At 56.1% G+C, this 57671-nt stretch carries 44 protein-coding genes (2 of these 44 running past the window's edge); 11 read left to right on the forward strand and 33 right to left on the reverse strand.

Going from position 1 to position 57671, the window contains the following annotated elements; all coding sequences use genetic code 11:
* From BLU78_RS11340 to BLU78_RS11350, 3 genes are all read left to right on the forward strand, one after another.
* Positions 1–237: the end of a cation:proton antiporter gene (locus tag BLU78_RS11340; RefSeq protein WP_010264904.1), read on the forward strand. It extends 948 nt beyond the left edge of the window; 237 of the gene's 1185 nt are visible here — the last part of the coding sequence; the start codon falls outside the window, past its left edge; the stop codon is at positions 235–237.
* Positions 238–249: 12 nt separating this feature from the next.
* On the forward strand, positions 250–903 hold the full coding sequence (locus tag BLU78_RS11345) for a porin family protein (protein ID WP_010264907.1): 654 nt from the start codon (positions 250–252) through the stop codon (positions 901–903).
* Positions 904–1039: 136 nt separating this feature from the next.
* Complete coding sequence (locus tag BLU78_RS11350) at positions 1040–1651, forward strand: porin family protein (protein ID WP_010264911.1); 612 nt, start codon at positions 1040–1042, stop codon at positions 1649–1651.
* Positions 1652–1718: 67 nt separating this feature from the next.
* Here BLU78_RS11350 and BLU78_RS11355 read toward each other — a convergent pair whose 3' ends face one another.
* Positions 1719–2930 carry an S-adenosylmethionine:tRNA ribosyltransferase-isomerase gene (locus tag BLU78_RS11355; protein ID WP_026020798.1) on the reverse strand — a complete coding sequence of 404 codons (1212 nt, stop codon included), beginning with the start codon at positions 2928–2930 and terminating at the stop codon, positions 1719–1721.
* 81 nt (positions 2931–3011) lie between these two features.
* Here BLU78_RS11355 and nadB point away from each other — a divergent pair, with 81 nt between their 5' ends.
* Together nadB and BLU78_RS11365 are read left to right on the forward strand one after the other, a co-directional pair.
* Entirely contained in the window at positions 3012–4568 is a 1557-nt protein-coding gene (gene nadB / locus BLU78_RS11360; protein ID WP_010264919.1) for an L-aspartate oxidase, read from the forward strand.
* 3 nt (positions 4569–4571) lie between these two features.
* The gene (locus BLU78_RS11365) at positions 4572–6155 is read left to right on the forward strand and encodes a peptide chain release factor 3 (RefSeq protein ID WP_010264923.1); all 1584 of its coding nucleotides are present in this window, start codon (positions 4572–4574) and stop codon (positions 6153–6155) included.
* 57 nt (positions 6156–6212) lie between these two features.
* On the opposite strand, the gene BLU78_RS11370 is transcribed toward BLU78_RS11365, so the two are convergent.
* From BLU78_RS11370 to BLU78_RS11485, 24 genes are all read right to left on the reverse strand, one after another.
* Positions 6213–6929 (reverse strand): pirin family protein, encoded by a 717-nt coding sequence (locus BLU78_RS11370; RefSeq protein ID WP_026020799.1) that lies wholly within the window; start codon positions 6927–6929, stop codon positions 6213–6215.
* 51 nt (positions 6930–6980) lie between these two features.
* On the reverse strand, positions 6981–9089 hold the full coding sequence (locus BLU78_RS11375; RefSeq protein WP_010264927.1) for a KamA family radical SAM protein: 2109 nt from the start codon (positions 9087–9089) through the stop codon (positions 6981–6983).
* 270 nt (positions 9090–9359) lie between these two features.
* Entirely contained in the window at positions 9360–9950 is a 591-nt protein-coding gene (locus tag BLU78_RS11380; protein ID WP_010264929.1) for a sugar transferase, read from the reverse strand.
* 9 nt (positions 9951–9959) lie between these two features.
* Positions 9960–11159: a DegT/DnrJ/EryC1/StrS family aminotransferase gene (locus BLU78_RS11385; protein ID WP_010264931.1), complete on the reverse strand. Its 1200-nt coding sequence runs from the start codon at positions 11157–11159 to the stop codon at positions 9960–9962.
* Positions 11156–12160, reverse strand: a complete 1005-nt coding sequence (locus tag BLU78_RS11390) for a glycosyltransferase family 2 protein (RefSeq protein ID WP_010264932.1) — start codon at positions 12158–12160, stop codon at positions 11156–11158. The genes BLU78_RS11385 and BLU78_RS11390 overlap by 4 nt, the downstream gene beginning before the upstream one ends.
* A complete protein-coding gene (locus BLU78_RS11395) occupies positions 12157–13305 on the reverse strand; it encodes an SDR family NAD(P)-dependent oxidoreductase (RefSeq protein ID WP_010264934.1) in 1149 nt (382 codons plus the stop codon). Before BLU78_RS11395 ends, BLU78_RS11390 begins: the two co-directional genes overlap by 4 nt.
* 1 nt (position 13306) lies before the next feature.
* On the reverse strand, positions 13307–14515 hold the full coding sequence (locus tag BLU78_RS11400) for a CDP-glycerol--poly(glycerophosphate) glycerophosphotransferase (RefSeq protein ID WP_010264937.1): 1209 nt from the start codon (positions 14513–14515) through the stop codon (positions 13307–13309).
* On the reverse strand, positions 14515–15609 hold the full coding sequence (locus BLU78_RS11405; protein WP_010264939.1) for a glycosyltransferase: 1095 nt from the start codon (positions 15607–15609) through the stop codon (positions 14515–14517). The genes BLU78_RS11400 and BLU78_RS11405 overlap by 1 nt, the downstream gene beginning before the upstream one ends.
* Positions 15609–16760 carry a non-hydrolyzing UDP-N-acetylglucosamine 2-epimerase gene (wecB, locus tag BLU78_RS11410; protein WP_010264942.1) on the reverse strand — a complete coding sequence of 384 codons (1152 nt, stop codon included), beginning with the start codon at positions 16758–16760 and terminating at the stop codon, positions 15609–15611. Before wecB ends, BLU78_RS11405 begins: the two co-directional genes overlap by 1 nt.
* A gap of 1 nt (position 16761) precedes the next feature.
* A complete protein-coding gene (locus BLU78_RS11415) occupies positions 16762–17712 on the reverse strand; it encodes a capsular polysaccharide synthesis protein (RefSeq protein ID WP_143029396.1) in 951 nt (316 codons plus the stop codon).
* Positions 17713–17732: 20 nt separating this feature from the next.
* The gene (locus BLU78_RS11420; RefSeq protein ID WP_229096451.1) at positions 17733–18290 is read right to left on the reverse strand and encodes an LbetaH domain-containing protein; all 558 of its coding nucleotides are present in this window, start codon (positions 18288–18290) and stop codon (positions 17733–17735) included.
* Positions 18291–18319: 29 nt separating this feature from the next.
* A complete protein-coding gene (locus BLU78_RS11425) occupies positions 18320–19336 on the reverse strand; it encodes an NAD-dependent epimerase/dehydratase family protein (protein ID WP_010264949.1) in 1017 nt (338 codons plus the stop codon).
* Entirely contained in the window at positions 19333–20511 is a 1179-nt protein-coding gene (locus BLU78_RS11430) for a glycosyltransferase family 4 protein (protein WP_026020800.1), read from the reverse strand. Before BLU78_RS11430 ends, BLU78_RS11425 begins: the two co-directional genes overlap by 4 nt.
* A gap of 13 nt (positions 20512–20524) precedes the next feature.
* Positions 20525–21742, reverse strand: coding sequence for an O-antigen ligase family protein (locus BLU78_RS11435; RefSeq protein WP_010264957.1), 1218 nt, complete (start codon positions 21740–21742; stop codon positions 20525–20527).
* A 5-nt stretch (positions 21743–21747) separates the two neighbouring features.
* Positions 21748–22632 carry a glycosyltransferase family 2 protein gene (locus BLU78_RS11440; RefSeq protein WP_010264961.1) on the reverse strand — a complete coding sequence of 295 codons (885 nt, stop codon included), beginning with the start codon at positions 22630–22632 and terminating at the stop codon, positions 21748–21750.
* The gene (glf, locus tag BLU78_RS11445) at positions 22629–23741 is read right to left on the reverse strand and encodes a UDP-galactopyranose mutase (protein WP_010264964.1); all 1113 of its coding nucleotides are present in this window, start codon (positions 23739–23741) and stop codon (positions 22629–22631) included. Before glf ends, BLU78_RS11440 begins: the two co-directional genes overlap by 4 nt.
* Positions 23742–23816: 75 nt before the next feature.
* Positions 23817–24452: a CatB-related O-acetyltransferase gene (locus tag BLU78_RS14305; protein WP_010264967.1), complete on the reverse strand. Its 636-nt coding sequence runs from the start codon at positions 24450–24452 to the stop codon at positions 23817–23819.
* Positions 24449–25474, reverse strand: coding sequence for a glycosyltransferase family 2 protein (locus BLU78_RS11455; RefSeq protein ID WP_010264969.1), 1026 nt, complete (start codon positions 25472–25474; stop codon positions 24449–24451). The genes BLU78_RS14305 and BLU78_RS11455 overlap by 4 nt, the downstream gene beginning before the upstream one ends.
* A gap of 6 nt (positions 25475–25480) precedes the next feature.
* The gene (locus BLU78_RS11460; RefSeq protein ID WP_010264971.1) at positions 25481–27025 is read right to left on the reverse strand and encodes a lipopolysaccharide biosynthesis protein; all 1545 of its coding nucleotides are present in this window, start codon (positions 27023–27025) and stop codon (positions 25481–25483) included.
* 24 nt (positions 27026–27049) lie between these two features.
* Positions 27050–28360, reverse strand: coding sequence for a UDP-glucose dehydrogenase family protein (locus BLU78_RS11465; RefSeq protein ID WP_010264973.1), 1311 nt, complete (start codon positions 28358–28360; stop codon positions 27050–27052).
* Positions 28361–28380: 20 nt separating this feature from the next.
* Entirely contained in the window at positions 28381–30327 is a 1947-nt protein-coding gene (locus BLU78_RS11470; RefSeq protein WP_010264974.1) for a polysaccharide biosynthesis protein, read from the reverse strand.
* A gap of 219 nt (positions 30328–30546) precedes the next feature.
* On the reverse strand, positions 30547–31089 hold the full coding sequence (locus tag BLU78_RS11475; RefSeq protein ID WP_010264976.1) for a UpxY family transcription antiterminator: 543 nt from the start codon (positions 31087–31089) through the stop codon (positions 30547–30549).
* 327 nt (positions 31090–31416) lie between these two features.
* Entirely contained in the window at positions 31417–33423 is a 2007-nt protein-coding gene (locus BLU78_RS11480; protein WP_010264979.1) for a PKD domain-containing protein, read from the reverse strand.
* Positions 33424–33441: 18 nt separating this feature from the next.
* Positions 33442–34356 (reverse strand): endonuclease/exonuclease/phosphatase family protein, encoded by a 915-nt coding sequence (locus tag BLU78_RS11485; protein WP_020692964.1) that lies wholly within the window; start codon positions 34354–34356, stop codon positions 33442–33444.
* Between the two features lie 208 nt (positions 34357–34564).
* Here BLU78_RS11485 and BLU78_RS11490 point away from each other — a divergent pair, with 208 nt between their 5' ends.
* The 6 genes from BLU78_RS11490 to BLU78_RS11515 are packed head-to-tail and all read left to right on the forward strand — an operon-like array spanning position 34565 to position 44729.
* Positions 34565–35137 (forward strand): RNA polymerase sigma factor, encoded by a 573-nt coding sequence (locus BLU78_RS11490; protein WP_010264988.1) that lies wholly within the window; start codon positions 34565–34567, stop codon positions 35135–35137.
* Positions 35138–35161: 24 nt separating this feature from the next.
* Positions 35162–36340: a FecR family protein gene (locus BLU78_RS11495; RefSeq protein ID WP_010264991.1), complete on the forward strand. Its 1179-nt coding sequence runs from the start codon at positions 35162–35164 to the stop codon at positions 36338–36340.
* A 39-nt stretch (positions 36341–36379) separates the two neighbouring features.
* Positions 36380–39808 carry a TonB-dependent receptor gene (locus BLU78_RS11500; RefSeq protein WP_010264993.1) on the forward strand — a complete coding sequence of 1143 codons (3429 nt, stop codon included), beginning with the start codon at positions 36380–36382 and terminating at the stop codon, positions 39806–39808.
* A gap of 13 nt (positions 39809–39821) precedes the next feature.
* On the forward strand, positions 39822–41711 hold the full coding sequence (locus BLU78_RS11505; RefSeq protein ID WP_010264995.1) for a RagB/SusD family nutrient uptake outer membrane protein: 1890 nt from the start codon (positions 39822–39824) through the stop codon (positions 41709–41711).
* 19 nt (positions 41712–41730) lie between these two features.
* The gene (locus tag BLU78_RS11510) at positions 41731–42249 is read left to right on the forward strand and encodes a DUF1735 domain-containing protein (RefSeq protein WP_010264996.1); all 519 of its coding nucleotides are present in this window, start codon (positions 41731–41733) and stop codon (positions 42247–42249) included.
* A 17-nt stretch (positions 42250–42266) separates the two neighbouring features.
* Entirely contained in the window at positions 42267–44729 is a 2463-nt protein-coding gene (locus BLU78_RS11515; RefSeq protein WP_010264997.1) for a beta-glucosidase, read from the forward strand.
* 113 nt (positions 44730–44842) lie between these two features.
* Here BLU78_RS11515 and BLU78_RS11520 read toward each other — a convergent pair whose 3' ends face one another.
* The 8 genes from BLU78_RS11520 to BLU78_RS11555 form a co-directional block, all read right to left on the reverse strand.
* A complete protein-coding gene (locus BLU78_RS11520; protein WP_010264998.1) occupies positions 44843–45727 on the reverse strand; it encodes a sugar phosphate isomerase/epimerase family protein in 885 nt (294 codons plus the stop codon).
* 7 nt (positions 45728–45734) lie between these two features.
* Entirely contained in the window at positions 45735–46187 is a 453-nt protein-coding gene (locus BLU78_RS11525) for a DUF6528 family protein (protein WP_010265000.1), read from the reverse strand.
* A 24-nt stretch (positions 46188–46211) separates the two neighbouring features.
* Positions 46212–47834: a DUF6377 domain-containing protein gene (locus tag BLU78_RS11530; protein WP_010265003.1), complete on the reverse strand. Its 1623-nt coding sequence runs from the start codon at positions 47832–47834 to the stop codon at positions 46212–46214.
* Between the two features lie 95 nt (positions 47835–47929).
* On the reverse strand, positions 47930–50170 hold the full coding sequence (locus tag BLU78_RS11535; RefSeq protein ID WP_010265006.1) for a TIM-barrel domain-containing protein: 2241 nt from the start codon (positions 50168–50170) through the stop codon (positions 47930–47932).
* Between the two features lie 82 nt (positions 50171–50252).
* Positions 50253–51770 (reverse strand): calcineurin-like phosphoesterase C-terminal domain-containing protein, encoded by a 1518-nt coding sequence (locus BLU78_RS11540; protein WP_010265007.1) that lies wholly within the window; start codon positions 51768–51770, stop codon positions 50253–50255.
* A gap of 80 nt (positions 51771–51850) precedes the next feature.
* A complete protein-coding gene (locus tag BLU78_RS11545; protein ID WP_026020805.1) occupies positions 51851–53554 on the reverse strand; it encodes a RagB/SusD family nutrient uptake outer membrane protein in 1704 nt (567 codons plus the stop codon).
* Positions 53555–53572: 18 nt separating this feature from the next.
* Positions 53573–56560, reverse strand: a complete 2988-nt coding sequence (locus BLU78_RS11550; RefSeq protein ID WP_010265009.1) for a SusC/RagA family TonB-linked outer membrane protein — start codon at positions 56558–56560, stop codon at positions 53573–53575.
* Positions 56561–56599: 39 nt separating this feature from the next.
* Positions 56600–57671 carry the 3' portion of a BACON domain-containing protein gene (locus tag BLU78_RS11555; protein WP_010265011.1) on the reverse strand. 467 nt of this gene lie beyond the right edge of the window, so the window shows 1072 of its 1539 coding nt (coding positions 468–1539); its start codon lies beyond the right edge, outside the window; its stop codon occupies positions 56600–56602.

Below are 57671 nucleotides of genomic sequence, written 5' to 3' on the forward strand. Positions count from 1 at the left end.
GTGCCGGTCTTCTTCTACCGCGACCGGCAGCTGAGCGAGCGGCTGGCCCTCTCGGTGGGTATGTTCACCCGCGGCGAGGTGGGCGCCGGAGTGATCTTCATCGCCCTCGGGTACAGCCTCGGCGGCCCGGCGCTGATTATCTCGGTGCTGACGCTGGTACTGAACCTTATCCTCACGGGCGGATTCGTCGTCTGGGTCAAACGACTGGCGCTCCGAAGCGCCGTTCCCGAAGAATAACCCCTTGTACGCATGAAAAAATACACACTGATCCTGTTTGTCCTGCTGCTGGCCGGGAACGCCCGGGCGCAGCAGTACGAAAAGAACATCCTGGGCGTCCGCGCCGGCCTCAATGTCTCGAAGCTCGCGGTTTCGGCCGAGGATATGCGGCTCAGCACCGGTTGGCGCACCGGATTCCATTTCGCCGTTTCGGATCAGGTGCTACTGACCCGGAAACTGCCTCTCTACCTCGAAACGGGGGTCGATTTCTCGAGCCGCGGCGGCAAAATCGCCCTTGCGCAATACGGCGAAGTCTACCGGACGACCCCGCGGCCGTTCTACCTGCAGGTGCCCCTGCTCGTCAACTACCATTTCAACGTCCGGGACCTCCTCACGATACAGCCTTTCGCCGGCATTTACGGCGGCGTGGGGCTGAGGGGCCGCATGGAGTTCGACTACCTCGGGAAAGAGGAGCTGTTCGGCGACCGGGGAATGCTCTACCGGCTGGATTTCGGGGTCCGGGCGGGCGTCGGATTCACCGTGAAACGCATCTATCTGGGCGTAAGCTATGACATCGGCTGCATGAACCAGTTCAAAGGCACCGAGTTCTTCGGCTACGAAACCCGCGTTTCGGAGGTCAGAATACAAAACGACTGCCTCACCGTGATGATCGGCTACAACTTCTGACACCTGCCGGCTATCTTATTAAAACAAAAATATTTACGAACAAATTTACCGGTTGTCCGCAAAAAAAATCGGGGGGGGGATTTTTCGGAAAAATTATCCTATATTTGCCACGCAAACAACACTAAACTCATTCATTATGAAAAAAGTACTGCTTATCGTGGCCGCCATGCTGTTGGCAAATGCCGTGTCGGCGCAGAATCACGAAAAGAACATCCTGGGCGTCCGCGCAGGTCTGAATCTGTCGAGCTACTCGATTTCTGAAAGCGGCGGATCAATCAGCACCGACTCCCGGGCCTCGTTCCACGTCGCCGTTTCGGACCAAATCCTGCTGTGCAACAAACTGCCCTTCTACCTCGAAACCGGCCTTGCGTTTTCGAGCCGCGGCGGTAAGATCGCAGGCATAAGCTTCCGCCCCTCCTACCTGCAGATTCCCGTGCTGGTAAACTACCACTTCAACATCAAAGACATCGTTACGATCCAGCCGTTCGCAGGTCTTTACTACGGATTCGGCATCGGCGGCAAGATGAAAGCCGGCGACGAGAAAGGGGACATCTTCGGCGACGAAGGCATCTTCAAGCGTTCCGACCTCGGGGTGCGTCTGGGCGCAGGCGTCGTCTGGAACCGCATCTACTTCGGCCTGGGCTACGACATCGGCTGTCTGAACCTGGCCAAAGACGTACTGACCAACGGCGGCGACGGCACGATGCGCAACAACTGCTTCTCCATCAGCGTCGGATACAATTTCTAATCCGGCCCTGCACCGAAAAAAAGGGACGCTATCGAAAAGCGTCCCTTTTTCTTTTTCCGTATAACGGTCACTCCCGCATCAGCACCGACGAGTCGCCGTAGCTCAGGAAGCGGAAATCGTGCCCGAGGGCATAATCGTAAATCCGGCGCCAGTCGTCGCCCGCGAAAGCCGACACCAGCAGCAGCAGGGTCGATTTGGGCTGGTGGAAATTGGTGACGATGTTGCGCACGATGCGGAACTCGTAACCCAGCGGCGTAATCATGATCTGCGTCGAGGCTTTCAGCCGTTCGACCCCGTTCGCGTCCATCCAGGCGAGCAGCTCCTCCAGGGCGTCGCGGCCCGAATAGTCAGCCGGAATGTCATACAGCTCCCACTGGCTGACCACCCGTCCGGCATCGGGCGTTCCGGCGGTACGGATGCGCCACGCAAGGGCCGCGAGCGATTCGAGCGTGCGGACCGAAGTGGTCCCCACGGCGGTAATGTGCCCCCACTTTTCCAACAGTCGGGCCACCGTCGCGCGGCGCACCTCGAAGTGCTCGGTGTGCATCGGATGCTTCGCGGCATCGTCGTCCTTCACGGGCAGGAAGGTCCCCGCCCCGACATGGAGCGTCACCTCCTCGAACCCGAATCCCCGGGCCTCCATCGCCCCGATCAGCCCGGGCGTGAAGTGCAGGCCGGCGGTCGGCGCCGCCACCGACCCCTCGAATTTCGAATAGACCGTCTGGTAGCGCGTGTTGTCGATCTCCTCGCTCTCCCGGTTCAGGTAAGGCGGGATCGGAATCCGCCCGAGGTGCTCCAGCAGTTGCCCGAAAGTCATCGGGGCGCTCCACTCGAAGCGCACGACGCATTCGCGGCCGTGGTCTTCGGCAATCCATGCCCGGAGGTGTTCGGCGCGCCCCTGGCAGTCGAAATTGATCTCCACATACCCCTCTTTCCACTTCTTGCGGTTGCCCACGATGCACGACCACGCGCATCCGCCCGTGACGGCGAAAGCCCGTTCGTAATCGGCCGGGTCGTGCGGCTCGAGGCAGAAGACCTCGATACGCGCTCCCGAAGGTTTGTGCATGATGATCCGCGCCCGGATGACCTTCGTGTTGTTGAAGACCAGCAGTTCACCCGCAGGCAGCACGTCGCCGATGTCGGCGAAATGCCGTTCGGAAATCCCGCCGCCGCGCCAGACGAGCAGTTTCGAAGCGCTGCGCTCGGCGAGGGGGAATTTGGCGATCCGCTCGTCCGGGAGGTCGTAATCGAAGCGGTTTATGTCGATATGTCGTTCCATATTTTGCCGGAAATTATGCGGCAAAGTTACTATTTTTTGTAACTTTGCGGCGCTGCAAGGCAATAGAAAAAGGAAAAACCCATGAAAACCGACTTTCTGGTTATCGGTTCCGGCGCTGCGGGACTCTCGTTCGCGCTGAAGGCCGCGGCTCACGGACACGTTACGATCGTCACCAAAGGCGAGATCGAGGAGTGCAACACCAACTATGCCCAGGGCGGCATCTGCTCGGTCACATACGCCCCCGACACCTTCGAAAAACACATCCGCGACACATTGGTCTGCGGAGCGGGCAAGTGCGACGAGAAAGCCGTGGAGCTGGTCGTGCGGCGCGCCCCGGAGCTGATCCGGGACCTCATTGCCTGGGGCACGCGCTTCGACAAGACCCCCGACGGGCGTTTCGAACTCAACCGCGAGGGCGGCCACTCGGAACACCGCATCCTCCACCACGAGGACCTTACGGGAGCCGAGATCGAACGGGCGCTCGTGGAGTCGGTGAAGAAGCATCCGAACATCACGGTCCTCGAACACCATTTCGCCATCGACCTGCTGACGCAGCACCACCTGGGCGAGTTCGTCACGCGCCACACGCGCGGACTGGCCTGCTTCGGGGCTTATGTGCTGGACCTCGAGACGAACGAGATCGAGACCATGCTGTCGAAATTCACCGTCGTAGCCACCGGGGGCTGCGGCAACGTCTACTCCACCACCTCGAATCCCAACGTCGCCACGGGCGACGGCATCGCCATGTGCCACCGCGCCAAGGCCATCACCGAGAACATGGAGTTCATCCAGTTCCACCCGACGACGCTCTACAACCCCGGCGAGAAGCCCAATTTCCTCATCACCGAGGCCATGCGCGGTTTCGGCGCCATCCTGCGGCTGCCCGACGGCAAGGAGTTCATGGACAAATACCATCCGATGAAATCCCTCGCGCCGCGCGACGTCGTGGCCCGGGCCATCTATCGCGAGATGACCAAGCGGGGTTCGGATTTCGTCTACCTCGACGTGACGCACAAGGACCCCGACGCCATCCGGAGCCATTTCCCGAACATCTACGAGAAATGCCGCTCGATCGGCATCGACATCACGAAGGACTGGATTCCCGTGACCCCCGCGGCGCACTACTGCTGCGGCGGCGTGAAGGTCGACCTCAACGGCGAAACGTCGATCAAACGGCTCTACGCGCTGGGCGAAACCTCGTGCACGGGGCTGCACGGCGCCAACCGCCTGGCGTCGAACTCGCTGATCGAGGCGGTCGTCTACGCCGACCAGGCCGCGCAGCACACCGCGTCGCTGCTGGAAAAGGTCGATTTCCAGGAGGGCATCCCCGACTGGGATTTCGAAGGCACGCAGCACACCGAGGAGATGCTTATGATCATCCAGTCGAAGCGCGAGATGCAGACCATCATGTCCAACTACGTGGGCATCGTGCGGTCGAACCTCTCGCTGAAACGCGCCATGCACCGGCTGGAGATACTCTGGCAGGAGACCGAGGAGCTTTACAACAAAACCAAGCCCAACCGCGAACTGTGCGAGCTGCGGAACATGATCGCCATCGCCTACCTGGTCATCAAACAGGGCCGCGAGATCAAAGAGTCCGTGGGCTGCCACTACAACGCCGATTACCCGAAAGAATAACGCATGACATTACAGGAAGAAATAACCCGGCGGCGGACCTTCGCCGTCATCGCCCACCCCGACGCGGGCAAGACCACCCTCACCGAAAAACTGCTGCTGTTCGGCGGCGCCATCCACGTGGCCGGAGCCGTCAAAAGCAACAAGATCAAAAAAGGCGCAACGTCCGACTTCATGGAGATCGAACGCCAGCGCGGCATCTCGGTGGCCACGGCCGTGATGGGCTTCGAATACCGGGGCTGCAAAATCAACATCCTCGACACCCCGGGGCACGAGGACTTCGCCGAGGACACCTACCGCACGCTGACGGCCGTGGACTCGGTCATCATCGTGATCGACGGCGCCAAGGGCGTCGAGTCCCAGACCCGCAAGCTGATGGCGGTCTGCCGCATGCGCAAGACCCCCGTGATCGTCTTCATCAACAAGTTAGACCGCCCCTCGAAAGAGCCGTTCGACCTGCTGGACGAGGTTGAGAAAGAGTTGCAGATCCGCGTGCGGCCGCTGGCTTTCCCCATCTCGAACGGCCCCACGTTCAAGGGCGTCTACAACCTCTACGAAAAGAACCTCTCGCTCTTCACGTCGGACGAGAAACTGACGGCCGACGCTTCGACGGCCGAAATTTCGGACCTCGCGTCACAAGAGCTGGAGGGCTACATCGGCGAGAAATTCGCCGACCAGCTGCGGCAGGATGTCGAACTGGTCGAGGGCGTCTACGACGAATTCGACCGCGAGGCATACCTGAGCGGCGAACTGGCCCCGGTCTTCTTCGGCTCGGCGGTCAACAACTTCGGCGTCCGCGAACTGCTGGACTGCTTCGTGCGCATCGCCCCCTCGCCGCGTCCGGCCCCGACCGAGACCCGGGCGGTGGAGCCCGGAGAGCCGAAAATGACCGGCTTCGTTTTCAAAATCCACGCCAACATGGACCCCAACCACCGCGACCGCATCGCGTTCCTGAAGATTTGTTCGGGCACATTCGAGCGCAACAGGAACTACCTGCACGTGCGCAGCGGCAAGCAATTGAAGTTCTCGTCGCCGACGGCCTTCATGGCCGAGAAGAAGTCGGTGATCGACTTCGCCTATCCGGGCGACATCGTGGGCCTGCACGACACGGGCAACTTCAAAATCGGCGACACCTTCACCGAGGGCGAGAAGCTCCGTTTCACGGGCATCCCGTCGTTCGCCCCCGAGCAGTTCCGGTACATCGAGAATGCCGACCCGCTGAAATTCAAACAACTGGCCAAGGGAATCGACCAGCTGATGGACGAGGGTGTGGCGCAGTTGTTCACCTCGTCGCTCAACGGCCGCAAGATCATCGGCACGGTAGGCGCGCTGCAATTCGAGGTCATCCAATACCGGCTGGAGCACGAGTACAGCGCCGCATGCCGCTGGGAGCCGATCTCGATCTACAAAGCCTGCTGGATCGACAGCGACAACGCCGCGCAGCTGGCCGACTTCAAACGCCGCAAACACACCAACATGGCTGTCGACAAACACGGCCGCGACGTATTCCTCGCCGACACGAGCTACGGGCTCGCCCTGGCACAGGAGAATTTCAAAGACATCCGCTTCCATTTCACCTCGGAGTTCTAAAACACAAAAAATCCGCCGGAGTCTGCACTCCGGCGGATTTGCTTCTAACGAAACGGTTCAGACCTCCATCGGGACCTCAATAATCAGCAACTTGGCATCTTCGGAGGCTTTGATCCGAAAATCGTCAGCATCCTCTATACCCATGCCGTCGCGGGGTCCGAGCTCTTCGCCCGCCACCTCGGCGCGTCCCTCGACCACGAAGACATAGGCTCCGTTGCCGTGGAGATTCATCCGGTACTCCGTCTCATGCCCGGCGTCGAGGCCCAGCGTATAGAACCACGCCTGCTGGTGAATCCACCCGACGTGCTCGCCGCCGTGGCCCTCGGGGCCCACGATCAGCCGCAGTTCGTTACGCTTCCCGGGCAGCAGCTCGACCTGGTTGTAACGGGGCGTATGGTTGTCGGCATCGGTGAGCACCCAGATTTGCAGGAACTTCACCGGCTCCTCGCGGCTGGCGTTCATCTCGCTGTGCGTGATGCCCGTGCCGGCGCTCATCACCTGGATTTCGCCCGGTTCGAGCACCTTCATATGCCCCATGCTGTCGCCGTGCTTCAGCGCGCCCGAGAGCACGATCGAAACAATCTCCATGTTGTCGTGGGGATGCGTCCCGAACCCCTCGCCCGGAGCCACCGTATCATCGTTCAGCACCCTCAGGGCGCCGAAATGAACGCGCGCGGGGTCGTAATATCCGGCGAAACTGAAAGTATGGTGTGTCTGGAGCCAGCCGTGATCGGCGTACCCGCGGGTCCCGGCTCTGTGAATCGTCTTTTTCATCATTGCATTCGTTTAATAATCATTATATAACAAACGCAAAATCAGTGCCGTTTATTGTATCTGCCCCAGCTCCAGGTTGCTCACCCGGTCGGTCACGCCGAACCCGAAACCGGGGTATTCGTAGAGTCCGAAACGGGGTTCCGTCTCGCCCCGGGTATAGGCCCAGATCGAAGCGTAATCCTCGGGGTCCTCGCCCATTTTGCCGAGCTGGCGCAGGTAAGCGGCCACCGACTTGTTCTCGACGATGAATATCTCGCCCATGCGGTCGATGATCGGACTGTGACGGCGCGTGCGGTCGTGGTCGAAGCGCAGAATGCGGCGCCCCTCGGGGGTGAGACCCACCAGCCGGAAGGTCATGCTCTTGCCGATGGCCGGCAGGTTCAGCACGCTGCGGTCCGTGGCGAGGAACGGCAGGCGGTATTTGCGCATGAAACGCCGGAGCTTGGCCGCCGTATCGCGTCCGTCGGCCAGCAGCGCGTCGAGTTCCGAAGCCTGTTCCGCCGTAAGGCGTCCGTAAATCTTCTCCTCGTGCTGCTCCTGCATCGAGCGGCTGTTGGGCGTGAAGACCGCGCGGTTCTCCTCGAAACCTTTGACCGAGAAGGTGTAATAGCACACCACGCCCAGCGAATTGAGCACCTGCCGCAGACGTGCGGTGTGTCCGCGGCGCGAGGCAGCCACGGTGTAGACCAACTGGTTGGTGATAAGCCATCCCGCCGAAAGAATCTTCCGGATAGCCTCCTCGGCTTCGGGCGTCACTTCGAGCGGCGTCTGGAAATGGGTCTGGATGATGAACTGCTTCACGCCGACGGCCGACGCCTTCTCACGAAATTCGCGCAGGATTTCCACCAGCCCGTCGTTCACACGCATCGGCAGGTAGGCCAACAGGCGCGATCCGAGACGCACGCGCTGCAATTCGGCGTATTTCTCCCCGTCGGGACGCCCGGCATTGGCCTTCCGCTTGCGGCAGGCCATGCGGTAAACCGCCTCGAGGATATTTTGCAGGGTCTTGTTCTGGCTCATCAGCGCGTCACCGCCCGTGATGAGGATGTCGCGCAACTGGGTGTCCTCTTCGAAATAGTTCATCAGCCGACGCAGCTTGCGCTCCCACGACTCTTTGGGACGCAGCGCCTCGAATTCGAAATTGAGGCGTTCGCTCTGGAAATCGTACATCCGCTGGCACGAAGCGCACAGGCCGCCGCAGGCGCGGCCCATCGTGTCGGGGATCAGGATCGCCACCTCCGGATAGCGGCGGTGGATGTTGTGTCCGTCGGGCAGCAGCCACCCGGCAGCATTGGGCTTGCCCGCCTCGACGACATCCTCGCGCTCCCAGGCGCGAATCTGCCCGTAAGTCTCGACCAGTTGCGGCGAATAGAGGATGTAACTGCGGATGGCTGCATCGTCGTAGCCGTCGCCCGTGACATCGAGCAGCGAAAGGTAATAGGGCGTGGCGAAGAAGGGCATCCCTTTCTTGCGGGCCTTCGAGAGCAGGTACATCGTCTCCGACGACAGCGACCCGGCCAGAAAGCGGTTCAGCTCCGAAGGACTTTTCACGGCCATGGCCAGCTGGAAGCGGAAATCGTCCCACCACGCGGCCACCTGCCGGTATTTTTCGTCGTAAGTCATCCCCTCGGCGAACAGATAGCGCGACGGGGTTTTCGACTTGCGGTTCTCGATCTTCTGCACCAGCAGGTGCAGCATCCGCTCGCGGTTGTCGGCGCGGATGGCCCGCACCTCCTCGTCCTGCCCCGAAAGCCAGCGCTCGGTGCGGTTGCGCACGCGCTGCGGCGAAGGCAGCGGGATTTCCGCCCCGTCGAGCAGGCGGAACAGATGGAACAGATCGACAAACAGGTCGGAAGGCATCTCGGAATTTGCGAGCCGTCCGGTAAGGAACTGCCACAACAGCGTCAAGGTCTGTACTTCCAATTGACAGTCCGTGGATAATTCATGGACTTCTTGTCCGTCGTAACCGATCAACAGTCGAATCTGCTCCGCAGCTTCGCTCTCCGCAGCGGCATGCCGGTCCACGAACTCCCCGAGGCGCATGCGAAACTCCGCACCGTCGCTGCTGGCGTCGGCGAGGGCTGCAAGGCCGGGTAACTCCTGGCGATAGAGCAGTCCGAGCTGGGAAAGGGTCAGTGCAAGCATTTTCTTTTGCTTCATACGCATTTTTTATTTAAGTTATTCGAGATAGGCGCAAAATTGCATATTCACACCGGAGCGTCACGGCCGGATTGCATTTTGCGGGAACAATATAGTAAAAATTTTTAATATATTCAAACATATTACAGCAAATCTTCTGCATTTGAATAAAATCATGCCAGTCTTTCCGAAACAAGAACGATCCGACCGTACCTCTTTTCTGCAAAATAAAAGCCGCAACTTCCGGAAGTTGCGGCCCTCAGCGACATGCGGTATCCAAGGCGGATAAAATCACTTCGACACGACAGCCTTAAAAGTCTGACAGATCAATTTAAAATCTCCCCGGAACGAGTGGTTCGCCACATATTCCAGATTTATCCGCAACTTGTCCTGCATGATCACATCGACATAATACCGTTCCGGATCATCGACCTGCTCCAACAATTCATTCTCATTGCGGTAACGGATCGATGCCAGGTCCGTTATGCCGGGACGGACATCGAGCACATGCATCTGTTCGGGGCTATACAGATCGACATATTTGCGGACCTCCGGCCGGGGCCCTACCAGGCTCATATCCCCGACAAAAACATTGATGAGCTGCGGAAGCTCATCCAGTTTGTACCGACGAATATAATATCCCGACCGGGTCACCCGCGGATCGTGTCCCCCGATCGTTATCAGCCCCTTTTTGTCAGAACCGACCCGCATCGAACGGAATTTGTACAGCCTGAAATCCCCGTTATTGCGTCCGACACGCACCTGACGGTAAAAGACCGGTCCTTTGGAATCGCATTTGATCCAAACGGCCAGGACAAGAAATAACGGGCTTAAGACAAGCAGTCCCAAACCGCTCGCCACAAGATCGAAAAAACGTTTCAACGGAATGGATTATTTCGAAATGATATCGACGAAATTGGAGATGACATATTCAATATCGTCGTCGGTAAGACGCGTATGCAGCGGAAGCGTCATTTCGTTGCGGTATTGGTCATAGGCATTCGGATAATCCGCAATATCGAACCCCAGAGCCTTGTAGGCCGTCATCATCGGAAGCGGTTTGTAATGGACGTTGCAGGCGATTCCCCGCTCCGCCATTTTGACAATGACATCGTTCCGCTCGGCGACATCCCGTCCCGACAAACGCACCATATAGAGGTGTCCGCTCGAAGCGTGATCCGCCCCATAATGGTCGAGCGTCTGAACCGGGCAGTTTTTCAGCGCTTCGTCATAGCGGTCGATCAGCTCGCGGCGACGGCGCAGCATTTCCGGATAACGCTTCAACTGCGCAAGGCCGATCCCGGCCATGATATCCGTCATGTTGCATTTGAAATTCGGAGCGACGATATCATACTCCCAGGCGCCGAGCTGCGTTTTGGCCAGAGCGTCCTTGCTCTGTCCGTGAAGCGACAGTAATTGGAATTGCCTATAAAGCCATTCATTATCGACACCGGGAATCGGACGCCACGTAAGCGCCCCGCCTTCAGCCGTCGTGAGGTTCTTCACGGCATGGAACGAAAACGAGGTGAAATCGGCAATCTCCCCGCACATCCGTCCACGCCGCTGCGCCCCAAAAGCATGGGCGGCATCGGATAAAACGACAACCCGTCCGAATGCCTGCTGAAGATCATTCGCAGAACAGAAAAGGTGTTTTTTACCTTCAACAGCCGCATAAATCCGGTCATAATCACAGACGATCCCGCCAAGATCCACCGGCACGACGACTTTCGTGCGCTCTGTAATGGCATCGGCAAGTTTATCGTAGTCCATTTCAAAAGAACCGGGGGCCGTATCGACCAATACGACTTTTGCGCCGACATGGCACGTCACGCTGGCCGTAGCAGTATAAGTGTAAGCGGAAGTAATGACCTCATCCCCGGGGCCGACCCCCAGTACGCGGAGAATCAGCTCCATGCACGCCGTCGCAGAGTTCAGGCACACGGACTTTTCCGTCTGGCAGCACATCGAAATCAGGTTTTCAAACTCTTTGGTGCGGGGGCCCGTCGTAATCCAGCCCGAACGCAGAGCCTCGGCAACTTCGGCAATCTCCGCCTCCGTCATATCGGGAGGCGAAAAGGAGATATGTTTCATATATTAAATTCCTTTTTATTAATAATCAATCCCTTCATTGTTCCAAAACCATATGCCACATGTACGGCAGGAAGTAACAGCAATAAGGCCGGGAACGCTTTCCATTGACGTTCCTTACGGCAGACAAATACGGATGAAACCAGACATGAGAGAAAATAGATGCCGAGTAATACGAGTAATACGATCCAGGCCGGATGCCATAGCGCACCTATCACAATCCCTCCCAAGATGCCACCAACAAACACCAGCGGCACCAAATGCCGTACCCCCACCAGCCGGCCCGGCATTTTCACCAATTTGGCGACAGACTTTCCGTTCGCAAACATCTGTTTGACACTGGTCATTAACGTCGGCCTGGCATAATAGGCCGACCGGATCGCCGGATCGAAATAGATTTTATATCCCCTACGCCGGATTCTCGCATTATACTCATTGTCCTCACCTCGCGCCAACCGCTCATCCATCCCTCCTACCGCCTCAATGACCTCACGGCGAAAAGCGCCGAAAGGGACAGTATCCACCTCTCCGGGAACAGCTCCAACCCGGAATGCAGCTCCGCCGATTCCCATACGCATTTTATTGAGCAAGGCGTTGGCAACGGCAAAAGGAGTATTTCGAGAGGGTAAAATCAAGCAACGCCCTCCCACATTCCCGGAACAGGCATCTGAGAGTAGTCTGGACACGCATAATCCGATATAATCCGGATAATAATATGCATGCGCGTCAAGCCGGATAATAATAGGAGCCGAGGACTCTTTCACCCCGATATTGAAAGCTGCCGCCTGGATTTTCAACGGATTATCCAACATCCGGAGATTGTCGTGCATTCGGGCGATTTCGGCTACAATACATTTTGTCCTGTCAGAGCTTCCGCCGTCGACAACCATAATATCCATCATATCAGATGGGTATACCTGATCAAACACCGACTGAAGACATTTTTCAATAAACCGCTCCTCGTTCAGCGTCGGTATGACAATGGCAACCGGAGATGTAATCATAGTTTCGTAATTGCTCCCCTCAACTGTGTACTGCTGGTTCCTTCCGTATAGGGAAAATAGACGATCTTTACCCCTTTATCCGCAAAATAACGTTCGTAGGCTTCGAAACGCTCCGTTCCTTTATAATCTGATCCGACGAACAAATAGTCGTAACGAACAATCCCGGTTTTGTAAACGTCGGAGTCTTCCGGCAACGACTCGATCACCCGGTCGACGTAACTGATGCTGCGCACGATTTCCACCCGTTCCTCAAACGGAATGAAGGTATCTTTCCGCTTATGCGAAGCGTTCCGATGAACACCCACGACCAAATAATCACAATATTGACGGGCTCGTCTCAACAGATTGAGGTGCCCGATATGGAATAGGTCAAACGTACCGCTCAGATAGCCTGTCTTCACCTGGGAGCGGCCCGACATACGTCCGCTTTTATACTTATAGTCATAACTTTCAACCCCGAAACGATGGGGATCTTCCTGATAACGCTGCAAAACTCCCTGGTAGACCTCATCGTATTGTGGAATAAACAAAGTTTCGCGCCCAAACATATGACACAGAATTTCATCGGCCAGCCGGGCTGTCTGTCCCAAATCATTCGCCCCTCCGTTAAAACGGGTTCCCCCGATCGATCCGGGCGAGATATCCAGAATCCGGTTAGCCGAACCTTGCTGTTCCAACTCGATATTGACGTTTTCGACAAAACGACAAAGCGCAGATTTGGATGCTCCGTACACAGAAAAAAGCGGAGATGAAAGATGCCCGGCAATACTTCCGATCACGGCACAATAGAATTTCGGTTGGGCAATAATTCGGTCATAAAAACAACGCACGATTCGAATCCCTGCCAAAGCATTGACCGTAAACCCGTTCACCACCTCAGCCTCCGTCAGCTCCCCGAATGGACATACGCGGCCGAATCCGGCCGTTACAATCAATGTATCGACATCGTCAAACCGTTCGAAAACAGAATAATCTTTCCCGAGCAGATTAAAATGGACATATTCGATCCGCCCATCCTGCCGTAAGACAGGGTCGGGCGCTTCTTTATCGACAATATATATTTTTTCGTACCGATGTTCGAGTAATCGGACGGCCAAGGCCATGCCTATTCCGTTGCTTCCTCCCACTATAAGCGCTCTCGACATATCATGCTCGTTTTCTAAGTTCGGATTTGATGATTTCCACCGTTCTATGCGATGCGTCACCATACGTATCGATGAATTTATCGCGGAAACGAACTGTTTCCGCAATATTCTCGGAATAATCAAGACTCGTCAGCGCATTCAGCAGTTCTTGTTCCGTGGTGACAATCCCGCCCGGGATTTCAGTCCTGAGATCGAAATACATGCCCCGGGTATCACGGTATTTCTCGTAATCGTAAGCGAAACACAGCATCGGCTTCTCCTGAATGGCGTAATCAAAAAAAATACTGGAATAATCTGAAATCAGAAGATCGGAAGCCAGTATTAGATCATTAAGACGGGGGTAATCGGAAACATCGTGTACGAAATCCGAGGCTCCCGACACATTCAGGATTCGGGCAACCTCGTAATGAGCCCGGAATAACACCAGATACTCACCGCCCAGAGACGCTTCCCACTTCGCAAAATCGATTGGCGGAGCCAATGTTATATTCAAATGCTTATCCCGGTCGAATTCCCGGAAAGTGGGTGCGTACAGGATTACTTTTTTGTTTTCGGGCAAGCCGAGCTTTTTACGGCAAGTCCGATAAGTCTCGTCAGAACGGTCAGACAGTCCATCGTTTCGCGGCAACCCCACGACGGCATACTTATCCCGGTCTATCCCAAAGGCCCGGGAGAATATGTCTGCCTCATATTTACCCTGAGCCAGCATGACGTTTTCCTTATAGCGGGAACGAATCTCATAGCATTCCTTTTTGTTCAGTGCATCCTGCCCGATTTTTTTAATCGGAGTACCATGCCAGGTATTGAGCAAAAAAGTCGATCGGGGCTTAAAACTCAGGCCCCGTTCTACCCCCGAATTCGTCACCCAACAACCGGCTCTGAGTGCTTGCACATAATAAGCGAAAGAGTCTATTCTCACTTTCTCCGCCCCCGGGACATCCTGCTGCGAAGGTTTCTCGAAAGCCCACACAAAATGCAATCCGCTACACTCATCGTCCCGTAACATCCACTCGTATACGGCCCGAGGGCTGTCATCGTATTTCTTCCCTCCGAAACAGACAAACAACACCAGATCATTACGCGGGACAATGAAGAGTCTCAACAGTCTGACTGCGGCCGAGCCGAAATAAAAATAGAGACCGTATAAAAACCGGGAGCTTTTTATTCGATTTTTCAGCTTTGTCCTCCACATGCCATTGTATATGCGCATTATCCGATCAGTGATTTCAGCTTTTGGAAAAACTGTTGGTTATTATTGATGGACTCAGATTTGGGAATAGCCTTACAAGCCTCTTTTTTCTCTTTTATCACGTCGGCGGTCAATGACGAAACCAGAGAAACGACCGATTTGTCATCCAGGGCATCTACACTGAATCCCACATTAAGAGACTGCACCCGATCTGCCAGAAATGTGTCCCGGCTAACAATAATAGGAGTTTCGTAAAAAATAGCCTCGTACAATTTATTGGGCTCTGCAAACCGCGGATTTTCATATTCGGTATCATAGGTCGCCAACACCAGATCAATCCCTGCATAGATATCAGGAAGGTCGTTGGGATTGATAAACCGTCCATGAAACTTAACATTCGGAGATTGCTCCAACAACCCGATCTGCTGCTCAGTCCAAGAACTGACCACTCCGAAAAAATGAAACTCATACGTCGGGAACTCCCGGGCAAAAACACGGACGAAGTTATAAACAGCCTTAGCCCGAATCATTCCCACGAATCCAATCCTCAGCGTATCTGAAACTGTTTTACGCAAAGGGTGCGTTTTATGGGCCTCAAAACACCAGGGATTGAGTTTATTGGGAATAATGGTCACATTCGGGGGAACGACATCGCCAAAATGATAGATCCGGAAACCATCGGAAGTCAACACAGTCTCTACCGATCGTTTTATAATTCGCCGGTCATACCATTTCAATGGCAACGAAATAAATTTCGTTTTGAAATACGCATTCAGCAGATCACATTCTTCATAAATATACCGGTTCCGAATGAACATCCTGGCCATGAGAGCTATATCCAAACCGAAATAATAAAACAGTTCGTCACGGGAATGTCTGCCGGCAATGGATCGCATCGCTTTGAACATGACCGGCACCCGCGAAAGATAGTTGCGCTCTGAGGTGAAAGTTCCAACAACCTCTATCGGAAAACGATTCCCGGTCGGCACCGAGATATTGGAACGATTAAAACCGTAAACCTTGACCGTATAATCCTGATCGAGGAACTCATCGATCCGTTTGAGCGCATGAGTATCTTGCACCGCACTCAGTATGAACACCACGCTTTTTCCCATTAATCGATCATCTTTGCTATGATTCTTTCACAAGCATGTCCATCTCCGTATGGATTGACAGCATGGCTCATCGCCTCGTAATAGGCTGTATCGTCGAGCAGGCGCGACACCTGTTCGACGATCCGGTCGTGATCCGATCCGACCAACCGGACCGTTCCGGCTTCCAGAGCTTCCGGCCGCTCCGTGGTATCGCGCATTACCAGGACAGGCTTACCCAACGCCGGCGCTTCTTCCTGTATTCCGCCGCTATCGGTCAGGATAATACCGCTTCGTTCCATCAGACAAACGAAATCGAGGTATTGCAGCGGTTCCGTAAAAAACATATTCGGCAATCCGCTTTCCGTCCCGAACACCTCTCGTACGGCTCCTCTCACATTGGGATTCAGATGCATGGGATATATAAAATCGACACCGGCATACGCAAGGGCTAAATCCTTGATCGCCGTACACATCTGAATGAACCCGTCGCCGAAATTCTCCCTCCGGTGTCCCGTGATAAGCACTGATTTGCGATTACCATCCAGCCTTCCAAGGTCGTACCCTGCACGCAGCAAGTTATGCCGGATTCCGGTTTGAAGCGCAGTATCCCCTTTGATTCTGGATACGACCAAATGCAAGGCATCTATCACCGTATTGCCGGTGACCACAATGCGATCGGCCTCAACCCCCTCCCGGATAAGATTGCTACGACTCAGAGGAGTCGGAGCGAAATGGAGTGAAGCAATGCGCCCGGTCAACTGCCTGTTCATCTCTTCCGGCCAGGGACTATATATATTCCCGGTTCTCAGTCCGGCTTCGACATGCGCCACAGGAATCTGCCGGTAATAAGCCGCTAAAGCCGATGCCATAGAAGTGGTCGTATCACCGTGAACGAACACGACATCGGGCTTTGCCTGATCCAACACGGCACGCATGCCTGTCAAGACCCTTGCGGTAATATCAAAAAGATCCTGCCCGGGTTTCATGATATTCAAATCATAATCAGGTACGATCTCGAATATATCCAAAACCTGATCAAGCATCTCCCGGTGCTGCCCCGTCACGCATACCGTCGTTTCGAAATCCGATTTCCGGGATTGGAATGCCTTTACCAAAGGAGCCATCTTGATCGCCTCCGGCCGGGTTCCGAACACCAACATTATCTTCTTCATATTACATTGATTTTGTGCCGAAAGAACGATTGTACTCTGCCAATACATGAAGCAATCGTTCCGCGTTTTTATTACGATTGAATTTATAGGTAAGTTTAAAAAAAAGACCGTCTTCAAGCATAAGCCTGATTTGTGCCGGATCAAAAGGTTGCATTAATGCAGGCTGAAGGTCGTGGACACATCTATTGTTCAGAGGAACGGCATCAATCTCGTTCCTGACTGCCAGGCTGTTTCGGTAAGCGAATTCGATCAGATAATCAAACAGAAAATAATCCAGCACCCCATCTTCCCGGTCCCAATAGGCCTCATACATGCGGGATAGAAAGGTCATAAGAACCGACCCTTGGGAAGCAAGGAGAAAAGTCGTCCACCGGCCATTGGAAACGTTATACCGGGATTTACCGTCCCGGATGGAATAAAAAGGCTTTGCAAAAATATCTTGCGGAATGCTTCCGGAGACGAATACCGTAGCGTCAATCCAAAGCCCGCCGTAACGCGCAAGCAAATTGACCCGAATCACATCGCAGAAGTGTGCCGTTGAAATTTGCCCCTGATTATACTTTTCAACGATATGAGCGGGAATTGAAATATAATTTCCATAGTTTTCCCGGGAAATCAAACCGATTTCACACCCTCCTGCATGAAGACGTATACTGTCCAGGCACAATTTGACAAGCGATGGTGCCGCATCATATCCCTGCCACCAACAACACCATATTTTACAGGCCGTTACAACCTGAACTCTTTCCCGAGGTTTTTTTAATTCCAAGACTACATCCCCATATTTTTTTCCAAGATAACGCAATACGATCCGGTGACAGATCCCGTTCATCCACCGGCCCGGCAAATAAAGCCGGTATCGCTGAGCCGCGATGAAGAATATCCTTGCAAAAGCATATCCTAACCCCAACTGCGGTTTATAGCTCTCTTTCCAAACCCTGCGTAAACCCAAAATCAGTCCTCAGTTCAAAATTATTCTTCCAGATCAAGCCCGTTAAGACGCCACCAAACAGGGAAATCACTCTTTACGACAACGGCCGGCGTTCCCGCCAGCACGGCATTTTCTTCCCGACAATCTCTGTTCACGGTGGCATTCGCTCCGATAGTTACGTTATCGGCGATTCGTATATCCCCGAAAATAACCACACTGGGGCCGATATAGACATTGTCTCCGATCTGGGCCGCCATCTTCGAACCCCGGCTGGCTCCGATATTCACACAGGCATGCAGACGGCAGTTTTTCCCGATTCGAGCGGCACTGTTTACGACAATTGTCCCATAATGGACAATGGACAAACCCGGACCGAACGTATTGATCGGAATTGAAAAGCCCAGTTTCAGCGACAGTTTCCGATACCTGACCCGATACCAAAGCAACATCGGATTACGCTTGCCGCCACAATTAGTCAAATATTCGCAACGGCGCATAAGCCGCTCGAATTTCCATATCGGGTCCGGCAACAACCATTGCTTCAATTTTCCGGTCCATCCCTCCTGCCTGATCCCTAATGCAATTCTATCCTGTTTCAAATAGAACTGATATTCCTCGTATGACCGAATCATAAAACCAAGTCCTTATGAGTCACATACCAATCCACGAACTTCGGGATACCCTCTTCCAGTGAGGTTGCCGAGCGGCTTCCGAACGTTTTCTTAAAACGGGTCATATCCGCATAAGTCTGATAGACATCGCCTTTCTGCATGGGAAACATCTCCTTGCAAGCCTGTTTTCCAAGGGCAGTTTCCAGCACGCCGATAAAATCCGTCAGCGAAACCGGATGCCCGCACCCAATATTATAAATCGCAGCCGGCTCTTGCGCATCAGGTCCCTTGTCGATTACAGATAACACATTCGTGATAATATCGTCGATATAGGTAAAATCCCGCGACAGGTTTCCGTTATTAAAAACCTTAATCGGATTGCCTGACAGAATCGCTTTGGCAAAGAGCATCGGGGCCATATCCGGCCGTCCCCAAGGGCCATAAACCGTGAAGAACCGCAGTCCCGTTGTCGGAAGATGATACAAGGAGCTATAAACAGCGGCCATAAGCTCACCGGCCCTCTTTGTCGCCGCATAAAGCGACACGGGATAATCGACCCGGTCCTCTTCTGAAAAAGGAACCTTGTCATTCCTCCCATATACGGAACTCGAAGAGGCATAAATCAAATGACCAATCCGAGCCTGTCGACAGCATTCAAGCAAGTTAACAAACCCCACAACATTGCTGTCCACATAAGTATGAGGATTTTCCAGCGAATAGCGAACTCCGGCCTGAGCGGCAAGATTGATCACAATATCCGGTTTTTCCGTACTGAATAATTTCTCAACAGCAATGCGGTTTTCCAATTCCAAAACATAAAATCTATAAGCGGGATATTTCACACTCGGCACCGCCTCGCCCGGAATAATCCTATTCCGTTCAATTCCCGTTTCACGGAGCCTTGCGTATTTTAGCTCTACATCATAATAGCTGTTGAGATTATCCAGTCCGATTACCTGGTCTCCGCGATCAAGCAGACGTTTGGCCAGATAAAAACCGATAAATCCAGCACTGCCGGTAACCAATATTTTCATTTTACGGGTTGATTTATACATTCTTTTATAAAACCGATGATCTGCTCAGCACGCCTTTCCAGCGTATATTGGCGGGCATGTTCCAACGCGGCTTCAGCCATTTTCCGCCTCCGCTGCGGATCATCCTTCAATGTACGGATTGCTTCTGCTATTTGCCTTATGTCCATCGGGTCGATCAGAATGGAAAACGAAGAATCCAATACATCGTAATTGAAAGGCAAGTCGGAAGATATGATCGGCAGTCCACACGCCATAGCCTCGATATTGGCATTGCAGCACCCTTCGTGAAGGGTCGGCATAACGAACACATCGGCGCAATTCAAATAATCCGCGATCCGGTCGTGAGGAACGCATCCCTTGAACAAAATACCCTTACACTCCGGGTCACAGGCATCGCTCCCCATGGTTTTTCCGATAAATAAGGATTTGACCGACGAATCGTCAAGCAGGGATATGGCTTCGGCTATCCGTCGGGTGCCTTTGCGATGTATAAATCCTCCGACAAATGCGACGATGAAATCACCGGCATCGAATCCGAATTGTCTCCTCATCTGCAACTTATTTTTCCGATAAAAACGAGACGGATCGATTGCATTGGGGATAACCCTGCATTTTTCCTTGACTGTTAAGCCCGTCGACACGCTCTCCTGCAGATTCTTGGTCGACACGCATATAACCCCACTGACGTATTCACTAAATCGGGATAGGGTTTCAGGGCGGAAACTGTCGAAAATGGTCAGTTCCGCCTCACCACAGGCGACAAACAGCGGAATCCGGAACTTCCGGGCCGAACGATAGACCGCAAAAGCACAATCCCAAAAATGACCGTAACATACGTCCGGCTTTTGTTTCATCGCTCTAAACGCCCGGCTTACAGCCGCAGAAAAACGTCGTGCATTCCACTCCTTACCCAACCATTTGAACTCCCCCACACTAAAAAATCGCGGGCGATATACATCAATCCCATTCCCTGCTTCGGTATATTCCGTTCGAAAATACGGATCCAGTCCCTCCCTGCGAATAATACATTTCGTGATGCTTTGAGGGGCAATGACCGTCACTTTCCATCCGTAATCAGCCAATGATCGGCAAAGCTGTTCGACAAAAGTGTATTGGGGTATTTTCTTATTGGGAAAACCGTTTGCAACTACGCAGATATGAAATTGTTTTTCCATATACCGAAATCGCTTAACTCTTTGCAACATTGATTTTTTCAAGAAGACCGGCTTTGAGAGCCAACGCGAAAAACAACCAGCACATCACACTCCCGTTGACAATATTCTCGTTATGAGTCAACCCGATCAACATATAAATACCGAACCCCGAGGCATATATCACAGAGTACGATATTACTTTTTTCCGGTTTAAAATAATGCGGGCCCCCGCATATAACATTTTAAAATAGAGGACAATTATTACGAGTCCACCGAACAGCCCGGCATTGATTAGCGCACTAAACAAAACATTATGAGGAACGACCGGACAATCGACAGCGCCACCCAAAAAGAAATGATCCTGAATATATTCCACAGACTCCTGATAAATATATGCCCGGCCCGACAAATTGGTCATGTCATCAAATCGCCCTAATTTATCCGGATCAAACCAATCTCCGTCCAAAGCATAATATACGACCAATCCCCCTATCAGCAGGAGAAGCCACCGGGGACCAAACTTCAAGATCAAAAAAACGGAAGCAAGCAGGAACAAGGCGAACGCGGCTCTTTGCTGAGTCATAAAACAGGCTGCTCCAATGATCAAATAACCGATCAGGGCGAGTATTTTCCCTTTTACTTTCGTTTTGGATGAAAAAGCATAATACAACGGCAGCACCCCTGCAGCCCCCAACAGATAGGCATTGTAAACAACCGAATCCATAATACCGAAAGTAATACTCTGCCCTAACAGGTCATCCGGGTGATGGGTCTCATAAAAGTCCGACAATATCTGGATGGAATAACTCGTATCGGTTGAAAAAAACTGCCCTATCTCAAGTCCGATCGGATTACCGATATATTGCAAATAAGTCACGATGGAATCCACCATGCAGATAACGATCAAAAGAGAAGTCACTCGCTTCAGCATCTTCATATCGCCGACGTAAACATCGACAGCTACGAAAACGATGATCGGGACCAAATGGTAGGCCAGATAACGCTTGGCAATTCCTTCTACCCAAAGATCCCCATTCAGAATTTGGGCAATGAACATGATGGCTAAAAACGCGACATACCATCCAATAAAACGATAGGGCAGGGTAAGTCTTTGACACTTTTCGAAAACAGCATAAAAGCACGAAACCATCAATATGATTGCCCCATAGACCCGCAGTGTCGTAAATCCGAACTGATAGGACCCGAACAGCAACACAAAAACCAGACAGATGAAAAATAAGAGCGATTTCATTTCATCTACAAATTGAACGTCTTACCGTAGCGTCCTCGGCGGCCGTCGCAGCATCCCCGCCAAACAGCAGATACCGCCATGTGCCGGACAGCAGGCTCTATTTTCAGTGACCGGTAAAAATGAATTGTCGTCAACAATATGTTCAACCAATGTTTCAACATGATTCGGGTCGAGTAGCCTTTTTTATGGAAGAACCGTTTGTAATATTCTTCCCCGAGGTAGAAATTCCGTGACGTATAGTATAGATACATCGGGCTGATTTTTTTCTCGCCGGACAGAGAGGCACGTACCAGACGCGCCCCCCGAATCAATAAGACCGGAGTATGAAAATGCGCCGCAAACCCATAAACGGTATCGTCTCCAGCAATAAAAAAACGGGGATCAGGATACCCGATTTTTTCCACGACGGACCGATGAATACACATTCCTTCGAAGCACCCGGTCTGTACCGGACAACATTCTTTCTCCAGCTCGACTTTCTCCAACAGGTGAAAATTGGGATATTTCCCGGCATAGCCCCACTCGACGGGCACCAAATCCCGATGATACCTCGCAGGCTGAAGACATCCGGACTTATCTTTATACTTCAGCAGGATTTCCAAGCAATCCTCCTGCGGAAACACGTCGTCGTCCATCATCCATATCCAATCGGCTCCCTGCTCGAAACAATACTTCACTCCCGCATGAAATCCGCCCGCTCCGCCTAAATTTTCCTGAGTGATTACATGCAGATCATGCTGCTGTGCCAACCACGCATCCGTACCATCGGTGGACGCATTATTCACCACAACCAGACAATCTATCCTGTAAGTTTGCCGACGCAAACTCCCGATTGTTTTTTTCAGCAGTTCCAGCCGGTTATAGGTCACAACAAAGGCAAATACCTTCATAATTCCCGTTTTGACAGATCGAGCGCCTTACGTACAATCTGATGCATGTCATAATATTTGTATTCGGCCAAACGCCCTCCGAAAAGGGTGTTGGAATCGGCATCAGCCAACATCTTGTATTTTTCGTACATCGCTTCATTGCGCACGTCGTTGATCGGATAATAGGGCTCATCTCCGTCCCGGTATTCGGAAGGGTATTCCCGCGTAATAACCGTTCGAGACTCCGGACCACTCCCATCGAAATGGCGGTGCTCGATAATCCGGGTATAGGGGATGGCAGCATCCGTATAATTGACGACTGCGTTTCCCTGATAATTTCCGCATTCCAGAACCTCCGTCTCGAAACGGAGCGTTCGGTATTCAAGCCGCCCGAAGCAATAGTCAAAATAGCGATCGACAGAGCCCGTATACAGGATTTTGTCCGCGAGTGCCTCCAGACGAGACCTGTGTTCGAAAAAGTCCATTCCCAAACGGACCTCGATTCCGTCCAGCAGCCCGTCGATCAGCACATTATATCCTCCGATGGGAATTCCCTGGTAGCGGTCGTTGAAATAATTGTTGTCGAACGTGAAGCGAAGCGGCAAACGCTTGATGATAAAGGCCGGAAGTTCCGTACAGGGCCGGCCCCATTGTTTCTCGGTATATCCTTTGATGAATGCTTCGTAAATGTCCCGCCCTACCAAAGAAAGGGCCTGTTCTTCCAGATTGCGAGGCTCGGCGACAGCCGCCGCACGGCGCTGTTCCTCGATTCGGACACAAGCCTGCTGGGGTGTCGTCACCCCCCATAGGGAGTAAAACGTATTCATATTGAAGGGCAGGTTATAAAGCTTACCCCGGTAATATGCCAGCGGACTGTTGGTATAGCGGTTGAATTCGGCAAAACGGTTCACAAAATCCCAGACTTCCTTATCCGAGGTATGAAAAATGTGTGCGCCGTAACTATGTACGTTTATTCCGGCGATCCGATCGCAATACAAATTTCCCCCGCGCGTATCGCGCCTCTCCACGACCAGAACCTTTTTCCCGGCCGCCTTCATCCGACAAGCGAATACGGCTCCGAAAAGCCCGGCGCCGACGATCAGATAGTCATACGGTCCTTTTTTACCCATTCCTTACGTTTGAAAAATAGTTCACCACACTTGCCGGATTCCCCGCGACAACGGAATAATCCGGAACATGGCTGTTCATGAATGCTTTAAATGAAGTTGAATAAAAGCATCGATATCTTCGGATTGCAGCATCGGAATATTCTCTTCGATTTTGGCCGGGTCCCAATCCCACCAGGCGATTCGTTGCAAAGCCCGAACCTGCTCTTCCGAAAAACGAGAACGGATTACCCGGGCCGGGACACCACCCACGATCGCATAGTCCGGCACATCCCGGGTCACAACCGCACCGGCACATACGACAGCCCCATTCCCGATCGTCACACCACTCAGGATAGTGACCCCATAAGCGATCCACACATCGTTACCGATCACCACCGGGCCTCGGGTCGCCGGCATACCCGACGAATAAGCAGGCTTTTTACTGAATCTTTCAGAAAGCGGGTATGTCGAAATCCGTTCAGGAGGATGAATACCGTCCATCATCACGGTAAGATCGCCAGCAATCGAACAGAATTTCCCGATCCGGAGCGAATTACCTTGCGTCCTGCAGGATTTGTAAAACGTTGCCGTATCGATCCCGTATCCCTCTCCTTGACCGTATCCCAACACAATATCACCGACGGCGATACGCTCCTCGATCAACGATTTACCATAAGCTTTCAAACACTTGTCGAGTATACGCCCTATACTCCGCATCAGTTTCCGCTTCATTTCCCAGAAATAATATGCTTGTATCCTGCCAGCGCAAAATTGAACAAAACCCATTTCTCATACAATCCGGCAGGGTGCCGCAGGCACCAAAGCGCAAACCGGGTGGGCCGGTCGCGATACAACAATGTCAAAGTATTCGCTTCCCGGGGAAATACCCGATAAATCGCATTGATCTTGTCCCTTTTATCTGGTACGTTACTCCGGATTATCTGAATTATGCTCGTTATTCCAAGTTTTGCAGCCAATGCACGTCCATATGGTTGTTTGTCTTCCGGCAAGGAATCCGCATAACGCAGGCAGTCAAAATAATTGTCGTAAAATGCATCCACCAATGAATCCGGAAACCGAGACCGGTTATATCCATTGGTAATGCTGCCGTCCCTGAGACAATAATAATAACGGGCACCGGGAACATAGACTGCGGCAGTCCCATGTACGGCCGTTTGCAGACACCAGAAGTGATCCTCTCCGATCCGATGGATATTCCGAATATGATGTTCGATTAAAAAAGAGCGCCGGTACACAGTATTGGTTTCCGAGCCAAGAATGCCCTTTATCCGGGCAATGTATAAATTCCCTCTTCCGGAATATAATACCGGAAGATCAGTTTTCACCTCCCCGGACACAATCTGACCTTGCGGGTCTTCGAGCAGAAAAATTCCGGTGGCAAAATCCGCATGATATTTCTCCGCCGCACAATACAATTGTTCGATACAATCGGGAGCAATGTAATCGTCGCCATCCAGAAAATAGACGTATTCGCCTTTCGCAAGGTCAATTCCCGTGTTTCTGGCCTCTCCAAGCCCTCCGTTACGAGCCTGACGGATAACCCGTATCTTACTCCCGGCAGGATGTCGTTGCTGCAAACTTCGGACAATGTCCATACTACCATCGCTTCCGCAGTCGTCGATCACCAGGCATTCGCACTCCGTCATGGTCTGATCCAATACACTGAGAATCGCCCTTTCGATATAAGGTTCGACGTTATAGACCGGAATTATTACCGAAATCAAAGGAGTCATTGCAAGCTATCTGTTCAAAATATACCGCACCCTGCTGAAAAAATCACGCATACCCCGGTTCGTCATTGCCAGAACCGCAGCGAGCAACCCTCCGAAAAACAAAGCAGCCAATAACGAATAACCGACAAAGGATAACCCGGAAGAAGAAGCCTGCAGCGGGACTTTCGACAGCAGCAGTACCGTCAAGCCCCATACGATCGCCATGGCTGCAATATGTTTAGCATACATTCCGACATAAATCGACACCGAAGCTTTGAATCCGCGCGAAAACAAAAAATAAGGTTTCCATAGAAATACGATGACGAACAAACTCAGCAGAATTCCGCACAAAATCCCGGGCAGTCCCCAGAAATATCCCAACAGCACCGAGCAGCCGATATTGAGAATCGTTTCAGACACCGGCGCCCAGATATCATGGAAAAGTCCGTATGCATTCAGACAGGAATCAACGACATTACGGGTCAGCGAGAGGTATAGAATCGCGGTCATCAGCCCTAATACCATATTACCGAGTTGATATTCGGTCCCGACCCACAGGGTAATAAATGAAGGCGTCAGGCTGTAAACACAAAAACAGGCCGTTGCAGAAATCAGGAAACGGATACTGAACAGTTCATGAAACACCTTCAGCACACGTTCCGGCTCGCATTGAGCAACCAGATTGCCAACACTGGCCATCATACTATTGAACATGGAACTGACCAAGACAGTAACTCCGGAAACAATCAGCATGTAATTGCCATACAAAGTTACCATCGACAGCGAAGCGTATGCATACAAAATAAGCGGAGAGGTCTGTGTCAGCACACTGGCTGCCAACTTATGGAAAAATACCTGTTTGACTTTGCGGGTGATATCCGGATAGCGTTTTCTCAACTCGTTGCCGCGGGACAATTCAGTACGCAGTTGCGGATACTCTTTTTTTATTACCAAATTGAGAACAAAGGCCGCTCCGAAATCAAAAACCAGCTGCAAGATCAGCCACCAGACATAGCCGTTATTCAAGAAAGATACGGCGCCGATCTGGGCCACGGTTCTCAGGAGCAGTATCGCCCTATAACTATATGTTATTTTATACTCTTTCTGATCTGCGGTCAGTATGATCTGTTTATAGGTGATGAAATAACTCAGCAAAGAACTCATCAACAGCACTCCGAAAGCACCGTAAGGATACCATGCCGGGAGTTCGGCTTTGGCGAAAATCCAGGGGAAAAAGCACATCAGCAGAACTCCCCCGCCGCCTATCACAAAAGCAATGCGACGATAAAGCCACCCCTGCAAGGAAACTATATCACCGACCTGTTTCCAGTCTTTTCCGGCAAGCGGCTTATAGAGTGAGGATGCAATGGCTATACCGATTCCCAGTTCAGCCAGATTAAGCAATTGAAGCAGGTTGGTGGCAGTCGTATTGAGCCCTAATACCTCAGTCCCCAGGTTATCGATAAAAACCTTTCGGGAAACGAACCCCAGTGCTATATTGACAAAATAAAAGACCAGGGAGACCGTGCTGTTCTTTATACTTTTCGCTGTCCTGGAATCATTCGAAATCATACCCTTTCCTGCAATTCGCGCGGTTTACCCTATGCAGTAATATCCGAATCCATTAACCCACAACTCCTCCCGGTCGTATATGTTCCGCCCATCAAAAATCAACGGCTGTTTCATGATTTTACGCAAAGTCCTCCAGTCGGGCACCCGGAACTCCTTCCACTCCGTCACGAGCATCAGGACATCGGCATCCATCGCGGCATCGTACATATCCTTACAGTAAATTATCTTATCCCCGATTCGGCGTCGGCACTCGTCCATCGCGATCGGATCGTAGACTTTCACCGTGCAGCCGGCAGCAGCCAGTTTGTCGATCATCACCACCGCCGGGGCCTCCCTCATATCGTCCGTCTCGGGTTTGAACGCCAGGCCCCATAAAGCAACCGTCCGGCCTTTCAATTCTCCATGATAGTGTTTTTGCAGTTTTTCGAAGAGAATCTGCTTCTGTTTTTCGTTCACCTCATCCACAGCCTTCAGCACCTTCATTTCATAGCCGTTCTGTTCAGCTGTTTTGATCAGCGCCTTCACATCTTTCGGAAAGCACGAGCCGCCGTAACCGCAGCCGGCATAAAGAAACTTCTTGCCGATACGCGTATCCGATCCGATGCCCTTGCGGACCATGTTCACATCGGCCCCCACCGATTCGCACAAATTGGCGATATCGTTCATGAACGAAATGCGAGTCGCCAGCATCGAATTGGCGGCATACTTAATCATCTCCGCCGAAGGAATATCCGTAAAGATCATCCGCTCTCCGCTCAGCATAAAAGGCTTGTAAAGGCGCGACATGATTTTGCGGGCCCGTTCGCTTTCCGTACCGACCACGACCCGGTCCGGTGTCATAAAGTCCTTGATGGCCGCCCCCTCCTTCAGAAACTCCGGATTCGAAGCGACATCGAAATCGACCTCTTCACCACGCCGGATAAGTTCCTCCTGAATCGTGGCCTTGACTTTTTTTGCCGTTCCTACAGGGACCGTAGATTTCGTAACTAAGATCGTATACTTTTTAATATTCTGTCCGAAGGTCTTTGCTACGGCCAACACATATTTCAGGTCAGCCGAACCATCCTCATCTGGCGGAGTTCCCACAGCAGAAAACACGACCTCCACATTATTCAGGCATGTGGTAAGATCGGTTGTAAAATGCAGTCGTCCCGCCTTTACATTTCGCTTTACCATATCTTCCAACCCCGGCTCATAAATCGGAATCTCACCCTGGAGCAACCGGTTGATTTTATGCTGATCAATGTCGACACAAGTGACATCAATACCCATCTCGGCAAAGCAAGTTCCCGACACCAGTCCTACATAACCGGTACCGACAATGGCAATATTCATTTTTACAATATTATAGAATGCTAATTTTCAAAATCATATACCTCAAACCGGGAATTTTTGGATTTAAATTCCGGAACGGTCCTTTTCATCAGGCGAATCATGTCCGGGATGCTCACGGCACGCGAAAGCGCCTCCAGCTCCTCGGTAACCTCCCGGGCCTCTTCGTAGTCGTACTCCCGGACCTTAGCGATCCGGATACGGTCGTGCGTCGTCGGAAGCGTATTCTCCTTGTTCGACAATACCTCCTCATAGAGTTTTTCCCCGGGCCTCAACCCCGTGTATTCGATTTTGATATCCCGGTCCGGTTCGAAGCCCGCCAATTCGATCATCCGGCGTGCCAGGTGCGCGATCTTCACCGAAACGCCCATGTCGAACACGAAAATCTCATTGCCCCCGGACATCGTGGCCGCCTCCATCACCAGCCGGCATGCCTCCGGAATCGTCATGAAGAAACGCGTGATCTCCGGATGCGTAACCGTCACCGGACCGCCTTTGGCGATCTGCTCCCGGAAGCGGGGAATAACGCTTCCGTTCGAGCCCAGCACATTCCCGAAGCGCGTCGTCACGAATTTCGTCTTTCCCGGAATCTTGTTCTGTCCGACGGCCAGTCCCAACGACTGCACATAAATCTCCGCCAGACGCTTCGTGCAGCCCATCACGTTCGTCGGGTTCACGGCCTTGTCCGTCGAGATCATCACCATCTTTTCCACGTCGTACCCGATGCATTTGTCCGCCACGTTGCGCGTTCCCGCCACGTTCACCAACACCGCCTCGCATGGATTCTCTTCCATCAGCGGAACATGCTTGTAGGCCGCAGCGTGAAATACCACCTGCGGACGGTAGGTCCGGAACGCGAAGTCCAGGCGCCGCTCGATGCGAATATCCCCGATAACCGGCTCGAAATGCAGTTTCGGATAACGTTCCTCCAACTCCAGACGCAGGTTGTGCATCGGCGTCTCCCCATTGTCGAACAAAATCAGTTCTTTCACCCCGAACGTCGCCAACTGGCGGCACAATTCCGAGCCGATACTCCCTGCGGCGCCCGTCACGAGCACCGTCTTCCCCGCGAAATTCGCCTCGATCTCCGACATCGAAATCTCGATCTCGGGACGTCCCAGCAGGTCCTCGATTTTGATCTCGCGGATCGACTGCTTCATGATCTTACCGTCAATCACCTCGTCGATCGGCGGCACTATCAACACTTTGATCCCCTTCTCCGCACAATAATTTATCAGACGTTCCTGCTCATCCTGCGCATCGTCGTTCGTGGCGAACAGCACGGCATCGATGTCGAAGCGGTCCCGCAGATACTCCATGCTTTCGGCATTCTCGAAATAGTAGACCGGGCATTCGGCAACCGTATGATTCCGCAGACGCTTGCCATACGTCAGGAAACCAGCGACACGGTAGTGAGGCGAGTTCTGCAGCCGCGGAACCAACGACACCGACTTGTCGCCCGTACCGTAAACCAACACCCGGCGGCAGTTGTCGCGGCGCGTCTGCTTCAGTTTAATCAGGTCGTAAACCACGATCATACAGAGGCGAAGCCCCAGCAGCAGGAACAGCGTGACCAGAGCGTCCAGCAGAAAACCCAGCGAAATCGCCGCATAAGCCGGAGATGTCTTCGAGGTGAGGAGAAGGACGTAGAAGAACATCAGAACGTCCTTAGAAAGAACCGCAGCGCCGAGTTTCCATATCTCACGCAGTGTCGAATGGCGGATGATGCTCCGGAACGTCCGCAAAAGGACGAACGGAACGACGCTCAGCACACACGAACCGGCAAGCAGCCACAATCCGTACCAGAATGTGAAAACCGGATTCGGAAAAAGACCGCGTATCAGCAGGTACGCGATAAAGGTGGCAAAAACCGAAACACACGTGTCGATAACGAGGATCAGCCACGACGAAAAGTAGCGTGACGACAGGTACTTCTCAGCACCAAACCGTGACAGCAGGCGGTAAAACATCAGAGAGGCGTGTTATAGCTCCGGGCCGTCGGAGGGCGACCACCCGGAAACCGGTAAAAACCGCGCAATCCAAGGAAAATCCAGGACGGTCTTTACTGTTAGAAATTGCGAAGGCGGCCGCGGCCGGAACCCCGTTGCCTTCGTATTAAAATATCAGATTAATCGTATTTCAGATGTCCCGGCACAACGGAAATCCGTCCGGGAGAGGCGGATTCAGTTTCAGGCGATCTTCTCCAGGAAACACCCCGGAATGTAAGTCGTCGCCACGGCTACGACACCTTCGATCGAAACGATCAGGCGCCGGTTGCCCTTGATGCGTTTGATGTACCCCTCGGCCCCTTTGAAAGGCCCCTCGGTGACGCGCACCCGATCCCCCGAGCGCAAGTCCGAAGGCTCCTCGCCGAGATATTCCAGACCGGGATCGCCGGTCGAAGTAACCAGCATGAAGACGTTCATCTCCAGGTCGGAAATGACAGCCGGCTTCCGGGTATCCCGGTCGAAATAGGCCATCAGGGGCATGGTGTTCTTCAGCCGTTTGGAGAGTTCGAGCACATATTGCTCGCGCCCGCGGACGAACATCAGCGACGAAACAGCCGGTTCACGCCGCCGTATGGTCCGCCCGCCGACGGTCGTCTCCACGCAGCGCAACGGAATATAGCTCTTCACCCCGTCCTGTGCGAGAAGCCTTTCGACCTCGAACACCCGGTTGTAAAAGACTTTCAGTGCATACCAGTGTTCTTCGTCGCCGCGCTGATCGAACATAGTTGATAAAAGGATATACTCTACAATCCCCCGCAGACGATAAACCGGTCACCGGACACGATTTATACTACGAGGCAATCAAGGGTTGACCGCTGAATCTCCGGTACCCGACGCCCATGCCCCTGAACCAGAAGCGACGCCGAACCCCCTGTAAATGAACAACCTCTGTACAAGAGGCATTTTTACCGAACAAAAGTATGGATTATCGGCCGAATAACCAAATATTTCCGTTCAAATATTCTCTCCGCGGCGTCATTACGGCCATACCGACAACAAAAAAGTCCGGCCGGCAAAATTACCGACCGGACTTTCCATCCAAACAGCGTTTTATCGCTGCAACGCCATGTGGGCGGCCGTGCAGGCGCGCTGCGGCCACGGGGAATCGGCCGGGCCCGTCAGCCCCATGTCGAAAGCGATCAGCTTGCAGGCCGCACCGTCTTTCAGGTTGACGTAGATCATCCCGTCGTCAGCGATCACCGGCGAGGACCACATGTTGGTTCCCAACTGCTTTTTGAAGAGCAGCGTTCCGTCGGGTTTGACGACGTGGTACCAGCCTGCATTGTCGCCGCAGTGGATATTTCCGTAACAGTCCACGGCGGGCGTACCGCCGAATCCGTCGGCGCAGAGGTACTGCCAAAGCTGCCGACCGGTCTGACCGTCGAGGGCGGCAATCTGTCCGCCGGTCTTGTTTACAGAGATATAGACCGTACCGTCGGCGCCCAGCACCGGACCGCTGAAATCGATCTTCCCGGCCGGATCGGGCGTGAACACCCAGCGCCGGTTCCCCGCCGCATCGCAGGAGACGACAGCTCCCGCACCGCTTTTCTGCACTCCGGCGTAGGTATTGCCCTCAGCGTCGATGGCGATGCTCGTACCGTTGACATCGTAGGTGTCGGCTACATTGAACGACTTCAGGACGCCCCCGGCATCCACAGCGCCGTAACCTTTGCCGCCCGAAAGTCCGAAATAGGCCGTTCCTGCCTTGTCCGAGGCGATCATGCCGGTAAGGCCGCCGCCGACCGTCAGGGTGCGCCACATCTCCTGCCCCGAATCCTTGTCGACGAGGATGACGGAACCGCCCGTGCCCTGATTACCGATCAGCACATTGCCGCTGATGTGGATGGCCGGCGAGGTATAGCCGGTCACGGCGCCGAGGGGATAGGCATAGCGCCATTTCCGGGTGCCGTCGGGACGGATCGCATAGAGATAGATGTTCTTCGTCTTGTCGCTGCCGCCGGCAAGGATGTAAACCGTACCGTCGGTGCCGACGCAGGCGGAGGATTTCTGCTGGCCGCCGGCGCCGTCCTGCGAAAGATCGTACACCCACCGTCGGGAACCCGACTTGTCATAGGCGTAGAGTTTGAGTTTGTCGCTCGTCACGTAGATCGTGCCGTCGAGCCCGACGGTCGGAATGACGCCGCGCAGCGTCGAGCTGGCTTCGATCTCCTGCGACCACACCACGCCGGGCCAGACGTTCACGGTCTGTTCCTGCCGGTCCGTGACACCCGCATCGTCGGTCACCGTCAGCGTCACCTTATAGGCTCCCTTCTCCGGATAGGTATGGAGCGGATGCCGCTCCGAGGAGGTCGCACCGTCACCGAACTCCCAGGCCCAGGCCACCACCTCGCCGTCCTCGTCGGTCGACAGGTCGGTGAAGGTCACTTCGTCGCCGGCGAGTACGATCCCGGGGGCAACCGAGAACGCCGCCACGGGCGGAGTCCCCGCATCGTAGACCGTCACGGTTTTCTGACAGCTTTTTTCGCGTCCGTTGTCGGTCGTGACGGTCAACTGTACCGTGTAATCGCCCGGTGCGGAGTAGCGTTTCGAAGGATTCTCCTCGGTCGAGGCATCGTCCGCGTCACCGCTGCCGAAATTCCAGGCATAGCCCACGATTTCGCCGTTCTCGAAACTCGACCGGTTGACGAAAGCAACCGGTTCACCGACGGCATATTCCTCTTTTTCAAAGGTGAAATCGGCTACCAGTTCGCGGTCGTCCTCGCGGATCACGAGGCTGTTCTCGCTTTGGTCGACGGCACCGTTGCTGCCCGTCACGGTAAGCCGGACGGTGTAGGAGCCCGCCTCGTTGTAAACTTTCACAGGCTCCTTTTTGGTCGAACGGGCCGACTCGTCGCCGAAATCCCATTCGTAAGCGATGATTTCACCGGCGTCGAATGACGAGGTGTTGATGAAACCGATCTTCTCGCCGGCGGCATACGACTCCTTTTCGGTCGTGAACGCAGCGACGGGCGCAGGACGGTCGGCCTCGCCGGAATCCTCGCAGCCGAAAAGCCCGCAGAGCAGGCAGCACGTTCCTATTGCGAACAGTTTTTTCATGTCGGGTCGGTTTTTGGGTTATTGCCGTTCGAATTTGAACGAGAACGACAGGACGATCGGAAAATGGTCGGAGGGATAGACCTTGTTAAAGTCGGTATTGACGATCCGCCACTCGTTGACCACAAAATCGAGGTCGGCCGGGCGCAGCATGATATGGTCGAGCTGCGCACCGCTGTAAAGCGGCTTGTCGCTGTAGTTATAGGCGTTGTAGGTGTGCCAGTCGGCGTTCTCCGTCCGCACGGCCTCGTCGCGCGTGTCGCGGAACTGGTCGGTCAGAATCTTGTAGGGCTCCGACCACTGGTCGCCGTTGAAGTCGCCGGTCAGAAAGGCGTGATACCCTTTCGCGATGCTCTTCACCCGCTCGTTGACGATCTGCGCCGTCTTTTCGCGGGCGACTTCGCCCTTGTGGTCGAAGTGGGTGTTGAAGAGAAAAAACTCACCGCCGGTCTGCCTGTCGCGGAACTTCCCCCAGTTGCACATACGGATGCCGTAGGAGTCCCAGCTCTTGGAACCGGGGACGTCGGGGGTTTCCGAGAACCAGAACGAACCGCTGTCGAGCAGCTCGAAACGCTCCTTCTTATAGAATATAGGATTGTTGTGGCAGTCGGTATCGGCCGGGTTGCCTGTGACGCTGGTGCCCGTATGGTCGTAATCGGGCAGCATCGCGATCAGGTCGTCGAGCGCATGTCGCCAGGGCTCCTGAATGCCGATGATATCGAAATCCTGGGTATCGAACACACTGGCCGCCATTGCTTTCCGGTCATCCCAGGGGACGGGGTTGTCGAAAGCCACGTTCCACGTAGCCAACGTAAACGACTGATTGCGCCATTGGGATTCGGCCGGCTCCTCCTTCGGCCCCGATTCGGCCTTGTCACAGGAGAAGGCAATGCCGCACCAGCCGCAAAGCAGCAGGGAGAGCGCGAAATGTCTCATGTTTGTCATTCGGTTTAAATTTAGGTTGGACATTTTTTGAATGGTTTGTTACTGATAAGTAGACGCCCGAATCGGGATTTTGTCCCCCGGAATCCCGATTTTTCTGCCTATTTTCACGGAACATTCCTTTTTTTCACCTTCTCCGGCTGCGGAAGGGGACAAAATCCGAATTGTCCCGTCTTTTAGTTGGAGTCATGACTCGAACGATATGAAGCACGACAGAATCATCGGCCGGCAATTTCTGGAAGGTAACGACGACGTATGCGTCTACCTCTACAACAGCTATGCAGACCAGCTCTACGCCTACGGATGCGGGCTCGGGTTCGACCGCGAGACGCTCAAAGACGCCATCCACGACGTTTTCCTGAACCTGCTGGCGCGGCGGCGCGAGCTGGGCGGCGTAAAGAACATCCGCAGTTACCTGTTCCGGGCCTTCTACAACCGGCTGATCGACTTCAAACGGCACGAATGCGACACGACGGAACTGACGCCCCAGCTGGACCTGCGCATCACCGTTTCGTTCGCCGACAGCCTGATCGACACGGAGCAGGCCGCGCGGCTGAAGACGATGCTCGAACACATGCTCAACGAACTGAGCCCGATGCAGAAGAGCGCGATATACATGCGCTACATGTATGAAATGGAATATGCCGAGATCGCCGAGATACTGGACGTCACGCCCCACGCCGTGCGCAAGTTCGTCTCCAAGGGACTCGGGAAGCTCCGCAGCAACAAGGACCGCCTGCTTCTGCTGGCATTGTTCTCGGCGCTCACGGCCTGACAAAACCGAAAAACGACAACGATTATGGATAACAAAGAATATAAGGAGTACACCGCGGCCGACTTTCTGAACGACCCCGATTTCCTGCTGTGGTGCCTCGACCCCGACAAGCGCGAAGACCTCTTCTGGAGCGAGTTCCCGGCGAACCACCCCGAGACCTTCGCCGAATTTCGCAAGGCGATCCAGACGGTCGGCAGCGTCCGGCTGAACAACTTCACGCTCGAGGAGGGCGAAAAGGCCGAACTTTACGACAGCATCATGTCCGACTACCGGGCCCTGTGCAGCCGCCGACGGCTGCTGCGCCGCCGGTTGTTCGCGCTGGCGGCTGCGGCCGTCGTGGCGGCGGGAGTGGTCGTTCCGGCCCTGCTGGGCGTGTTCCGCCCCCCGACGGAGACCGACGCCTCTCCGGCCCGGGCCTCCGAGATCCGGCTGATCTCCGGCAGGCAGTCCGAGCACATCGCCTCGGAGAGCGCCAGCATCGAGTGCGCCCCCTCGGGAGAGGTGCGCATCAACGGCCGCAAGATCGCCTCGGCGAAACCCGCCCGCATGAACCGGCTGGTGGTGCCCGAAGGCAAACGGGCCGACATCACCCTTTCGGACGGTTCGCGGGTGTGGATCAACTCCGGATCGGTCTTCACCTTCCCGGCAGCCTTCGGAGAGGGCGAACGCCGCGTGAGCATCGAGGGCGAGCTGTATATCGACGTGACGCCCGACCCCGAACGCCCCTTTATCGTCCACAACGCGCTCTTCGACACGCGGGTCCTGGGGACGAGCTTCGACGTGAACGCTTACTGCGACAGCAACCGCCCGGCATCAGTCGTGCTGGTGCACGGCGCCGTGGAGATCACCACCGGCGACGGCGAGCAGGTGCAGTTAGAAAGCAACGACATGTTCAGCCTCAAAGCGGGCAACTATACGGTCGTCAAGGTCGATCCCTCGCAGTACGTCAGCTGGAAAGACGGACTGTTCACCTTCTCGTCGGGCACGCTCGAACGGGTAATCGCCCAGATCGCGGCCTACTACCGCGTGGAAATCGTCTGCGATCCCGACGTGCGGGAACTCTGCTGCTCGGGCAAGCTGGTGCTTTTCGACGACCTTTCGGACACGCTCGACGTCCTGTCGGACATCCTGCCCATCAACTGCCGGATCGAACAGCGGCCCGACGGCACGCGGGCGGTCTGCGTCACGGCCCGCACGAACTGACCCCTGAAACGACTGCTATCAACCTTAAAAACTTTATAAATGACACAACTCTACCAATGGATGCAGCGCCGCGGCCTGTTCCCGATCCGCCGGGGAGGCGCCCTGCTCGTACTGATGTTCCTCGCGGGCGGGGTCCGGGCGTTCGGCGCACCCGAAGCCGTGCAGCGGGTCACTCTCGACCTGAAAAACGCGACCCTGCAGGAGGCGTTCCTGCAGATCGAAAAACAAACCGACTACGCCTTTATCTATGCCGACAACACCCGGCCGCGCCTCACCGCGCACCGCGTCACGCTCCACCTGACAACACAGCCCGTCCCCGCAGTCCTCGACAAATTACTGGAAAAATCGGGACTGACCTATGAAATCCGGGGACGGCAGATCACCGTGAGCCCCCTGCCCCCGGCTCCGGCCAGATCCGCCGCCGCGGTGACCGCCAGGCAAACCTTCAGCGGCAATGTCATTTCGGCGACCGACAACCGGCCGATCGTCGGGGCCAGCGTCTATGTCGAGGGTTCGGACGCCGGCACCATCACCGGTCCCGACGGCTACTACTCGATCGACGTTCCCCCGGGAACGCACGAGGTGTCGTTCAGCTTCCTGGGCTACGAGACCCGCCGCGTCCCGGCCGACAACCCGATCCTCTTCAAGCTGGTTCAGCTCTTCGAAGCCGAAAACAGCATCAGCGAAGTAGTGGTCGTAGGCTTCGGCGTCCAGAAGAAGGAGAGCCTCGTCGGCGCCGTGCAGGCCGTGAAGCCCTCGGAACTGAAGGTCACTTCGAGCAACCTGACGACGGCCTTCGCCGGACGCATTGCGGGCATGGTCTCCGTGCAGTCGTCGGGCGAACCCGGAGCCGACGGCGCGAACTTCTGGATTCGCGGCATCTCGACCTTCGGCACGAACAAGGAGCCGCTGATCATCATCGACGGCGTGGAGGTCGTGGCCGAGATGCTCAACCACACGGCCCCCGAGTCGATCGAGTCGTTCTCGGTGCTCAAAGACGCCACGGCGACGGCGCTCTACGGCAGCCGGGGCGCCAACGGCGTGCTGATCGTCACCACCAAGGAGGGCCGCAACTCCGAGAAACTGACGGTCAACGTCCGGGCCGAAGCGGGCATCTCGATGCCGACGCGCGTGCAAAAGATCGCCGACGGCGTGACCTACATGGAGGCTTTCAACGAAGCGCTCTGGACCCGAACGGCCCTTTCCGAGCGCGGCAATTTCAAACCCTATTACTCCGAGGAAAAGATCGAAGGGACGCGCCGGGGCCTCAACCCCTACGTCTTTCCCAACAACAACTGGTACGAGATGCTGTTCAAGGACATGACCTGGAACCAGAGTTTCAACATCAACGCCCGGGGCGGCGGATCGAAGATCACCTATTTCCTCAACGCCTCGATCCACAACGAAGACGGCATCGTGCGCCGCCCCTCGGAATCGAAGTTCAACACCAATATCAACGCCCAGAAATACATTTTCCAGAGCAACATCGCCGCACAACTGACGCGCACGACGCGCGTGAGTCTGCGCATGAACACCCAGCTCTACTACCGCCACCTGCCCGACGTTTCGGTCTCGGATCTCTTCTACTACACGATGCGGGCTAACCCGGTGTCGTTTCCCGCAACGTTTCCCTCGGAGAAGGCCGGCGTGAACTACACGGTCTACGGCAACTCGGAATCGTGGGGCAACGGCCTCGACATCAACCCCTACGCCGAGTTGAGCCGGGGCTACAAGGACCGCCATACCAACTACATGACCAACAACCTGCAGGTGGACCAGAACCTCGATTTCATCACCAAAGGACTCTCGGTCAAAGGCATGGTGACCTTCTTCAACAAGACCTACAACGACGTGGCCCGCTACTTCCGGCCCTTCTACTACACCCTCTCGGACTACATGATCAAAGACGACGGGAGCTACGACTACTCCATCCGCGAACTGCCGCAGAACCCCGTGGGCTCGACCTACCTGGGAACATGGACCAGCGGCTCGGGATACCGCGAACTCCAGTTCCAGGCTTCGGCCAACTACGCCCGCACGTTCGGCGACCACGACGTCAACGCCATGCTGGTCTACCACCAGCGCGAGAAGCTCAACAACCGCCCCTCGTCGACCGAGACCGACGTGCTGCCCTTCCGCGAACAGGGACTCGCCGGACGCCTCACCTACAGCTACAAGAGCAAATACCTCATGGAGGCCAACTTCGGCTACAACGGCAGCGAGAATTTCATCCGCGGGCGCCGCTTCGGATTTTTCCCCTCGGTGGCCGTGGGCTGGGTGGTCTCGCGCGAAGGTTTCTTCAGGCCGCTGACCAAGGTGGTCAACAACCTGAAATTCCGCGTCTCCTACGGCGAATCGGGCAACGACGCCCTGGCGGCCCGCTTCCCCTACATCTCGACGATCACGATGGACAACAAGCTCAACGTCTATTTCGGCGACAAATATGCCCAGCAGTCGGGCCCGGGCATCACGCTGCTCGGCAACGAGGACGCCTCGTGGGAGATCAGCCGCAAGTTCAACGCCGGCATGGACCTCAACATGTTCGACAACAGCCTGAGCATCATCGTCGACGCTTTCAACGAAAACCGTTCGGGCATCTTCATGCAGCGCGTGTCGCTCCCCTCGTCGATGGGCTACACGGGCGAGACCTCCTACGGCAACATCGGCAAGGTCCGCAACTACGGCGTCGACGGCTCGCTCGAATACAACCGGGCCTTCGGCAAGGACCTGATCGTCTCCGTGCGCGGAACGTTCACCTATGCCCACAACGAAACGGTTTTCCGCGACGAGGCGCGGGGCACGGCTCCCTACATGCTGCGCAAGGGCCAGCCGATCTACTCGCTCTGGGGACTGGTCGCCGACGGACTTTTCGCCTCGCAGGAGGAGATCGACAGCAGCCCCGTGCAGACCTTTTCAGGCACGGTGCTCCCGGGCGACATCAAATACCGCGACCTGAACGGCGACGGCGTGATCGACGACAACGACCAGACCTCGATCGGCCGCCCGACGATCCCCGAAATCTTCTACGGCTTCGGCGCCAACATCCAGTACAAAAAATTCGACTTCTCGTTCTTCTTCCAGGGCACGGGGCGCTACGGAATCGAGATGATCGACATGCACCCGTTCCGCGACGACCAGTACTCGGGCTTCAACATGACCCAATGGGTCGCCGACAACTACTGGCGGGAGTCCGCCCCGAACCCCGATGCGGAATACCCGCGTCTGGACATCAACTACAACAAGAACAACACCCAGCGGTCGTCGTTCTGGATTCGCAACGGCGCCTACCTGCGCCTGAAGACCGTCGAACTGGGCTTCACCCACAAATCGCTGCGTGTCTACTTCGTCGGCACGAACCTGCTGACCTTCTCCCCGTTCAAAAACTGGGACCCCGAACTGGGGCGCGGCAACGGGCTGGTCTATCCGTTACAGAAAACGCTGAAAATCGGCGTTCAATATAACTTCTAACCCTCCGAGAACCATGATAAAAAAACTTCACCACCGCCTTCTGGTCCTGCTCGCGGCGATCTCCGCGGCCGCATGCACCGACTACCTCGACGTGCTGCCGGAGGGAACCCCCGAGCTGCGCGACATCTTCAAAACCGAAACGCAGGCCGAGAAATTCCTCGCCACGCTCTACAACTACATCCCCAACGTCACGGGCTACCGCCCGATGCCGGACTACTGCGCCGGCGGCGACGTGATGACCGGCTGGGTCGGGGCCGTCCGCTATTTCCCCTACAAGAGCCTGCTCTACAACGAGGAGAGTGCCACGACGACCTATTTCGGCATGTGGAACGTCAAAGGCAACCCCTCGGGAAGCCAGAACTACGACCTCTTCAAGGGCATCCGCTACTGCTACATCCTGCTCGACAACGTCGACAAGGTCCCGGGACTCGACCCCAAAACCCGCAACCAGTGGATCGGCGAGGCCAAGTTCCTGATCGCCTATTATCATTGGCAGCTGATGTCGTACTACGGTCCGACGGTGATCGTCGAACGGGAGATCGGCCAGAACGAGACGGACGAATCCGTGATCTATCCCGAACGCCGTCCCTACGACGAATGCGTGACGTTCGTGACCCGCCTGCTGGACGAGGCCGCCGCCCTAATGGCGGCCACACAGCCTGCCGGCAAACTGGGCCGCGCGACCTCCGTGGCGGCCAAGGCCATCAAAGCCCGCGTACTGCTTTACGCCGCCAGTCCGCTGGTGAACGGCAACTCGGAATTTTACGCCGGATTCAAAGACAAGTCGGGGCGGCACCTGATCGCCCAGGAGTACGACCCCGAAAAGTGGGAAAAGGCGCGCACGGCGGCCCAAGAGGCGATCGCACTGGCCGAGGAGAACGGCTATAAACTCTACGAGAACCCCACCGCGGCGGCGCTTCCCGACGCCGAGCGGGGCGAGATCAACTACCACGACCTGTTCGTCGAGCCGACGTGGCCCCAGAACCCCGAATACCTGTGGGCCTCGGGCGACCAGACCTACATCCGAAACGTGCAGTTCCGCGGCGGAGCGCGTATCGAGGACCCCTACAACACGTCGAGCTTCAACCCCTACGTCGTTCCGACGTTCGAACTGGTGGAGACGTACTACTCGAAGAACGGGCTTCCGATGGACGCCGACCCTGAAACGAAGGGCCTCGACCTCTACAAGATGGACCCCGACAAGGAGACGGCCCTCCTGCACCTCAACCGTGAACCGCGTTTCTACGCCTCGGTAGGCTACGACCGGGGCCCCTACGAGATCAACAACCAGTCGTTCACGCTCCATTGCCGCAAGGGCGAACGTCAGGGCAGTACGGGAAATATCGCCCACGAATACCAGAGCTGCACAGGCTATGTGCTGAAAAAGTGGATCCATCGGACACTTGCCTACGACAAGGGGTCGCAGCAATACACCTACCGCGAATACCCCTTTCCGCTGATCCGGCTGGCGGAACTCTACCTGAGCTACGCCGAGGCCGACTTCGAATACACCGGATCGCTCGGCAGTCAGAGCCTCGTCTACCTGAACAAAGTCCGCAAACGCGCCGGACTGCCCGACTTCGAGGTGTCGTGGAACCGCGCCGGAGGCATTCCGCAAGGACAAAAACTGCGTGACGTACTGCATCAGGAGCGGCTGATCGAGCTGGCGATGGAAGCGCGGTGGTTTCACGACATCCGCCGCTGGAAAACCGCCGGCAAGATGCTGGGGCACACCCCCAAATCGTGGAACCTCGAAGCCTCCGACGGCCCGGGATTCTACCAGGTGGTCAACATGAAGGAGAGCGGCACGCGGACCTTCATCACCCCCAAGTCCTACTGGATGGCCATTCCGCTCTCGCAGATCAACATCAACCAAAACCTGGTCCAGAATCCGGGTTATTAACCTACTAATGAACAGACCGATGAAAAAACATCCAACTTTTTCATTCACGAAAACCTGCTTTTCCGTCGTATTTTGCTGCTTCTGGCTGCTTTCTCTGCCCGCATGCAACGACGGCAGGGAGGTGAACCTCACGATCCCCACCGAGGTCTATCTGGTGCAGGCGGGCCTGCAAACGGTCGGATTCCCGGAGTCAGGAGAGCCGCAGGCCGTGCTCACCGTCTACAAAGGCGGCTATAACGACGACGGCGTGACCGTCCGGCTGGGCATCAGCGAATACGCCCTCGACCGTTACAACGAGGAGAACGCAACCGGCTACCGGATGCTGCCCGAAACCTACTGCACATTCGACACCCGGAGCGTGGAACTCGGCGCCAAGCGCTGGAAAGCGAACGTCACCGTCACATTCAGGGCTTCGGAACTGCTCGCGGAACTTCCCTCGGGCAGCGAATGGGTCCTGCCCGTCGCCGTCACCGGCATCTCATCAGGCGAAGTGAACGCTGGTAAAAGCGCCGTATTACTGCTGTTGCAAATACCCTGAAAACCCAAAATAAACCAATGAAACGACTGTTACCGCTCACGCTCCTGCTGGCGCCCGTGCTCCTTCCGGCACAGACGATCACCCCGGACGCGAAATCCCGCGCCGCGGAGCTGGTGAAACACATGACCCTCGAAGAGAAAATCGACTATATCGGAGGTTACAACGACTTTTACATCCGCGCCGTGCCGCGGCTGGGCATCCCCGAAATCCGCATGGCCGACGGGCCGCAAGGGGTCCGCAACGACACCCGCAGCACGATGTATGCGAGCGGCATCGCGGCCGCCGCAACATGGAGCCCCGAAACCGTCTACAACATGGGAGTCGGGCTCGGACGCGACGCCCGGGCGCGCGGGGTCCACATCCTGCTCGGCCCCGGCGTGAACATCTACCGCTCGCCCCTCTGCGGCCGGAATTTCGAATATTTCGGCGAAGATCCCTGCCTCACGGGAGAGATCGCCGTGCAATACATCCGGGGCGTGCAGTCGCAGGGCGTGATGGCCACGGTCAAACACTTCGCGGGCAACAACCAGGAGTGGAACCGCCACCATGCCAGCTCGGATATCGACGAACGGACGTTGCAGGAGATTTATTTCCCGGCCTTCCGGCGCGCCGTGCAGGACGCCGGGGTCGGCAGCGTGATGTCGAGCTACAATCCCCTCAACGGCGTGCACACATCGGAGAATTATGACCTCGCGGTGCGCACGCTGCGCGAGGCATGGGGTTTCGAGGGTATCTTCATGTCCGACTGGAACGCCACCTATTCGGATGTGGGCGCCGCAAACGGGGGCCTCGATCTCGAAATGCCCTCCGGAAAGTTCATGAACCGCGAAAACCTGCTGAAAGCCATCGAAACGGGACTGGTGCGCGAAGAAACCATCGACCTCAAAGTACAGCACATCCTTCAATCGCTCATCGCTTTCGGGTTCTTCGACCGCGACCAGCGGGACGCCTCCATCCCCGAGCAAGACGCCGTTTCGCGCGAGGCGGCCCTCCAACTGGCCCGGGAAGGCATCGTCCTGCTGAAAAACGACAACGGCCTGCTGCCCCTGCGCGGAGGCAGGATCGCCGTCGCAGGCCCCAACGCCGCACGGGTCGTGACAGGCGGCGGAAGCGGTTACGTACACCCCTGCTCGACCGTCCCGGTGCTCGACGGAATGCAATCGCTGGGCCGCCGCTGGAAAATCGCCGACCTGAGCGACAAACTCCGCAGCGACCTCAGCGCAGGTGGGTTCTACACCGATTCCGACTGCCGCGAACCCGGCCTGCGGGCCGCCTATTTTCCCAACCGGAAATTCCGGGGAACACCCGTGATCGAACGCACGGAGACCGCAGTGGAGTACGACTGGGGCAAGGGCAGCCCGGCGGAGGGGATGCCCGAAGACAACTTCTCGATCCGCTGGACGGGCGTACTGAAACCCGCGGCGAACACGACGCTGCGCTTCACGATCGGGGGCGACGACGGCTACCGCATCTTCATCGGCGGCGAATGCGTGGCCGGAGACTGGGGCAACCACCGGCTCACCACCCGGTCGGCCGAACTGAACCTCGAAGCCGGACGCATCTACCCCGTCGTGATCGAGTATTTCGACACGGCAAGCAGCGCCTCGGTCCATTTCAAATACGAATTCACCGACCTCGAGGCCCGCGACGAAGCGCTCCGCACGGCCGACGCCGTGGTTCTCTGCGTAGGATTCAGCCCCGAGACCGAGAAGGAGAACTCCGACCGCACTTTCTCGCTGCCCGAGGGTCAGGACGAACTGATCGGACACGCCGCATCGCTCAACGACCGCGTGATCCTCGTCGTGAACAGCGGCGGCGGCATCGACATGTCGAAATGGCACGACAAAGTGGCGGCGATCCTGATGGCCTGGTACCCGGGGCAGGAGGGAGGCCAGGCCGTCGCCGAGATCCTCTCGGGCCGGGTCTCGCCCGGCGGCCGCCTGCCCATCACCATCGAGAAACGCTGGGAGGACAACCCCGTGCACGACAATTACTACAACAACGTCTTCAACGACTACCGGAAGGAGACCTACCTGCGGATCGCCTACAACGAAGGCATCTTCGTCGGCTACCGGGGCTACGACCGGACCCGGACCGAGCCGCTCTATCCGTTCGGTTACGGGCTGAGCTACACGACCTTCGACTATTCGAACCTCACGGTCACACGCGAAAGCAATGTCTACACCGTGTCATTCGACCTGACGAACTCGGGCAAAACCGACGCCGCAGAGGTCGCCCAACTCTACGTCAGCGACCCGGAATGCTCGGTTCCCCGCCCCGCCAAAGAGCTGAAGGGATTCCGCAAAGTATTCCTTCGCAAAGGCGAAACAAAACGCGTAACGCTCCGCCTGAAAGACGACGCCTTCGCCTTCTACGACTCGCTGCAAGGGAAATTCACCGTCGAACCGGGCGAGTTCATCATCTCGGTCGGCTCCTCCTCGGCCGACCTGCGGCTTCGGACACGGATCGTGCACGAATAACAAATAAAAACTCAGCCGGTGTCCGGCTGAGTTTTTATTTCGAACACCGGAAAAAGGCTTGTCGCCTCTTCCCGAGAAACCGCATTTAAAGTCAAATATCGGTTAATAGTTCGCTACGCACCGTACCGCTTGGCCGGATACCCGTCGGTCGGAAGCACACAGATCATCTTCTCGAAACGATGGGTTTCCGAAAGCCCCGTCTTGCTGACCGTGGTCACCGAAATGCTGTTTGCCGGAATGTTCACCGACTTGCGGTTGGCTTTGAGCACGACGCGCTCCGTATCGCCTCCGCTCACGACGGTCAGCGCCTCCGGAACCGAAAGTTCGAACGAATCGCCCATCCGGACGGTATAGGGGGGGGGCTTCGAGCCCCACGACGATAAAGTCGGGCTGTGCCGGAATCGCAGGTTCGTCGTCGCTGCACGCGGCCAAGAGAAAGGCACCGGCAAGCGCCCGGGAGTCTCCTGCAACAGGTGATTGGTATCGAAGCAAATGCCGACCGAAGGGTCTGTCCGCCCGAACAAGGCCAGCATCTCGTCCGAAGTGTTGCAGAGGCAGGTTCGCGGCAGATCCTCGATCAACAGCTGGGCGCCGGTGTCGCGGACAATTTCGGCCAGCGTGTTGATCGCATTCACGCTGTTTTCGAAATGAACGGCACGCAGCGAATCGTCCGGCGAACTGATATCCCAGGCGCGGCCGAACGGAAGATGCACGGACCAGACGGTCAGTCCGGCCTGCTCGGCATCGGCGCGGAAACGCCCGATAGCCGCAAGCCGCTCTTCAGGGGATTTCCCGCGCAGCGAATTGAGCGTCACTTCCACATAATCAAACCCGGCCTCTTTGACCTGCTGCAATTTTTCAGCCGGCATGGTCAGCGATACCGACAGCCCCTTGGGCCAGCTGCGATAGGCTTCGAGCGCACTGCGGCGCTCTGTCCCGCATCCTGCCGCCACGGCGGCCAGGAGCAGGGGCACGATCCATTTTACGATGTGTTTCATAAGTCTGTCAGTTTTGAGGTTGATGGTCCTCGGGATAACTGAACGTATTGGCGAGCATCCAGCGGCCCTTGTAGATCCGGGCGCCGCCGCGCCGGTAAACGCTGCGGCCGCCGGTGTCGATCAGCTTGTCCGACCAGTAGCTTTGCGTCGGATAAAGCAGGATCGTCTCGTAATCGGCCGGGCCCGACGACACGCACTTGACGTTGACCGTCGTGCTGGCATTGAAGCGGGCGAACTCCTTGGAGGAGACATTGAATTTCCAGATCGCATTGGGCGTAGTGAGCCAAAGCTGGTTGAGTCCGTACACCGGAAAAAGGTCGTGGGCGTCCTTCTGCCCGTCGGGAAGCGGATAGGTGTCCTGCAACACCAGCGCCGGTTTGCCGTCAGCCCGGGTGTAGCGGTAAGTATGGAGCACATCGCCGGCCGTAGCCCACAGCAGTTCGTTCGTGCGGTCCCGCACGGCATCGGCCGGACCGGATGCCTGTCAGAGGCCGATACGCTGAATCCTCTTTTCAAAATCGCTGCGCGATCCGAGTGCCGAATTGCGGAGTTTGGTGCGATAGGTATAGACCGTAGCCGACGCGCAGTTCAGAAAACTGGCAATACATCCGCTGTCGGTGATCCCCAGCCGCATGACGGCCAAAATACGCAGTTCGGTCGAAAGCGCACCGTCAGTGCGCACCGGAAAACGCGCCGGTTCTTCGAGCAGGTCGTTGACCCGCTCTACAAAATCGGGGAAAATGCCGAGGAATGTTTCGTCGAAGATGCGGTAGAAATCACGATAACTGCGGTCGACGTCCGAAGGCGAGCGCAGCTTGCGCATCAGGGCCTCCGTGCCGTCGGTTTTCGCGGTTTTCCGCAATTCCATCCGGTATTCGTCGACCCGGCCTATGTAATGCGTGGCGAGCTGCATATAGCGGAACACATAACTGTCTTTGATCTTGTTGGCATCGCGCAGATGGTCGTTCACGATCCGGAACTGTTCATTTCGTTCGTGAAGCCGCTTGTTGACTTCGTAAATCAACGAGGTGTTGCGCCTCAGCCGCCGGTGCTGGCGCTGCGTGTGGAACAGCAGCAGGGCTATGATCACCAGCAAAAGCAGAAAAACGCTGACCATGACCGTCAGGATGCGGCTGCGGGAGTTGATGCTGTAAACCACGGCCTGATTGATGATCATCTCGGCCTGACTCGAGTGGAAGATACGTGTATTGTAGTTACACGAAAGCACATCGGCAACCGTACACTGAATATAGCGGGCCGCACGCTCCATGTCCTTCTCCTCGAACATCATCAGCGCCAGTTCATACAGGGAGAGATACTCCCGGACGGGGGTTTGCAGGTCGTTCACCGCAGCACGGGCGAGCCAGAATTTACGCTGTCCGCGATCGCCGAGGGTTTCGTACACGTTGGCAATGTTGTATGCCACGCGGGCCCGCGTCCGCGAACTATGCCGGGAATCGTAAAGCGGCAGCAGCACGTCGAGCGCCTCGTCACAACGCTGCTGCGACAGCAGGTCGATAGCCAGCAACCGCTGGCGTGTGACGTACGAGTGTCCGTCGAAACCGATGCGCACGCGCCGTATCCGGGCAAGCGTATCGGCATAGGCCCTGCTGCGGGATTCGGAGGTGTTCTGCGAGGCAAGACGGCTGTAAACGACCATCTGCTGGGTGTAGTAACTCGCACGCATCCGCCTGGTGATACCCGCGGTATCCAGCGACCGAATGCGGTCGTAGGCGTCTTCGATGTTGTTACGGCCGATCAGAACGGATATGTCGCAGGTGGTGGACAGAAATTTCATATCCCGGCGGCCCGTGCGCTCGGCAAGATCGTACATCAGGGCGACGTAACGGGCGGCCGTATCGATATTGTAGGTGATATAAGCGTCGAAAAGCCGGTTCGCGGTCTGCCAGCGCCGCGTGTCGTCACCGGCGTCCCGCAGCGCACGGCGCAGCGAATCGGCGCGGCCGTTGAAACGTTCGGTATAAACGGCCTTGTTTTCGATGGTATGGTCCAGCTCGGTCAGCAACAACTCCATTTCTCCCTGACGGCAGGCAAAAAGCCCGACAAGGCAGAAAGCGCAGACGATATACGGCAGAGAAATCTTCATCGGTTCGGGTTTATGTACAAATTTACAAAAAAAGACGAATCCCGCACCGTTCCCGGGCGGAGATTCGTCACACGTCGCGGTCTCCGGCAACCGGATCAACCGACAATTTCGATCTTCACTTCACGGCGGATGTCAGTCGCAGGAACCTCCACCACACTGCATTTCAGCGTTTCATCGAACACGGGCTTCACCGTGCGGCCGCCGACCCTCACTTTTTCGATCTTCCCGGCGGCGGGAAGCTGAAGCCGGTAGGCGCGTTTGACCACCTGCCCCTCGTAGACGCCTTCGGCGGGTCGGACCGTCACGGTCGTCACCCTGCCCGCCCGGCGGTAATTGAGCTGCGTGGTCGCATACGCACCCCGTTCATAATCCCGGGTCACACCGTCGTCCTCGTAGAGCGTATAGGTGTTGTCAGCGTCGCCGGCCGAGGGGTAGACGCGCATGACAAGCGTCGTGAGCGGCGTCGAGGCGGGACGCGGCGTATAGGGCTGCATGGGCAGCACCCAGCCTCCCCGGACGTAGAGCGGAAACTCCTCGAGCGGCTTGGATATTTCGCACTCCCGACCGCCGTCGAAGCGTTCGTGGGTGAAGAAGTCGTACCAGACATCCTCTCCGGGGAACCACACCCGCTGCGAAGCGACCTTGTCGGGCCCCGTGCCGGGCGAGGAAACGGGTGCGGCGAGCAGCAGGTCTCCGAAAAGGAACTCCTGCTCGTTGCAGTACGCGCGTTCGTCACCGCCGTATTCGATATACATCGGGCGGTTCAGCGGCACCATCGTCGAATGGGTCTGCCAAACGCTGCTGTAAATGTAGGGCATCAGCTCCGAACGCATGTGGTACATGCGGCGCATGGCGGCGGTTTCGCGGTCGCCGCTGAGCCACGGACGGCGGTCGAGGCGTGCATCCTTGGTCGAGTGGACGCGCAGGGCGGCCGACAAGGCTCCGAACTGCGTCCAACGCACGGTAAGTTCGGGATTGGGGTCGCCGCGGAATCCGCCGATGTCGTGCGCCCAGTAGTAGCAGCCCGCATTGCCGCTGGCGGCCGTGAGTTTGACCTCGAAAGCCAGCATCTCCCAGTTGGCCTGCGCGTCGCCCGAGAACTGGATGGGATGGCGGTGGTCGCCCCATCCGGCCCAACGGCTGTAACCCGCGCCGCGCAGCCCTTTCCGCTCCGTCTCCCGGTAGTAAAGCTCGTTGATCCACTGCAACGAGGTGGAACGGTATCCCCGCACCTCGGGATAGAGGTAGTTCTGCTGCCAGTCGAGCCACCAGAAATCGACGCCCATATCCTCGGTGGTATGATGGGCGTGTTTGAAGAACGTCTCCATATATCTGCGGTCGCCCAGGTCGAAAAGAAGCGGTTTGGCCGGATCGGCCCCCATATCCTTCATAAAGGCGCCGTACATCTCCTCGTGGGGACGGATGCCGTCGTGCGGATGGTCGTTGAGCGACACGGTCACGCCGCGGCGGTGCACCTCGGCGATCAGCGCTTCGGGATCGGGAATCCGTTTGCGCTCCCAGGTATACCCCGTCCAGCTGCGGCTGCCGGCATGGCCGGTTCCGATCTCTGCCGTATAGGTATGCCAACCCATGTCGAAGACGAGATTGTCGAGCGGAAAGTCGTTCTGCTCATAGCCGTCGATGATCGAGAGGAACTCCTCGGAGGTGTAGTCCCAGTAGCGGCAGTACCAGACGCCGTGGATGTATTTGCGGGTCATCGGAACCCGCCCGCTGATGGCTCCCAGATCGGCCAGCGCGGCCTTGTAGTCGTTGCCGTAGACAAAGCAGTACTGGTCCTGCACATGGCTGCGGGTGTCGCGCGGGCAGAGCCATCCGTCGACCAGGAGATCGGACCGCTCGTCGTCGATCACATACCAGCCGTCACGGCTCAGCAGACCGTCCTGCATGGGTATCTCCCCGGTAACGCGGTCGAGGGTTTCGACCGGACCGCCGAGGTTGTTGCGGAAGATGCAGCGGTTGGTGAACTTCTTCTCCTTGCCGTTGAGCTTATAGTAGGCCGCAAAGTTATGCAGTCCGAACGGGAACCCGTCATGCTCGTAGACGATACGCAGGGCCTCGGTCGTGATCTCGTAACGGTCGCCGCCCAGCGCCCGCACCTCGAACCGGTCCGCAGGAAGCAGGTTCGAACGGTCGTAGGCGAAGATCGTGGGATCGTCGATGAACTTGCCGTCACGGGCGAATTCCAGACGGAAGAGCGTCGGCGTGATGAGCGTCAGGCGATTTTCGCCGAAAACGAGGGGATTGCCCGCAGGCTGCGCCGAAGCGGCGATCCCGCCGCAAAGAAACAGCAGCAGCAGTAAAATGCGATTTTTCATGAATCGTTAAAAATGAGTTGGGTATTAAAATTCTCCGCACCGCCGTAACAGTCGGTGCGGAGAAAAAGCTGTCGTGCGCGGACTATTGACCGGCCGTATTGCGGATACGCTCGGTATAGACATTGCCGTAGGGATCGGAAGCCTTTACCGTGACTTCGTTCCAGGCCGCGGACGACGGTTTGTAATAAAACATATGGTCGCAGTTCGACTCCGGTTCTGCCGTCGGACGGTGTTCGGGCACGGTTTCGCCGAACATGAAGTCATAGGCACGGCGGTCCATCTCGTATTTCAGGTTCGATCCGGAGGGCAGGGTCGTCCAGGCCGCATCGTCCTCTTTCACCTCGACCGTCCAGGTGGAATGCCAGTTGAAGATATTGAAAATCAACCCGTCGCGGTATTTCTCAGACACCGCCTGTCCGGGACCGTAGAGGTACATCTGGTACTCTTCGGGATAGGCCGTGCCTTTGTAGTACCAGTTTTTGATCCGGTTGCCCTCGATCTCGTAGACCGCATAGCCGCGGGGACTGCCGTCGTTGCACAGCTCCTCGCCGTTCCAGTAGGCGCCCATCACGGCGCCGAGCGTATTCTCCTCGATGGTTTCGGAGATCGTCGTCGTGTAGTTGTTGTGCGAATGTCCCGAAAGAATGCGGACATTGTACCCGTCGAGCAGTTCGTAGAGCTCCCGGTAGTTGGCGACGTGGCTCGTGGGACGGTTGCGGCGCGAGGTGGCGATATGCACGCCGAGGATAATCAGCTTGTCCTTGGGGACATATTTCAGGTCTTGTTCCAGCCACGCCATCTGCGCCTCGGTAATTTCGGCGGTATAGTTGGAAGAACCGGTGTAGAGCACGTCGTCGAGCACGACGAAATGGCAGTCGCCGATATTGTACGAATAATAGGTGGGGCCGAACGCCGAACGGAAACTATGGTCGGCCTCCGTGTCCACGCCGATGGCCTTGTCGTGGTCGTGGTTGCCGATCACCTGGAAGACAGGTACGCCGATCTTCCGGATCTGCTCCTTGTAAACGCTGTGGAAAGGCATGTTGTCCCACACCAGGTCGCCCAGCGAAATGCCGTAGACCGGCTTGTCCAACTCCTGCTGTACGTAGGGCACCAGCAAAGGCAGCACCTCCTTTTCGAGCATGACGACCTCGTCGTCGCGGCCGATCTGCACGTCGGCCAACGCCAACAGGGTGAACCGCTCCTTCTTGCCGGTGCGCTCGAGCGTAAAACTGCGCTGCACGACATCCCGGTCGCCGAGACTGATCTTTTTGTAGATGGCCGGAAAACCGTCTTTAAGGGGGATTTCGCAGTCGGCAGGCACCGATACGAACACGAACGGAGTGCTTTTCTTCACACGCATCTGGTAGACCCCCTGCGCATCGGTGGCCGTTACGGTGAACCCGTCGCTCACGACCACGCCTTCGATCGGATTCTTGCCGTCGGTAACGCGGCCCACGAGGTTCATGCCGGGTTCGGGGGTGATGTCTACCTTTTCGTAAAGGCCGCCGAGTATTTGGGCGCCTTCGTCCTCGGAACAGGCCGTGAAGCCTACGGCGAGCAGGACTATCAGCAGGTATTTAAACAGGTATTTGATCATTGTTCAGTTTTTTTGTTTGGTTTATGCAAAAGCCGGACTTCTCCCCGGACGCCCTCGGGCATCCGGGGAAAAGCGGCATTCTACTCCTCGGCTGCACCTCCGTACCCCGGATTCTGCTTGATCAGGTTGTTGGCCGATATGGCCGAGTTGGGAATCGGGAAGCGGTTCATGTTCCGGTCGTTCGAGGGGGTGTGATCCCACCACGATTCGGAGGTGAATGCACCCCAGCGGATCAGATCGGTACGGCGGCGGCCCTCTCCGAGGAACTCGATCATCCACTCGTCGAGCATGCGGTACTCGTCGAGGTTGTCCACGGTCACGGGATCGGGATCGTTGCGGTTCTCGAAGTTACGCGCACGCACCTGATTGATCAGTTCGGCGGCCTCCTTCTTGTGTCCGGCGCGCAATTCGCATTCGGCCAGCATGTAATAAATCTCCGAAAGGCGGATGACCGGGCAGTCGGGATTCCAGCGCAGCTGCTTGTCCGCAAGGTTGGGCTGCGGGGATTTCACCAGACGGATGCCCGAGTTCTCCTCGCCGTCGGCCATCGTCGAAGGCAATTCGGCCACCGAGCCGTATTTGCTGCCCACCTCCGAGAAGCGGGCTACCTGATCCACCATATTGATAACTTTGCCGCTGTACTCTTTCTGCCCCAGGCACTCCTTGGTCGGATCGTCGAAATTGACCTGCTTGCCGACGAGAAACATACCCTCGTATTGCTTGTTGCCGAGATAGCGGTAAGGCTTCTTGCGCAGGTCCTTGTCGTTGAACTTGCGGTAGGGACTGCCCAGTTTCCACTGGGTATAGTAGCTCCCCTGCGGATTGAGCGAAGGCGCCAGGATGAATCCGTTGTAACCGGCGGTTTCGATGTCGAAATAGACATAGGACGAATAGTGGTAGAAATACTTGAAATACCAGTTCCACTCGACCTTCGAGTTCTCCGACGGAACGTTCCAGATCGCCTCGCGCGAAGAGTCGTTGTCGAAGGTGTGGGGACCGTACCACGTATCGTCCAGTTCGTAAACGCCGTAAAGACCGCCGATGATGTCGCGGCAGATCTGCGCGCATTCGTCGAAATGCTTTTCTCCGATGTACGCTTCGGCGTTAAAATAGAGCTGGGCCAGCATCGCCGCAGCGGCAGCCTGCTTGATGTAACCGTCCTCCGAGGCTCCGAGCGAAGATTTCTTCGCCAGGGAGGGAATGGCGTTTTTGAGCAGCGTTTCGACGTGCCGGAAGGTTTCGAGCGCCGTATTGCGGGGACGCAGGCCGTCGTTCACCGAATGGTAAATCGGCATTCCTCCGAAATAGTCGAGCCCTTTCATGTAAAAATAGGCCGTGATGGCGTTCAGCTGGTTGATATGGTCGGCCTTGACGGCGTCGCTGAGCCCGATGGCGTTGTAGTCGACGCCCTCCAGGTCGGCCTTGGCCTCCAAAGCACGCGAAATACCGCCCGTCGTGCCGTCGTAGGTGTTCACGACGAAACGGTCGTCGGGCGACCAGGTGTGATAGTGCAGGCGATAGTACTCTCCGCCGTTGTACCAGTCCGCGCCGCGTTTGGGACAGACCATCTCGTCGGTCGTCAACTCCTGGAGATACCAACGGTCGGCGCCGATATACCACTTCCAATGGGTAAAGGGACGGCACAGCACGGCATAGGTACTCTCGGGCGAGGTGAAGAACGTGTCGGGAGTCACCTCCGAATAGAACTTCTCATCGAGACTGCACGAGGGAGCGACAAGAGCGGCCGCCCCGGCCAATACGGCTGCTATATGTTTGAATTTCATATTCATCTCTGATTTTATTTAGAACGTTAATTGCACGCCGAGCGTAAAACGGGTCGTCTGCGGATACATCGACGCCGTATTGTTCACATACTCGAAACCGGGATTCAGACCGTTGATGTCGACCTCGGGATTGATGCCGTTGTAATTGGTGAATACGGCCACGTCGCGGATCGTCAGGTAGATCTTGGCCGACTGGATGTAGCGCGTCCACCTCTTCAGGTCGAGCGTATAGCCGAGGTTGACGGCGTCGATTTTGAGGAAGGAGGCGTCGTCGATCCAGTAGTCGCAGAGAATCTTCTCGTCCTTGATGTTGCGGTTGCGCGTATAGGCCGACTTGAGGACATTGAGCTGCGAATCGTTGGCCAGCCCGTAGTACATGTTGACCTGGCTGAACACGTCGTAGTCGAGCCAGCTGCGCAGGAAAACCGACAGGTCCCAGTTCTTGTAGCGGAACGTATGGTCCCACGAAAGGATCACTTTCGGAATGGCATTGCCCACGAAGTGCTTGTTCTCGGCGACGAGATTCGACTTGGTGCCGTCCACGGCGGGCACGATCTCGTTATTCTTGTCGTAGATCATCCACTTGCCGTCCTCGTCGAGCCCGGCATACTTGTAGACGAAGAACTGGCCGATCTCGACGCCGTTCTGCAGGCGCACGGCCGTACCCGGGTTGCCCGGCGAGGGGAAAGTCACCTGGTCGAGGAAGAAACCGTCATCGCCCATATTATTGATCTTGCTCTTGTTATGCGACAGGCGCAGGCTCGAGGAATAGCGGAAATCCTTGCGGCGGACGATATCCCCGCCGAGTTCGAACTCCCAGCCCTTGTTCTCCAGGCTGCCGATGTTCTTCATGATCTTGTCGTGCACCATCGGCGGCATCGGCGCATTGACCGAGTAGAGCATGTCGTCGACCTTGCGGTGGTAAACATCGAACTTACCCCACAGGCGATCGTCGAACAGCGAGAAATCCAGACCGAAGTTCAGCTCCGATTTCTCCTCCCATTTGAGGTCGGGATTGACGTTGCGGACCGAACCGTAACCGGGCTGCCAGATGCCGTTGGTCGGCCACATGTCGTTGGCCTTGTACATACGGGTAGTATAGCCGTTGCCGAAGCCGTTGTTGCCCGTGACGCCGTAGCCCAGGCGGACTTTGAGGTCGTTGACCCACTTCACGTCGCGCAGGAACGCTTCGTTCGAGATGCGCCAGCCTCCGGAGAGGGCCCAGAAGTTACCCCAGCGGTTGTTTGCGCCGAATTTCGAGGAGCCCTCGCGGCGGAAGCTCGCGCTCACCATGTAGCGGTCCTTGTAGGAATAGTTGACACGTCCGAACAACGAGAGCAGCCGTTCGCGCGGGTCCTTGCCCGAGTCCATCGTGGCACGCCCTTCCGAGAGGTACGAACCCACGCCCATATCCCACGGACCGACCCCATCGACCGGGAAGTCGTAGTTCGCCATGTTGAAATCTTCGCCGCCGGCCTGCCAGAAACTATAACCGGCAACCGCATCGAACGTATGATCCTCGCGGAAAACCTTGTGATAGTTGGCATAGGCCTCGATGGAGACACGGTTGTCCTTGCTGAACTTGTGCGACGCTCCGCCGCGGCGGCTGTTGTCGATCGACTCCTTATGGTCGTGCGAAACGTAGGTGTACTGCTGGTACTGGCGCTTGTCGATGCCGACCGTACCCTGGATCGAAAGCTCTTTCATCAGGTTGATCTTCACGGTAGCATCCGCGAGCAACCACTGGTCCTTGCCGTTGTTGGTGCGGAGCATGATATCGGCCACGGGGTTGAAGCTCGTTCCCGAGATGCCGTTGCCGACGACGTTGTAGGCCGACGGATTGGCGGGGTCACGGAGCGGAATGGTCGGGTTGAGCCCGAAAGCCATCTTGAAGATGCCCGACGAGTTGCGGTCGTCGCGCTCGGCCTCGCGGAACTGGGCATTGGTGCGGATTTCGACCACCCCGTCGAAAAGGTTGAACTTGGCGTTGACACGCCCCGAATAGTCTTTGCGGTTGTCGCCGATGACGATGCCTTTCTGGTTCTGCGCCATGAAAGAGGTATAGACCTGCGCCACGTTCGATCCGCCCGAAATGCTCACCGAATGGCGCTGCGAGAACGGAAGCTCATTGGTAAGCTCCTTGTACCAGTCGGTATCGTAACCGTAATCCTCGCCGAGTCCGTACTCGACATACTCGCCCGATGAAAGCAGGTCGGGGGTCTTGCGGATGGCCTCTACCGAAAACTCGCCCGTATAACGGGCTGTTACGCGGCCCTGCCGGGCCTGTTTGGTCGTGACGAGGATCACACCGCCGGCGGCGCGCGTACCGTAGATCGCGCCAGCCGAGGCGTCTTTGAGCACATCGACCGACTCGATATCCTCCTGGTTGAGCGCACGCATGTCGCCGCCGGGGATACCGTCGATAATCACGAGCGGACCTTTGCTGGCGTTGACCGAGGCCACGCCGCGCAGCTGAAAGTCATTGCTGCTGTTAGGGCTGGCGCTGCCCGAAATGGTCAGGCCGGGAATCTTGCCCTGAAGCGCCGTGGCGATGGTCGAGCCGCCCATACCGGCCACCAGGTCGTCGCCCTTGATCGAGGAGATGGACGAAGTCACCGATCTCTTCTCCATCGTACCGTAACCGATCACGACGACGTCTTTCAACATCTGGCTGTCGTCTTCCAGAACGACGTCGAGCACCGACTGCGCACCGACCTTGACGGTCTGTTCCACATAGCCGATATAGGAGAATTTCAGTTCGCCTCCGGCGGGAACCCCGATCGTAAAACGCCCGTCAGTGCCCGTCGTCGTGCCCGTCGTCGTGCCGACGACTACGACCGTAGCGCCGATGAGCGGTTCTCCGGCCTTATCGGTCACCTTGCCGCTCACCTGGTTGCGGTTCTGAGCCTGCGCCAGCGACGCGGCCGCCGTCAGCACCAGGCAGAACACGAAACGCAGAAAATACCCTGCATAGGATTTTCCCGTATCTGCAAATCTGTTTTTCATATCTGTCTTCTTGTTTTTCATTGATTTGACACCGCAGGACTATTCGGCTGCGATCTTCGTCATTTTGATGTCGTCGAGGAACCAGCGGAAGTAGCCGTTTTGTCCCTGCTGGGTCGAACGGATAACAATCCGGGTGTCGGCCGTAATGCCGTAGAGTTTCATGCTCACGGGCGTCCACACATATTTACCCTCGGGAGTTATCGGGTCGCTCAGCTTCGCCTCACCGCCGATGGTACCCGGTCCCTCGACGATCTCGACGGAAACGGTAACCTCGTCGGGGATCTTGCTGCCACCGATATTGGGACAAATCTCGAACGTAAGTTCCACGTCTGTGCAATAACCCTCTGCCACGGCATCGAGAGCCGGCAGGATCACTCCGGTCTGGTTACCGCCCCGTCCCATTTTCAGGTAATCGGAGGCCAGGTACATGCATTCTCCATCCGGATTATAATCCTTAAGTCCCGATTTCACGAACGCAGCGTTGCCCTCTTTCCGATCCTCAGTCGTGCCGTAAATGGGCAGGGTGCTGGTTTTAACTCCGTCGCTGCCTACCTGGTCGTCTTTGTTGAACGGCTTGCACCAGTCGAACGGCTCGTTATAATAGACATGCCCGACCTGCTGGCCGTCGTCCTCGAACAGATTGTCCTTGGCGTTCTGGCTGACACTTACGGTCTCTTCGAGTCCGGTCTGCGCAGTGACGATCTTCACTTCTCCGCTGCGGAGAGCCCCCGTACCGTTCTCTCCGACCGTGAGCGTCACCTCGGTTTCGCCCGCATCGCCCGAAGCCGGGCTGAGCGTCAGCCAGCCGTCGGCGGTCGAGGTCCATGCCTCGGCGGCAGTGACCGTGAACGTCAGCGGCGTGCGCTCCTCGTCGGCAAAGCCGAACTTATTGACCCTGAACGACGTTGCGGAAACTTTCAGCCCCTCGAGGTTCTGAGTCACGGTGACGGTCGCACGCTTCGAACCGGCGATCACGACGAATGTACCGGTACGCACGGCGCCGGTCGTATTCTGGGTGATCGTCAGCTCTACGTCCTCTTCGCCGGCTTTGCCCGAGGTTTTCGAAGGGGTAATCCAACCGCTGTCCCCGGCGACCTCGATCGTCCAGTCG

Source organism: Alistipes timonensis JC136 (genome assembly GCF_900107675.1).
In the GTDB taxonomy this organism is placed as follows: domain Bacteria; phylum Bacteroidota; class Bacteroidia; order Bacteroidales; family Rikenellaceae; genus Alistipes; species Alistipes timonensis.

Coding starts and splice junctions, on each gene's coding strand:
- BLU78_RS11485 (WP_020692964.1), bottom strand. CDS start 34,356: ATGAGACATTTCGCGCTCTCCCTGCTGCTTTGCGGCTGGTGCGGCATT.
- BLU78_RS11435 (WP_010264957.1), bottom strand. CDS start 21,742: ATGAAATCGCTCTTATTTTTCATCTGTCTGGTTTTTGTGTTGCTGTTC.
- nadB (WP_010264919.1), top strand. CDS start 3,012: ATGAAAACCGACTTTCTGGTTATCGGTTCCGGCGCTGCGGGACTCTCG.
- BLU78_RS11405 (WP_010264939.1), bottom strand. CDS start 15,609: ATGGGAAAAAGCGTGGTGTTCATACTGAGTGCGGTGCAAGATACTCAT.
- BLU78_RS11465 (WP_010264973.1), bottom strand. CDS start 28,360: ATGAATATTGCCATTGTCGGTACCGGTTATGTAGGACTGGTGTCGGGA.
- BLU78_RS11505 (WP_010264995.1), top strand. CDS start 39,822: ATGATAAAAAAACTTCACCACCGCCTTCTGGTCCTGCTCGCGGCGATC.
- BLU78_RS11370 (WP_026020799.1), bottom strand. CDS start 6,929: ATGAAAAAGACGATTCACAGAGCCGGGACCCGCGGGTACGCCGATCAC.
- wecB (WP_010264942.1), bottom strand. CDS start 16,760: ATGAAGAAGATAATGTTGGTGTTCGGAACCCGGCCGGAGGCGATCAAG.
- BLU78_RS11475 (WP_010264976.1), bottom strand. CDS start 31,089: ATGTTCGATCAGCGCGGCGACGAAGAACACTGGTATGCACTGAAAGTC.
- BLU78_RS11455 (WP_010264969.1), bottom strand. CDS start 25,474: ATGACTCCTTTGATTTCGGTAATAATTCCGGTCTATAACGTCGAACCT.
- glf (WP_010264964.1), bottom strand. CDS start 23,741: ATGGGTAAAAAAGGACCGTATGACTATCTGATCGTCGGCGCCGGGCTT.
- BLU78_RS11520 (WP_010264998.1), bottom strand. CDS start 45,727: ATGAAACACATCGTAAAATGGATCGTGCCCCTGCTCCTGGCCGCCGTG.
- BLU78_RS11430 (WP_026020800.1), bottom strand. CDS start 20,511: ATGGAAAAACAATTTCATATCTGCGTAGTTGCAAACGGTTTTCCCAAT.
- BLU78_RS14305 (WP_010264967.1), bottom strand. CDS start 24,452: ATGAAGCGGAAACTGATGCGGAGTATAGGGCGTATACTCGACAAGTGT.
- BLU78_RS11395 (WP_010264934.1), bottom strand. CDS start 13,305: ATGTCGAGAGCGCTTATAGTGGGAGGAAGCAACGGAATAGGCATGGCC.
- BLU78_RS11500 (WP_010264993.1), top strand. CDS start 36,380: ATGACACAACTCTACCAATGGATGCAGCGCCGCGGCCTGTTCCCGATC.
- BLU78_RS11535 (WP_010265006.1), bottom strand. CDS start 50,170: ATGAAAAATCGCATTTTACTGCTGCTGCTGTTTCTTTGCGGCGGGATC.
- BLU78_RS11515 (WP_010264997.1), top strand. CDS start 42,267: ATGAAACGACTGTTACCGCTCACGCTCCTGCTGGCGCCCGTGCTCCTT.
- BLU78_RS11510 (WP_010264996.1), top strand. CDS start 41,731: ATGAAAAAACATCCAACTTTTTCATTCACGAAAACCTGCTTTTCCGTC.
- BLU78_RS11355 (WP_026020798.1), bottom strand. CDS start 2,930: ATGGAACGACATATCGACATAAACCGCTTCGATTACGACCTCCCGGAC.
- BLU78_RS11550 (WP_010265009.1), bottom strand. CDS start 56,560: ATGAAAAACAGATTTGCAGATACGGGAAAATCCTATGCAGGGTATTTT.
- BLU78_RS11540 (WP_010265007.1), bottom strand. CDS start 51,770: ATGATCAAATACCTGTTTAAATACCTGCTGATAGTCCTGCTCGCCGTA.
- BLU78_RS11470 (WP_010264974.1), bottom strand. CDS start 30,327: ATGTTTTACCGCCTGCTGTCACGGTTTGGTGCTGAGAAGTACCTGTCG.
- BLU78_RS11440 (WP_010264961.1), bottom strand. CDS start 22,632: ATGAAGGTATTTGCCTTTGTTGTGACCTATAACCGGCTGGAACTGCTG.
- BLU78_RS11460 (WP_010264971.1), bottom strand. CDS start 27,025: ATGATTTCGAATGATTCCAGGACAGCGAAAAGTATAAAGAACAGCACG.
- BLU78_RS11495 (WP_010264991.1), top strand. CDS start 35,162: ATGGATAACAAAGAATATAAGGAGTACACCGCGGCCGACTTTCTGAAC.
- BLU78_RS11490 (WP_010264988.1), top strand. CDS start 34,565: ATGAAGCACGACAGAATCATCGGCCGGCAATTTCTGGAAGGTAACGAC.
- BLU78_RS11425 (WP_010264949.1), bottom strand. CDS start 19,336: ATGAAAATATTGGTTACCGGCAGTGCTGGATTTATCGGTTTTTATCTG.
- BLU78_RS11345 (WP_010264907.1), top strand. CDS start 250: ATGAAAAAATACACACTGATCCTGTTTGTCCTGCTGCTGGCCGGGAAC.
- BLU78_RS11545 (WP_026020805.1), bottom strand. CDS start 53,554: ATGAAATTCAAACATATAGCAGCCGTATTGGCCGGGGCGGCCGCTCTT.
- BLU78_RS11530 (WP_010265003.1), bottom strand. CDS start 47,834: ATGAAGATTTCTCTGCCGTATATCGTCTGCGCTTTCTGCCTTGTCGGG.
- BLU78_RS11400 (WP_010264937.1), bottom strand. CDS start 14,515: ATGCGCATATACAATGGCATGTGGAGGACAAAGCTGAAAAATCGAATA.
- BLU78_RS11385 (WP_010264931.1), bottom strand. CDS start 11,159: ATGAAACATATCTCCTTTTCGCCTCCCGATATGACGGAGGCGGAGATT.
- BLU78_RS11390 (WP_010264932.1), bottom strand. CDS start 12,160: ATGATTACATCTCCGGTTGCCATTGTCATACCGACGCTGAACGAGGAG.
- BLU78_RS11375 (WP_010264927.1), bottom strand. CDS start 9,089: ATGAAGCAAAAGAAAATGCTTGCACTGACCCTTTCCCAGCTCGGACTG.
- BLU78_RS11480 (WP_010264979.1), bottom strand. CDS start 33,423: ATGAAAAAACTGTTCGCAATAGGAACGTGCTGCCTGCTCTGCGGGCTT.
- BLU78_RS11350 (WP_010264911.1), top strand. CDS start 1,040: ATGAAAAAAGTACTGCTTATCGTGGCCGCCATGCTGTTGGCAAATGCC.
- BLU78_RS11365 (WP_010264923.1), top strand. CDS start 4,572: ATGACATTACAGGAAGAAATAACCCGGCGGCGGACCTTCGCCGTCATC.